The organism is Rhizobium sp. AB2/73 (assembly GCF_020871915.1).
Lineage (GTDB): Bacteria > Pseudomonadota > Alphaproteobacteria > Rhizobiales > Rhizobiaceae > Rhizobium > Rhizobium dioscoreae.
Genome location: NZ_CP067071.1, coordinates 900405 through 956037, shown reverse-complemented (window position 1 = coordinate 956037; position 55633 = coordinate 900405). Strand labels below are relative to the sequence as shown.

The 55633-nt window shown below is 59.3% G+C and carries 60 protein-coding genes and 1 tRNA gene (2 of these 61 only partly in view); 29 read left to right on the top strand and 32 right to left on the bottom strand.

The features are described 5' to 3' along the window. Positions 1-411, bottom strand: the 5' portion of a protein-coding gene (locus I8E17_RS04840; protein ID WP_069616296.1) for a YhaN family protein. The gene continues 3045 nt to the left of window position 1, outside the view; the window shows 411 of its 3456 coding nt (coding positions 1-411); its start codon is at positions 409-411; the stop codon falls past the left edge of the window. Further along, complete coding sequence (locus I8E17_RS04835) at positions 411-1646, bottom strand: DNA repair exonuclease (protein WP_069616295.1); 1236 nt, start codon at positions 1644-1646, stop codon at positions 411-413. The genes I8E17_RS04840 and I8E17_RS04835 overlap by 1 nt, the downstream gene beginning before the upstream one ends. 218 nt (positions 1647-1864) lie before the next feature. Here I8E17_RS04835 and I8E17_RS04830 point away from each other — a divergent pair, with 218 nt between their 5' ends. Both I8E17_RS04830 and I8E17_RS04825 read left to right on the top strand, forming a co-directional pair. After that, positions 1865-2851, top strand: coding sequence for an aldo/keto reductase (locus tag I8E17_RS04830; protein WP_069616294.1), 987 nt, complete (start codon positions 1865-1867; stop codon positions 2849-2851). 143 nt (positions 2852-2994) lie between these two features. Then, positions 2995-3732, top strand: coding sequence for an SDR family oxidoreductase (locus I8E17_RS04825; RefSeq protein ID WP_069616293.1), 738 nt, complete (start codon positions 2995-2997; stop codon positions 3730-3732). A 144-nt stretch (positions 3733-3876) separates the two neighbouring features. On the opposite strand, the gene I8E17_RS04820 is transcribed toward I8E17_RS04825, so the two are convergent. Then, positions 3877-4395, bottom strand: coding sequence for a helix-turn-helix domain-containing protein (locus tag I8E17_RS04820; RefSeq protein WP_069616292.1), 519 nt, complete (start codon positions 4393-4395; stop codon positions 3877-3879). 89 nt (positions 4396-4484) lie between these two features. Here I8E17_RS04820 and I8E17_RS04815 point away from each other — a divergent pair, with 89 nt between their 5' ends. Beyond that, positions 4485-5126, top strand: coding sequence for a dihydrofolate reductase family protein (locus I8E17_RS04815; RefSeq protein WP_069616291.1), 642 nt, complete (start codon positions 4485-4487; stop codon positions 5124-5126). 206 nt (positions 5127-5332) lie between these two features. On the opposite strand, the gene hupB is transcribed toward I8E17_RS04815, so the two are convergent. From hupB to clpP, 4 genes are all read right to left on the bottom strand, one after another. Then, on the bottom strand, positions 5333-5608 hold the full coding sequence (gene hupB / locus I8E17_RS04810; protein ID WP_015339480.1) for a DNA-binding protein HupB: 276 nt from the start codon (positions 5606-5608) through the stop codon (positions 5333-5335). Between the two features lie 203 nt (positions 5609-5811). Continuing rightward, the gene (lon, locus tag I8E17_RS04805) at positions 5812-8232 is read right to left on the bottom strand and encodes an endopeptidase La (RefSeq protein WP_069616290.1); all 2421 of its coding nucleotides are present in this window, start codon (positions 8230-8232) and stop codon (positions 5812-5814) included. Between the two features lie 420 nt (positions 8233-8652). Then, positions 8653-9930 (bottom strand): ATP-dependent Clp protease ATP-binding subunit ClpX, encoded by a 1278-nt coding sequence (gene clpX, locus I8E17_RS04800; protein WP_047627083.1) that lies wholly within the window; start codon positions 9928-9930, stop codon positions 8653-8655. A gap of 298 nt (positions 9931-10228) precedes the next feature. Beyond that, positions 10229-10861 carry an ATP-dependent Clp endopeptidase proteolytic subunit ClpP gene (gene clpP, locus I8E17_RS04795; RefSeq protein ID WP_015339477.1) on the bottom strand — a complete coding sequence of 211 codons (633 nt, stop codon included), beginning with the start codon at positions 10859-10861 and terminating at the stop codon, positions 10229-10231. A gap of 411 nt (positions 10862-11272) precedes the next feature. On the opposite strand from clpP, the gene I8E17_RS04790 reads away from it, so the two are divergent. After that, the gene (locus I8E17_RS04790) at positions 11273-12517 is read left to right on the top strand and encodes a GGDEF domain-containing protein (RefSeq protein ID WP_229002102.1); all 1245 of its coding nucleotides are present in this window, start codon (positions 11273-11275) and stop codon (positions 12515-12517) included. 141 nt (positions 12518-12658) lie between these two features. Here the strand turns inward: I8E17_RS04790 and pstB are convergent, their stop codons facing one another. The 7 genes from pstB to I8E17_RS04755 all read right to left on the bottom strand — a co-directional run bounded on the left by pstB (position 12659) and on the right by I8E17_RS04755 (position 19076). Then, the gene (gene pstB / locus I8E17_RS04785; protein WP_083258379.1) at positions 12659-13495 is read right to left on the bottom strand and encodes a phosphate ABC transporter ATP-binding protein PstB; all 837 of its coding nucleotides are present in this window, start codon (positions 13493-13495) and stop codon (positions 12659-12661) included. Positions 13496-13524: 29 nt separating this feature from the next. Then, a complete protein-coding gene (pstA, locus tag I8E17_RS04780; RefSeq protein WP_069616288.1) occupies positions 13525-14376 on the bottom strand; it encodes a phosphate ABC transporter permease PstA in 852 nt (283 codons plus the stop codon). A gap of 10 nt (positions 14377-14386) precedes the next feature. Further along, the gene (pstC, locus tag I8E17_RS04775; protein ID WP_069616287.1) at positions 14387-15358 is read right to left on the bottom strand and encodes a phosphate ABC transporter permease subunit PstC; all 972 of its coding nucleotides are present in this window, start codon (positions 15356-15358) and stop codon (positions 14387-14389) included. Between the two features lie 75 nt (positions 15359-15433). Continuing rightward, on the bottom strand, positions 15434-16459 hold the full coding sequence (gene pstS / locus I8E17_RS04770; RefSeq protein ID WP_069616286.1) for a phosphate ABC transporter substrate-binding protein PstS: 1026 nt from the start codon (positions 16457-16459) through the stop codon (positions 15434-15436). A 253-nt stretch (positions 16460-16712) separates the two neighbouring features. Then, a complete protein-coding gene (locus I8E17_RS04765; protein WP_069616285.1) occupies positions 16713-17057 on the bottom strand; it encodes a cupin domain-containing protein in 345 nt (114 codons plus the stop codon). 137 nt (positions 17058-17194) lie between these two features. Beyond that, positions 17195-18478 carry an O-acetylhomoserine aminocarboxypropyltransferase gene (locus tag I8E17_RS04760; protein ID WP_069616284.1) on the bottom strand — a complete coding sequence of 428 codons (1284 nt, stop codon included), beginning with the start codon at positions 18476-18478 and terminating at the stop codon, positions 17195-17197. 169 nt (positions 18479-18647) lie between these two features. Then, positions 18648-19076 carry a CoA-binding protein gene (locus I8E17_RS04755; RefSeq protein ID WP_069616283.1) on the bottom strand — a complete coding sequence of 143 codons (429 nt, stop codon included), beginning with the start codon at positions 19074-19076 and terminating at the stop codon, positions 18648-18650. 113 nt (positions 19077-19189) lie between these two features. Between I8E17_RS04755 and I8E17_RS04750 the strand changes: the two genes are divergently transcribed. The 9 genes from I8E17_RS04750 (at position 19190) to I8E17_RS04710 (ending at position 26947) form a co-directional block, all read left to right on the top strand. Next, positions 19190-19516 carry a hypothetical protein gene (locus I8E17_RS04750; RefSeq protein WP_069616282.1) on the top strand — a complete coding sequence of 109 codons (327 nt, stop codon included), beginning with the start codon at positions 19190-19192 and terminating at the stop codon, positions 19514-19516. An 823-nt stretch (positions 19517-20339) separates the two neighbouring features. Beyond that, entirely contained in the window at positions 20340-21176 is an 837-nt protein-coding gene (locus I8E17_RS04745) for an EamA family transporter (RefSeq protein ID WP_069616281.1), read from the top strand. 238 nt (positions 21177-21414) lie between these two features. Then, positions 21415-21879 carry a 50S ribosomal protein L13 gene (rplM, locus tag I8E17_RS04740; protein ID WP_069616280.1) on the top strand — a complete coding sequence of 155 codons (465 nt, stop codon included), beginning with the start codon at positions 21415-21417 and terminating at the stop codon, positions 21877-21879. A gap of 2 nt (positions 21880-21881) precedes the next feature. Then, entirely contained in the window at positions 21882-22352 is a 471-nt protein-coding gene (gene rpsI, locus I8E17_RS04735; RefSeq protein WP_069616279.1) for a 30S ribosomal protein S9, read from the top strand. 140 nt (positions 22353-22492) lie between these two features. Then, positions 22493-22756, top strand: coding sequence for a hypothetical protein (locus tag I8E17_RS04730; protein WP_069616278.1), 264 nt, complete (start codon positions 22493-22495; stop codon positions 22754-22756). A gap of 66 nt (positions 22757-22822) precedes the next feature. Beyond that, entirely contained in the window at positions 22823-23200 is a 378-nt protein-coding gene (locus I8E17_RS04725; RefSeq protein ID WP_069616277.1) for an antibiotic biosynthesis monooxygenase, read from the top strand. Further along, complete coding sequence (gene speB, locus I8E17_RS04720; RefSeq protein ID WP_069616276.1) at positions 23181-24134, top strand: agmatinase; 954 nt, start codon at positions 23181-23183, stop codon at positions 24132-24134. Before I8E17_RS04725 ends, speB begins: the two co-directional genes overlap by 20 nt. Before the next feature lie 137 nt (positions 24135-24271). Then, positions 24272-25204, top strand: a complete 933-nt coding sequence (gene argC / locus I8E17_RS04715; RefSeq protein WP_069616275.1) for an N-acetyl-gamma-glutamyl-phosphate reductase — start codon at positions 24272-24274, stop codon at positions 25202-25204. A gap of 426 nt (positions 25205-25630) precedes the next feature. Next, complete coding sequence (locus I8E17_RS04710) at positions 25631-26947, top strand: DUF2778 domain-containing protein (protein WP_069616274.1); 1317 nt, start codon at positions 25631-25633, stop codon at positions 26945-26947. Between the two features lie 23 nt (positions 26948-26970). On the opposite strand, the gene I8E17_RS04705 is transcribed toward I8E17_RS04710, so the two are convergent. Then, positions 26971-28074 (bottom strand): COX15/CtaA family protein, encoded by a 1104-nt coding sequence (locus I8E17_RS04705; RefSeq protein ID WP_069616273.1) that lies wholly within the window; start codon positions 28072-28074, stop codon positions 26971-26973. A gap of 112 nt (positions 28075-28186) precedes the next feature. Between I8E17_RS04705 and I8E17_RS04700 the strand changes: the two genes are divergently transcribed. Continuing rightward, positions 28187-28396: a DUF2842 domain-containing protein gene (locus I8E17_RS04700; RefSeq protein ID WP_069616272.1), complete on the top strand. Its 210-nt coding sequence runs from the start codon at positions 28187-28189 to the stop codon at positions 28394-28396. A gap of 135 nt (positions 28397-28531) precedes the next feature. Further along, entirely contained in the window at positions 28532-29788 is a 1257-nt protein-coding gene (locus I8E17_RS04695) for a GNAT family N-acetyltransferase (RefSeq protein WP_069616271.1), read from the top strand. Here the strand turns inward: I8E17_RS04695 and I8E17_RS04690 are convergent, their stop codons facing one another. Next, complete coding sequence (locus I8E17_RS04690; protein ID WP_069616270.1) at positions 29789-32044, bottom strand: Wzz/FepE/Etk N-terminal domain-containing protein; 2256 nt, start codon at positions 32042-32044, stop codon at positions 29789-29791. 191 nt (positions 32045-32235) lie between these two features. Between I8E17_RS04690 and I8E17_RS04685 the strand changes: the two genes are divergently transcribed. The 6 genes from I8E17_RS04685 to I8E17_RS04660 all read left to right on the top strand — a co-directional run bounded on the left by I8E17_RS04685 (position 32236) and on the right by I8E17_RS04660 (position 38448). Next, a complete protein-coding gene (locus tag I8E17_RS04685) occupies positions 32236-32811 on the top strand; it encodes a polysaccharide biosynthesis/export family protein (RefSeq protein ID WP_069616269.1) in 576 nt (191 codons plus the stop codon). 12 nt (positions 32812-32823) lie between these two features. Then, complete coding sequence (locus I8E17_RS04680) at positions 32824-33969, top strand: glycosyltransferase family 4 protein (protein WP_069616268.1); 1146 nt, start codon at positions 32824-32826, stop codon at positions 33967-33969. Positions 33970-34045: 76 nt separating this feature from the next. After that, positions 34046-35602, top strand: a complete 1557-nt coding sequence (locus tag I8E17_RS04675) for an undecaprenyl-phosphate glucose phosphotransferase (protein ID WP_069616267.1) — start codon at positions 34046-34048, stop codon at positions 35600-35602. Beyond that, entirely contained in the window at positions 35599-36861 is a 1263-nt protein-coding gene (locus I8E17_RS04670; protein ID WP_069616266.1) for an O-antigen ligase family protein, read from the top strand. The genes I8E17_RS04675 and I8E17_RS04670 overlap by 4 nt, the downstream gene beginning before the upstream one ends. Beyond that, positions 36858-38093 (top strand): glycosyltransferase family 4 protein, encoded by a 1236-nt coding sequence (locus I8E17_RS04665; RefSeq protein WP_069616265.1) that lies wholly within the window; start codon positions 36858-36860, stop codon positions 38091-38093. Before I8E17_RS04670 ends, I8E17_RS04665 begins: the two co-directional genes overlap by 4 nt. A 64-nt stretch (positions 38094-38157) precedes the next feature. After that, a complete protein-coding gene (locus tag I8E17_RS04660; protein WP_069616264.1) occupies positions 38158-38448 on the top strand; it encodes a DNA-binding protein in 291 nt (96 codons plus the stop codon). 70 nt (positions 38449-38518) lie between these two features. On the opposite strand, the gene I8E17_RS04655 is transcribed toward I8E17_RS04660, so the two are convergent. Next, positions 38519-39541 (bottom strand): PHB depolymerase family esterase, encoded by a 1023-nt coding sequence (locus I8E17_RS04655; RefSeq protein WP_229002081.1) that lies wholly within the window; start codon positions 39539-39541, stop codon positions 38519-38521. Positions 39542-39763: 222 nt separating this feature from the next. After that, entirely contained in the window at positions 39764-39976 is a 213-nt protein-coding gene (locus I8E17_RS04650) for a hypothetical protein (RefSeq protein ID WP_069616263.1), read from the bottom strand. Positions 39977-40210: 234 nt separating this feature from the next. Between I8E17_RS04650 and I8E17_RS04645 the strand changes: the two genes are divergently transcribed. The 3 genes from I8E17_RS04645 to I8E17_RS04635 are packed head-to-tail and all read left to right on the top strand — an operon-like array spanning position 40211 to position 41393. Continuing rightward, the gene (locus tag I8E17_RS04645; RefSeq protein WP_229002080.1) at positions 40211-40348 is read left to right on the top strand and encodes a hypothetical protein; all 138 of its coding nucleotides are present in this window, start codon (positions 40211-40213) and stop codon (positions 40346-40348) included. 23 nt (positions 40349-40371) lie between these two features. Continuing rightward, positions 40372-40686 carry a hypothetical protein gene (locus tag I8E17_RS04640; protein ID WP_069616261.1) on the top strand — a complete coding sequence of 105 codons (315 nt, stop codon included), beginning with the start codon at positions 40372-40374 and terminating at the stop codon, positions 40684-40686. An 11-nt stretch (positions 40687-40697) separates the two neighbouring features. After that, positions 40698-41393, top strand: a complete 696-nt coding sequence (locus I8E17_RS04635) for a hypothetical protein (protein WP_069616260.1) — start codon at positions 40698-40700, stop codon at positions 41391-41393. A 36-nt stretch (positions 41394-41429) separates the two neighbouring features. On the opposite strand, the gene I8E17_RS04630 is transcribed toward I8E17_RS04635, so the two are convergent. Beyond that, positions 41430-41506 (bottom strand) — tRNA-Pro (locus I8E17_RS04630). An 86-nt stretch (positions 41507-41592) separates the two neighbouring features. After that, complete coding sequence (locus I8E17_RS04625) at positions 41593-42003, bottom strand: BA14K family protein (RefSeq protein ID WP_069616259.1); 411 nt, start codon at positions 42001-42003, stop codon at positions 41593-41595. 174 nt (positions 42004-42177) lie between these two features. Here I8E17_RS04625 and I8E17_RS04620 point away from each other — a divergent pair, with 174 nt between their 5' ends. Further along, positions 42178-42438: a hypothetical protein gene (locus tag I8E17_RS04620; RefSeq protein WP_069616258.1), complete on the top strand. Its 261-nt coding sequence runs from the start codon at positions 42178-42180 to the stop codon at positions 42436-42438. A gap of 120 nt (positions 42439-42558) precedes the next feature. Here I8E17_RS04620 and I8E17_RS04615 read toward each other — a convergent pair whose 3' ends face one another. From I8E17_RS04615 to I8E17_RS35375, 8 genes are all read right to left on the bottom strand, one after another. Then, positions 42559-42888, bottom strand: a complete 330-nt coding sequence (locus I8E17_RS04615; protein WP_069616257.1) for a hypothetical protein — start codon at positions 42886-42888, stop codon at positions 42559-42561. Between the two features lie 247 nt (positions 42889-43135). After that, on the bottom strand, positions 43136-44242 hold the full coding sequence (locus I8E17_RS04610; protein ID WP_069616256.1) for a porin: 1107 nt from the start codon (positions 44240-44242) through the stop codon (positions 43136-43138). A 356-nt stretch (positions 44243-44598) separates the two neighbouring features. Beyond that, positions 44599-45144 carry a MerR family transcriptional regulator gene (locus tag I8E17_RS04605; RefSeq protein ID WP_069616255.1) on the bottom strand — a complete coding sequence of 182 codons (546 nt, stop codon included), beginning with the start codon at positions 45142-45144 and terminating at the stop codon, positions 44599-44601. 230 nt (positions 45145-45374) lie between these two features. Then, a complete protein-coding gene (locus I8E17_RS04600) occupies positions 45375-45713 on the bottom strand; it encodes an integration host factor subunit alpha (protein ID WP_069616254.1) in 339 nt (112 codons plus the stop codon). A 107-nt stretch (positions 45714-45820) separates the two neighbouring features. Then, complete coding sequence (locus tag I8E17_RS04595; RefSeq protein WP_069616253.1) at positions 45821-46792, bottom strand: beta-ketoacyl-ACP synthase III; 972 nt, start codon at positions 46790-46792, stop codon at positions 45821-45823. 19 nt (positions 46793-46811) lie between these two features. Further along, positions 46812-47858, bottom strand: a complete 1047-nt coding sequence (gene plsX, locus I8E17_RS04590; RefSeq protein WP_069616252.1) for a phosphate acyltransferase PlsX — start codon at positions 47856-47858, stop codon at positions 46812-46814. A gap of 102 nt (positions 47859-47960) precedes the next feature. Next, on the bottom strand, positions 47961-48518 hold the full coding sequence (locus tag I8E17_RS04585) for a DUF177 domain-containing protein (RefSeq protein ID WP_069616251.1): 558 nt from the start codon (positions 48516-48518) through the stop codon (positions 47961-47963). A gap of 9 nt (positions 48519-48527) precedes the next feature. Beyond that, complete coding sequence (locus I8E17_RS35375; protein ID WP_069616334.1) at positions 48528-49085, bottom strand: ubiquinol-cytochrome C chaperone family protein; 558 nt, start codon at positions 49083-49085, stop codon at positions 48528-48530. A 280-nt stretch (positions 49086-49365) separates the two neighbouring features. Here I8E17_RS35375 and I8E17_RS04575 point away from each other — a divergent pair, with 280 nt between their 5' ends. Then, a complete protein-coding gene (locus I8E17_RS04575; RefSeq protein WP_069616250.1) occupies positions 49366-49875 on the top strand; it encodes an outer membrane protein assembly factor BamE in 510 nt (169 codons plus the stop codon). Positions 49876-49955: 80 nt separating this feature from the next. Here I8E17_RS04575 and I8E17_RS04570 read toward each other — a convergent pair whose 3' ends face one another. The 3 genes from I8E17_RS04570 to I8E17_RS04560 all read right to left on the bottom strand — a co-directional run bounded on the left by I8E17_RS04570 (position 49956) and on the right by I8E17_RS04560 (position 53284). After that, a complete protein-coding gene (locus I8E17_RS04570) occupies positions 49956-52094 on the bottom strand; it encodes a sodium-translocating pyrophosphatase (protein WP_069616249.1) in 2139 nt (712 codons plus the stop codon). Between the two features lie 248 nt (positions 52095-52342). Then, the gene (gene nusB, locus I8E17_RS04565) at positions 52343-52825 is read right to left on the bottom strand and encodes a transcription antitermination factor NusB (protein ID WP_047627120.1); all 483 of its coding nucleotides are present in this window, start codon (positions 52823-52825) and stop codon (positions 52343-52345) included. A 3-nt stretch (positions 52826-52828) separates the two neighbouring features. Continuing rightward, a complete protein-coding gene (locus I8E17_RS04560) occupies positions 52829-53284 on the bottom strand; it encodes a 6,7-dimethyl-8-ribityllumazine synthase (RefSeq protein WP_069616248.1) in 456 nt (151 codons plus the stop codon). Positions 53285-53482: 198 nt separating this feature from the next. Here I8E17_RS04560 and I8E17_RS04555 point away from each other — a divergent pair, with 198 nt between their 5' ends. From I8E17_RS04555 to I8E17_RS04545, 3 genes are read left to right on the top strand one after another with little or no spacing between them, the layout of a single operon-like run. Beyond that, on the top strand, positions 53483-53992 hold the full coding sequence (locus I8E17_RS04555; protein WP_069616247.1) for a cupin domain-containing protein: 510 nt from the start codon (positions 53483-53485) through the stop codon (positions 53990-53992). A 37-nt stretch (positions 53993-54029) separates the two neighbouring features. Further along, entirely contained in the window at positions 54030-54548 is a 519-nt protein-coding gene (locus tag I8E17_RS04550) for a GNAT family N-acetyltransferase (protein ID WP_069616246.1), read from the top strand. A 19-nt stretch (positions 54549-54567) separates the two neighbouring features. Next, complete coding sequence (locus tag I8E17_RS04545) at positions 54568-55050, top strand: GNAT family N-acetyltransferase (protein ID WP_069616245.1); 483 nt, start codon at positions 54568-54570, stop codon at positions 55048-55050. Positions 55051-55097: 47 nt separating this feature from the next. Here the strand turns inward: I8E17_RS04545 and I8E17_RS04540 are convergent, their stop codons facing one another. Then, a protein-coding gene (locus I8E17_RS04540) for a riboflavin synthase (protein ID WP_069616244.1) crosses the window boundary here: on the bottom strand, positions 55098-55633 show its 3' portion. Its footprint extends 85 nt past the window's final position; the window shows 536 of its 621 coding nt (coding positions 86-621); its start codon lies off the right edge, out of view; it ends in the stop codon at positions 55098-55100.

Genomic DNA, 55633 nt, shown 5'->3' with positions numbered 1-55633 from the left:
GGCGGTCGCGCCTTGCCGCAGCCGCTGGGAATCGAGGCCGAAGGCGCGCTCGAAGACATCGCGGCTCAAATTGCCAAGGTAGGGCGAAAGCGCATCTTCGGCGAGCGCCGTCTCCTTATCGTCGGGTGCGAGAAGCGTCCCCTTGCGGCCACGGCGGCGTCGGAAGCTCAGCGTCGCGCCATCGCGCGCCCTAAGATCGGCGCCGATCCTCAAGGTATTTGGTTCATGCAGGAAGCTTTGCTCGGCAGCGGTTGGGAAACCGAAGAGAAGATCGGAGATCGCGCTCAAAGCCGAGGATTTGCCCGCCTCGTTCGGACCATAGATCACATGCAGCCGTGCATCGGGGCGAAAATCGATCGCTCGATCGGTCAGCGCGCCATAGCGGAGAATATCGAGGCGGGTGAAGCGCATCAGCCTGCCCCCTGCCCGCGCGCCAGCAGCAATTGCCGCGCCTCTTCTATGAGGGTGTCCATGCTGTCGTCCAGCGGCTGTTCCGTCGCGCCGAGGCCGCCCGGCAGCCGCACCGCAATCTCATCGATCAACCGGGCCGCCTCTGCTGCAATGTCCGTATCGCCGGCATGGTCTGCCAGTAACTGGCGCAGATCGAGCGCGCCGTCCGCCTCCGCCGATCTTTCCGGCGGCGGCTCAAGGCGCAGTTCCAGCTTTTCCAGCCAGATATCCTCATGTACGCGGTGACAGGCAGCTTCCACTTCGTCGCGCCATTGCTGGCGATTGGCAGCTATCGAACCCTGCAGCGGCGTTACGCCGGAAAGCCGCACACGCAGCGCGGTCATGCGACCCGCCATCTCATCGGCTATTGGCTGCACCGCCTGCTCCACATGACGCAGGATCGCTGCCTGATCGTCCTCCAATCCAACCACGACATCAATTTGCGCAAAGCGCGCCTCATCGACGATCAGCCGCTCGTGATCGATCCGCCCGTCTTCGACGGTCACCAGCACCGCGCCCTTGGCACCGCGTTCACGGATATTGCGGCCCTGCAGATTGCCAGGAAAAATAACGAGCGGGTCCTGCGCCACCACTTCAAAATCGTGCACATGGCCGAGCGCCCAGTAGTCATAGCCGCGCGAACGCAGGTCATCCACGGAACACGGCGCGTAGGGTGCGTGCGGCTCGCGCCCGGTCAGCGAGGTATGAAGAATACCGATGTTGAACCAGCCGGAGACGGGTGCCGGATAGGTGATCGCCAGATTGTCGTTGGCGGAGCGTTCGGCAAAGCCCTGGCCATGCAGCGCCACCTTCAGTGCTTCCAGCCTGACACTGCCCGGCTTGCTGGTCGGAAACTCATGAACGTTTGACGGCAAGGTGATGGTCTTGGTGATGACGCTTGCCGCATCGTGATTGCCGCGCAGCAGGTAGACCGGAATGCCCGCTCGCTCCAGCCGCGCCATCTCGCGATTGAAGAACAAGCCGATCTTGTTGTCCTTCCAGTCGCCATCATAGACATCGCCAGCAATGACGAAGAAATCGACGCGCTTTCCGATCGCCAAGCCCACCAGCGTCGAGAACGCCTTGCGGCTTGCTTCGACGAAGACGGCGGCGACGGCGGCATCCTTCAGAGCCAGGCCCTGGAATGGGCTGCCAAGATGGAGATCGGCGGCGTGGATGAAACTGAAAGAGGCCATGGCTCCGATAGCGGTCAGGAATCCGGTCTTTCCTTTTAAGGAAATAGAGGCGCAATGAATACCGCGCCGGCTACTTCATCCAACGGTTTCGTAAGCCGGCCCGCCCTGCTGTGTTCAGTCACGCGATTGCGATCCTCGATCGCCAATGTGCGCTTGTGGCCCTGTCGGGCGGCTGCTACTGCGCTATCATCTTATGAATAAAAGAGAGGAGACTACTCATGAGACATCATGCCTTCGGACGGACGCCCTTTATCGTGACCGATGTCGGCTTCGGCGCCTGGCAGATCGGCGGCGCGTGGGGCGATGTCAGCGAGGCCGACGGCCGCGCGGCGCTCAACGCCGCCCTCGATGCCGGCATGACCTTCATCGATACCGCCGACGTTTATGGCGATGGCCGCTCGGAAAAGATCATTGCCGATGTGCTGAAGGCACGCGGCGGCGAGCGCCCGATGGTGGCGACGAAGGCCGGCCGCCGGCTGAGCCCGCACGTGGCCGACGGCTATACCAAGGCCAATCTCGAAGGCTTCATCGATCGCAGCCTCAAGAATCTCGGCGTCGAGAGCCTTGATCTCGTGCAGCTTCATTGCGCACCGACCGAAGTTCTCTATCGGCCGGAAGTTTTTGCCGGGCTCGACGAATTGCAGAAGGCGGGCAAGATCAAAGGATACGGCGTCAGCGTCGAGAAGGTAGAGGAAGCGCTGAAGGCGATCGAATATCCGGGCGTGCTCAGCATCCAGATCATCTACAACATTTTCCGCCAGCGTCCCGACCATCTGTTCTTCAAGGAAGCCAAGCGCAAGAACGTCGCCGTCATCGCCCGCGTGCCGCTCGCCTCCGGTCTACTGTCCGGCAAGATCACCCCCGATACGCAATTTGCCGGCGACGACCACCGCAACTTCAACCGTCATGGCGAGGCCTTCGATGTCGGCGAGACCTTTGCCGGCGTGCCGTTCGAAGTCGGTCTGCAGGCCGTGGAAGAGGTGCGCAAGCTGGTTCCGGCCGATACCAGCATGGCAGCCTTCGCGCTGCGCTGGATCCTGATGAACGATGCCGTCACCGTCGTCATTCCGGGTGCGCGCAATGCCGACCAAGCCAAGGCCAATGCCGCCGCGGCCGATCTCGCTCCGCTCTCCGCCGATGTCATGGCGGCGACGCGCGAAATCTACGAGCGCCTGATAGCGCCGCATGTTCATCATCGCTGGTAACATCCATATCTGAAATGGTGGCCGGAACGCGCGTTCGGCCACCAGGGGCATATTGTTCCGTAGGTGTAGAGACGGTCTCAATGTGCTGCTCAAGCTTGACGCCATTGAGGAGAAGGGCCGGACAGGCCCCAAGGAGGAATGTCATGAAAGTAGCGCTGGTAACGGGCGCCTCTCGCGGTCTGGGTGCGGTGATCGCCTTGGAGCTTGCCGAGGCTGGCTGGGCCGTCGCCGTCAACTATGCGAGCGACACCCAGGGAGCCGAGAAGATCGTCGATACCATTCGGCAGCGTGGTGGACAGGCGTATGCCGCAAAATTCAGCGTGATCGACAAGGGCCAGCTCGTGGACGGTTTGGAAAAGATCAGGGCAGCGCTCGGGCCGGTCGATCTCATCGTCAACAACGCGACCGGCCCTCAGCCGGATATGCCGCTGATGGAGCAATCCTGGCGGACTTACCTCGACCAGCTCGAATTCTTCGTCAAGGCGCCGCTGGAACTGCTGCAAGCCGTGCTGCCGGACTGGCGGGCGCGCAAGTCGGGCCGCGTCATCAACATCGGTTCCGAGATCGCTGAGCTCGGCAATCCGAATTTCGGCAATTATGCTGCCGCCAAGGGCGCTATGCTCTCGATGACGCGCTCCTGGGCGAGAGAGCTCGCGCCGGAAGGTATCACCGTCAATCTCATCGCGCCTGGCTGGATCCCGGTCGAGCGCCATGCCGATGCTTCCCAGCAGGCAAAGGAGGGCTATCTCGCGCAGACGCCCATGGCCCATTTCGGCAAGCCGGAAGACATCGCCGACGCCGTCGTCTTTCTCGCCTCGAGCAAGGCGGATTTCATCACGGGGCAGAAACTTGCCGTCAACGGCGGCCGGACGCTGCTCTGACGCCGCCAAGCAGAGAAACGGATTCGATAACAGACGACTTGAACCGAAATAGCGGCGATTGCCGCTATTTTGCACCTTTGCTGGACGGTTCCTGCGCAAAGTCGCCGAAGCGGAGCATTCCGCCGTTAGCGGCGCAAAATGATCTCACTCTTTGCGCTCCATTTTTGCGCGGACCGCGAGAAAGGCGTTTGTAAGACCCATCAAGACGGGCGATGTGACACTCCCATTTGCTCCACCGATCGGGTCCGCAATGTGAATATTTCTAAGATCGTTCATGAAGTCGTCCCAAAGGGCTGGTCCGCCTTTCTCAAGAAGTTCGGCGCGGATGCTCAGGTCTTCGCTGACGGGCAGATGCCGCCTACCCCAGGCGCCGATCATGGCGATCATCGGTACAAGCTGAATCGCCGGTTCCGTCAGACTGTAAATCGCCTTCTGACTGTGGCTGGGATCGTCCAACTTGGTGATCAAGCCGAGTGAAACAAGACGCTTCAGGCGCGCGGCGAGTATGTTGGAGGCAATCCCCTCCTCGGACCGATTGAGCAGTTCGCGAAAATGCCGTCGATTGCCGAACATGATGTCCCGAATGACGACCAGGCTCCAGCGATCCCCCAACACTTCCATTGTCAGGTTGATCGGGCATCCCGACCGCCGCTCGATATCCATATTCGCTTCCTTTGGTGAGTCGATTGCAATGTAGGACGAGCCATGCTACCACACAACCAGTTGCAAATTGCAATTGGATGGAGGACAGCATGTCGAAAGTTCGTGTCGCAGGATTCTCGCTCTCGATCGATGGATTCGGGGCTGGACTGGAGCAAAGCCTGAACGACCCCTTGGGCAAGCGCGGGCCGGAATTGTTCGAGTGGTTTTTCCCGACCCAGACATTCCAGGCGATGTTCGGCAAAGAAGGTGAAACCGAGGGTGCCGACGCGAAATATGCAGCATTGGCGAATACCGGTTTTGGCGCCTTCATCCTCGGCCGCAATATGTTCGGCCCCATTCGCGACAAATGGCCCGATGAAAACTGGAAAGGCTGGTGGGGCGACAATCCGCCCTATCACGCGCCGACCTACATCCTGACGCATTATCCCCGCAAGCCGATCGTCATGGAAGGCGGTACGACCTTTTATTTTGTCGCGGGAGGGATCGAGGATGCGCTCATGCAGGCCAAGGCCGCGGCCGGAGGCAAGGATATCAAGATCGGCGGCGGTGTCAGCACGGTGCGGCAATATCTCCAGGCGGGCTTGGTCGACGAGATACATTATGCCATTTCACCGGTCGTGCTCGGGAGGGGAGAGGCAATGTTTGCCGGTATCGACCTGCCTTCACTTGGCTTTCAGGTTGCCGCCCATGAGGCGACGACGAAAGCCACGCACATCGTCCTGAAGAAATGAGAGCCATCATCGTTGGTGACTACGCGCACTGGAGCCATCCGCTTCGACGGCGCTGCGAATGTTCGCGTCTTCTGTCGATCGCTCACCCGGCCCGGCATCGAACTTTCAGCGCGTAATGCTGCATGAGACCATAAAAAGGGCCCGCTTTCGCGGGCCCCAATCTTGTCCACCCGCAAGGCTAAAGCCTCGCAGCGGGTGAAAACGAATTAGCTGTTGACCGAGTCCTTCAGGCCCTTGCCGGGCGTGAACTTCGGTACGTTACGGGCAGGAATATCGACCTCGGCGCCGGTGGACGGGTTACGGCCCTTGGTGGCTGCACGGTGAGAAACGGTGAAGCTGCCGAAACCAGCAAGGCGAATGTCGCCGCCCTTCTTCAGTTCGGCCTGGACAGTATCGAAAACAGCGTCGACAGCGGAAGCAGCGTCAGCCTTCGTGATACCGGCCTTCTCGGCCACTGCGGACACGAGCTCATTCTTGTTCATGTTTCCACCCCTTTCTCTGGTATGAAACGACTTATCAGTAAGCGGGGCGCAAAATAGCAATGCTCTTACCCGCCGCAACCCCAAAAGCCCTGCAAATCAAGGAAAAGCAAGCGTTCCCATGCGCTTTTCACAAAAAAAGACCGGCAAAAATGCCGGTCTTTTCGTCCAGTTACGTCAATTCGACAGAATTGAGGCGAAGGGGCTCAATGAGCGATGGCAGAACCCACTTCGTCGACGCCTTCGACCGTTGCGATCACAGGCGTTTCCACGGTGCCATCCCACTCGATCGGTTCGGGACGGCGAACAAGCGCGTGCTTGATCACCTCGCCCATGCGCGACACGGGGATGATTTCCATGCTGTTCTTCACGTTGTCCGGAATTTCCGCCAGATCCTTGGCGTTTTCTTCCGGGATCAGCACCTTCTTGATGCCGCCGCGCAGTGCTGCGAGCAGCTTTTCCTTCAGGCCGCCGATCGGCAGCACACGGCCGCGCAGCGTGATTTCACCCGTCATGGCGACGTCCTTGGAAACCGGGATGCCCGTCATGATCGAGACGATCGCGGTTGCCATGGCGACACCGGCCGACGGACCATCCTTCGGCGTCGCACCTTCCGGCACGTGCACGTGGATGTCGCTCTTGTCGAAGCGCGGCGGCTCGATGCCAAAATCAACAGCGCGCGAGCGGACGTATGAGGCCGCCGCCGAGATCGATTCCTTCATGACTTCCTTCAGGTTGCCAGTGACCGTCATGCGGCCCTTGCCCGGCATCATCACGCCTTCGATCGTCAGCAGCTCGCCGCCGACCTCAGTCCAGGCGAGACCGGTGACAACACCGACCTGATCGTCGCGCTCGGCTTCGCCATGGCGGAAGCGCGGCACGCCGAGGTAGTCCGGCACATTCTCAGCCGTGACGGCAACCGACTTCACCTTGCCCTTGATGATCTCGGTGACCGCCTTGCGGGCGAGCTTCATCAATTCGCGCTCGAAGTTACGCACGCCGGCTTCGCGGGTGTACTGCTGAATGATGACCATCAGGGCGCCGTCGGTGACCGAAAACTCGTTCGGCTGCAACGCATGTTCCTTGATGGCCTTCGGCAGCAGGTGCCGCTTGGCGATCTCGCGCTTTTCGTCTTCGGTGTAGCCGGCGATACGGATGATCTCCATGCGGTCCATCAGGGGCGCAGGGATATTCAAAGTATTCGCCGTCGTGATGAACATCACGTCCGACAGATCGTATTCGACTTCGAGGTAGTGATCCATGAAGGTCGAGTTCTGCGCGGGGTCCAGCACCTCAAGCAGAGCCGAAGACGGATCGCCGCGATAGTCCTGGCCGAGCTTGTCGATCTCATCGAGCAGGAACAGCGGGTTGGACTTCTTCGCCTTCTTCATCGACTGGATGACCTTGCCGGGCATGGAGCCGATATAGGTGCGGCGGTGACCGCGGATCTCGGCTTCGTCACGAACGCCGCCAAGCGCCATGCGGACATACTCACGGCCGGTCGCCTTGGCGATCGACTGGGCGAGCGAGGTCTTGCCGACGCCCGGAGGGCCGACGAGGCACAGGATCGGGCCTTTGATCTTGGTGGCGCGGGCCTGGACGGCCAGATATTCGACGATGCGCTCCTTGACCTTGTCCAGACCGAAATGATCCGCTTCGAGGATCTTCTCAGCATTGTTCAGGTCGGCCTTGATCTTCGACTTCTTGTGCCAGGGGATGCCCAGCAGCCAGTCGAGATAGTTGCGCACCACGGTCGCTTCAGCCGACATCGGGCTCATCTGCCGCAGCTTCTTCAGCTCGGCGTCGGCCTTTTCCTTGGCTTCCTTCGACAGCTTGGTCTTGGAGATGCGCTCTTCCAGTTCGGCCATCTCGTCACGGCCTTCCTCGCCGTCGCCGAGCTCCTTCTGGATCGCCTTCATCTGCTCGTTCAGATAGTATTCGCGCTGCGTCTTCTCCATCTGGCGCTTGACGCGCGAGCGGATACGCTTCTCGACCTGCAGCACCGAAATCTCGCCTTCCATGAAGCCGAGCGCCTTTTCCAGACGAGCCTTGACGCTGGTGGTTTCCAGCATTTCCTGCTTTTCGGTGATCTTGATCGAAAGATGCGATGCGACGGTGTCGGCCAGCTTCGAATAATCGTCGATCTGGCTGGCGGCGCCGACCACTTCCGGCGAAATCTTCTTGTTGAGCTTCACATAGCTCTCGAACTCGGAGACGACGGAGCGGCTCAAAGCTTCGAGCTCGACCTGGTCTTCTTCCGGCTCATGCAGGACATGGCCGAGGGCTTCGTAGAAGTCTTCGCGGCCGGTATATTCGTCGATTTCTGCGCGCGCACGGCCTTCCACCAGCACCTTGACGGTGCCGTCGGGCAGTTTCAGCAGCTGCAGGACATTGGCAACGGTGCCGACCTTGTGGATGGCGTCCGGCGCGGGATCATCATCGCTGGCGTTGATCTGAGTGACGAGCATGATCTGCTTGTCGGAACCCATAACCTCTTCCAGCGCGCGAATGGATTTCTCCCGTCCGACGAACAGAGGCACGATCATGTGGGGGAAGACCACGATGTCGCGCAACGGCAATACCGGATAGGCAATGCTGTCGTGTGCCGCAGACGTTTTCTTACTCATGTCATTTCCTTTCCGTCGTCCCGTTCCCGGGCTCTCTGCCGGCTGGGGGAGTTAGCCGGCTCTCTCACTTGGTAAACAAGTGGAGCTTCACACTGCCTATTTCAAGTCACAGGAAACGCCCGCCACGAGGCAACGATCCCGCATGTCTGCAAGAAGGAACGCAACAACAAAACACCAAAGCCCGACAACTCGAACACTGCCGGCGACGCTAAGATCCGAAGAAAAAACGCCGGGCCTGCGCCCCATTCGCCTCATGCTCCAGAATCATGCCATCATGGCCGCAGCAGGGGCTCTTCACAACCGGTTTCGACGGCATTCCCATAAGCTTATCCAAGACTTTATCAGCAAACCGTGCGATTTTTCAAACAGAAAGGGGCTCGTCGATGACGAGCCCCCGATTCGTGATCACGGATGGTGGGATCAAGCCGTTGCGTTGGCCTTTTCCTCCTGCCGGTCGGCATAAATGTAGAGCGGACGGGCGGAGCCACGAACCACTTCCTCGGAAATGACCACTTCGCGCACGCCTTCCAGGGCCGGCAGCTCGAACATGGTGTCGAGGAGGATCTTCTCCATGATGGAGCGCAGACCGCGGGCGCCCGTCTTGCGAACGATCGCCTTACGGGCGATTTCGCGCAGAGCATCCTCGTGGAAGGTCAGTTCAACGTCTTCCATCTCGAACAGGCGCTGATACTGCTTCACCAGCGCGTTCTTCGGCTCGGAAAGGATCTGGATCAGCGCGTCTTCGTCGAGGTCTTCCAGCGTCGCCAGAACGGGCAGACGGCCGATGAATTCCGGGATGAGGCCGAATTTCACCAGATCCTCCGGCTCCAGCTCGCGCAGCACTTCGCCGACGCGGCGGTCATCCGGCGCCTTGACGGTCGCGCCGAAACCGATCGAGGTCTTCTCGCCGCGGGCGGAGATGATCTTGTCGAGGCCGGCAAACGCGCCGCCGCAGATGAAGAGGATGTTGGTCGTGTCCACCTGCAGGAATTCCTGCTGGGGATGCTTGCGGCCGCCTTGCGGGGGAACCGAAGCCACCGTGCCTTCCATGATCTTCAAAAGCGCCTGCTGCACGCCCTCACCCGAGACGTCGCGCGTGATCGACGGGTTGTCCGACTTGCGGGAAATCTTGTCGACTTCGTCGATGTAGACGATACCGCGCTGCGCGCGCTCGACGTTGTAGTCGGCGGCCTGTAGCAGCTTGAGGATGATGTTTTCGACGTCTTCGCCAACGTAACCTGCTTCGGTCAGTGTCGTCGCATCGGCCATGGTGAAGGGAACGTCGATGATGCGGGCGAGCGTCTGGGCAAGATAGGTCTTGCCACAGCCGGTCGGGCCGACGAGCATGATGTTCGACTTCGCCAGCTCAACGTCACCGTTCTTCGATGCGTGAGCGAGCCGCTTGTAATGGTTGTGAACGGCTACGGAGAGGATCTTCTTCGCCTGCCGCTGGCCGATGACGTATTCGTCAAGAACCTTGATGATGTCCTGCGGGGTCGGAACGCCGTCACGGGACTTCACCATCGAGGATTTGTTTTCCTCGCGGATGATGTCCATGCATAGCTCGACGCACTCGTCGCAGATGAATACGGTCGGTCCGGCAATCAACTTCCGGACTTCATGCTGGCTCTTACCGCAGAACGAACAATAAAGCGTGTTCTTTGAGTCGCCGCCGTTGCTGCCGCTGACTTTGCTCATATCACTTTCCTTCCAGCACGCCGCAAATTTCCAGCTTGAAATCGCGGTCCACTCTATGCGCCCGCCGGACCTGCCCCTCGTTTGCAGATCGCGGCGCCCTTCAGGGTACTGAACGCAGGCCAGGCACCCAAACCGGAACTGCGTGGCAACGAATCCCCCTTCGAATGCCGAATGCTATGTCACAAAAACGCTACATAGCATTAATGCGTACTATTACCGCGTTCCGCTCCACATTAAACCCCTATTCGATCACAAATGGGATAGAACTGTGGCGTAGAAGTCACCGCCTAGTGGATAATCACGAGGCGGTTTCACCTTCTATTTCAGTACGCGACGTCAGCACCTTGTCGATCAGACCCCATTCCTTGGCCTCATCCGAAGACATGAAATGGTCACGATCGAGCGTCTGCTCGACCTCTTCATAGGTCCGGCCGCAATGCTTGACGTAAACTTCATTGAGACGGCGCTTCATCTTGATGATGTCGCGCGCGTGGCGCTCGATGTCCGAAGCCTGGCCCTGAAAGCCGCCCGAGGGCTGGTGAACCATGATGCGGGAATTCGGCGTTGCGAAACGCATGTCCTTGTCGCCGGCGGCCAGAAGCAGCGATCCCATCGAGGCAGCCTGGCCGATGCAGAGCGTCGAAACGGCCGGCTTGATGAACTGCATCGTATCGTAGATCGCCATGCCGGCGGTCACAACGCCGCCCGGCGAATTGATATAGAGCGCGATTTCCTTCTTCGGGTTTTCGGCCTCGAGGAACAGAAGCTGGGCGCACACCAGCGTTGCCATATGGTCTTCGACCGGTCCGGTCAGGAAAATGATGCGTTCCTTCAGCAGGCGGGAATAAATATCGTAAGACCGTTCCCCGCGGTTGGTCTGCTCGACAACCATCGGCACCAGAGCCATAGCTGTATCGACTGGATTTCTCATGTGCGTCCTTTATCAAACTTGCCCCGGCGACGGAAACGCCGGGAATCGGAGTAAAAATCCTTTACTCCTACATAGAGTGTCCCTGCCCTGCACTTCAAGACGCCCGAAAGCATAACGTCAAAAAGCACTCATGCCCCACGAAACGTTCACAAAGCATTTCTAACCACGGCTCCTCGAATGCCAAGACGCCGTAGCGACGCACCATCCGCTACCCACTACAATTCGCGGCCGCAAGGTGAAGGAAACATGAAGGTCCGTTTCAGGCCGAGATACATCTCTAGCAGAGGCAAAATTTACCAACGCACTTAAGGAACTTGCCATCTTATTGAGCAAGGATGAAACGATCGCGGAGATCGTCGCACAGTTTGCGCCGACGGCCGAAAACAGCGGAGACGTCCGATCGTGCTGAACATGACCACAGGCCTCACCATCTGGTGCTCGGAAGCCATAACCCTGGCGACCGTTCTCCTTCTTGCCTGGAGGCATGATCGCAAATCCCCAGCCTATTTGATCTGGGCACTGGGCTTCACCGTCAGCGCTGTGGGATTCGCCTTGGTGGCTGCCCGAGGCCTCATCCTCGACATTTTGTCGATCCAGATCGGCAATGCCGTGGCCCTGCTCGGCGAGAGCGCGTGGATCGTCGGATTTCGCGTCATGGACAAGCGCAGGCTGGAATGGTCGGCATTCCTGCCGCCGGCCATCTGGCTCGTCGGCGTCAGCCTTCCCTGGGTCACTAGCAATTTCGCCAATCGCGTCATCGTCTATGACCTAGCCGGCGCAGTCGGCGCGACCTTGCTTGCCTTCGCTGTGCATCCAGGAGACGGCCGACGGGAGCCGGCACGCGGGCAACTCGGTATCGTCTTCGTGGCACTCGCCTGCTTCTGTTTCGGCTCGGCTCTCTGGATGGTGCTTGCTGCCCCTTCGCTGGACGAGGCCATGATCTATCGTGGCTACATGGCGCTTGGCTACGGGCTGCTCATCATCATCGCCATCGTTCTCAACGGCAAGCTTCTCATGGAGCGCGCCGAGCGCCGCTGGCGGGCAATATCCATCACCGATACTTTGACGGGAGTTCTGAACCGGCGCGGGCTTCAGGAAAGCTACGAGATTCTCGTCGGAAAGGGGCAGCAACAACCGCAAAAGCTTGCCGCCCTGCTATTCGACCTCGATCATTTCAAAAAGATAAACGACCGCCATGGCCACCAGGCGGGCGATGCGGTTCTGGTCGAATTTGCCCGCATCGCTCGTCAATTCGTGCCGCGTAGCGGTGCATTCGGCCGAATGGGCGGTGAGGAATTCGTCGCCTTCGTTCCGATAGACGAGCAGTCGCAGGCCGAAGCGCTGGCGGAAACCATCCGCGCCGATTTCTGCCGCGTGCCGCTGCTTGCCGGCCGGACGCTGGTGCCGGCAACCGTCAGCATCGGCGTTTCGATCATGCCGCACGATACCGTCAGCTGGGATCGTCTTGTCTCTTTCGCAGACCGTGCGCTTTACGCCGCGAAACGCGCGGGCCGCAACTGCACCATCCTCTTCAACGAAACCGAGACTGCCGGGGAGCCTGACGCAACATCTGCGGCGGACGACGGCGAACTTGTGCCAACTCTCGATGACCAGATCCATGCCTTGCGGCGGATGGGTACGCTTGCGAGGATGTGACCGGCTTGTTCGCTAATCCACCAGCCATAGGCCTTGAGCAGACTAAGTTGCGCAGCCACCCGACAAGGCGACCATTCTCAAACGCAAAAGACGCGCCTGAACGGCGCGCCTTCGCAAATTGTGCGGCAATGTCCAGCCGTATCAGCCGTAACGACCGGTGATATAGTCTTCCGTGCGCTTGACCTTCGGCGCCTGGAAGATCTGTTCGGTCGCGCCGTATTCGATCAGTTCGCCCAGATACATGAAGGCGGTGCTGTCGGAGATGCGGCTTGCCTGCTGCATGTTGTGCGTGACGATGACGATGGTGAAATCGCCCTTCAGCTGCGACACCAGTTCCTCGACCTTGGCGGTCGAAATCGGGTCCAGCGCCGAGGTGGGCTCATCGAGCAGGAGGACTTCGGGACGAATGGCGATGGCGCGAGCGATGCAGAGACGCTGCTGCTGGCCGCCGGAAAGGCCAAGTCCGCTCTGGTGCAGCTTGTCCTTCACTTCGCTCCACAGCGCCGTTTCCGTTAGCGCCGCTTCGACGCGGGCGTCCATTTCCGCCTTGGAAATCTTCTCGTAGAGGCGGATGCCGAACGCGACGTTCTCATAGATGGACATCGGAAACGGCGTCGGCTTCTGGAACACCATGCCGACCTTGGCGCGCAGATCGTTGAGATCGACGTCCTTGGTGAGGATGTTGCGGCCATCCAGCAGGATCTCGCCGGCAACCGTCTGACCCGGGTAAAGATCATACATGCGGTTGAAGGTGCGCAGCAGCGTGGACTTGCCGCAACCCGAAGGGCCGATGAAGGCAGTGACCGCATTCTTGCGGATATTCATATTCACGCTCTTCAGAACGCGATGGCCGTTCTGATAGGTGAAATCGAGGTTCTTCACCTCGAGCTTCGCGAGCGCACCGAGATCCGACTGGGAAGCGGCGTCCTTCCCCTGCTGTGCGTTGACGCTCTGGAAATTGCTGTCGCTCATGTTCATGGTCTCATTCCTATCGTTCGACGGCTGCGTCATTGGCGGCGCCCACTCAAGACACGGGCGAGGATATTCAGGGCAAGGATGGCGACGGTGATGATCAGCGCGCCGGCCCAGGCCAGTTGTTTGAGATCCTCGCCGGGATCGGCGGCAAGCGTGTTGATGGCAACCGGCAGCGTGGCGATCGGACCGGTCAGGCCCGTATTCATGAATTTGCTGTAGCCGGCGGTGAAGAGAAGCGGTGCAGTCTCGCCGCTGATGCGGGCGATGGCCAGCAGGATGCCGGTGAGAATACCGGTCCAGGCGGAACGGTAGATCACCATCATCATGGACTTCCAGCGCGGCGCACCGAGCGCGGCAGTCGCCTCGCGAAGCGCATTCGGCACCAGTAACAGCATGTCCTGCGTCGTCCGGTTGACAACCGGGAGAGCGATCAGCGCCAATGCAAGGATGCCCGCGATGGCAGAGTTGCCGTGCATCGGCACGACCACGGCACCGTAGACGAACACGCCGACGATGATCGAGGGTGCGGACAGCAGAATGTCGTTGATGAACTTGGCGGCCTCGGCAAGCTTGGTGCCGTTGGCATATTCCACGAGGTAGGTGCCGGCGAGAATGCCGATCGGCGCTGCGATCAGGATGGCGCAGCCGGTGACCAGCACCGTACCGTAGATTGCGTTGATCAGACCGCCGCGCGAGCCCTGGGCTGGGATCGACATGGTGAATACATCGAGGCTGAGCGCCGATACACCGCGATAAACCAGGCTTACAAGGATGACGCTCAGAAAGAACATGCCGAGAATGGCCGCGAGGAAGGACAGGGCCATCATCACCTTGTTCTTCGTATAACGCCTGGATACGAGATTCTGACGAACTGCATTTTCCATGGTTTCTTCCTCAGAGCGAGTCGCCGCGGCCGATCATCCATCTCGCCACTGCAAGCACGCAGAAGGAAAGGACGAACAGGAGCAGGCCGAGCGCAATCAGGCTCGACAATTGCAGACCGTCGGCATCGCCGAAGTTGTTCGCGATTTGGGCGGAAATGGTGGTGGACGGCGAAATGATCGACGATTGCAGACGGCTTACCGAGCCAACGACGAAGGTCACGGCCATGGTTTCGCCAAGCGCGCGGCCGAGGCCAAGCATGATGCCGCCGACGAGGCCACGGCGTGTATAAGGGATCAGGATGTGGCGGGCCACTTCCCATGTCGTCATGCCCATGCCGTAAGCGGATTCGCGCAGCATCGGCGGAACGGTGCTGAACACGTCGCGGGAGATTGCGGTGATGAACGGCAGGATCATGACGGCGAGCACGAGGCTTGCCGTCAGCAGGCCGACGCCCGGGGCCGGCGGCTGGAACAGCAGACCGATCAACGGCACCTGGCCGATCGTCGCGATCAGGAAGGGCAGGATATAGTTCTGCATCAGCGGCACGAGAATGAACAGACCGACGATGCCATAGATAATGGAGGGAACGCCCGCCAGAAGCTCGATGGCCGTGCTGATCGGACGGCGCAGGCTGCCGGGGCAAAGCTCCGTAAGGAAGATGGCGATGCCGATGCCCAGGGGAACGGCAATCAGCATGGCGATGAACGAACTTACCAGCGTGCCGACGACAGCCGGCACGGCGCCGTAAATATCGGCCGGCGCGCTCCATTTGGTGCCCCAAAGGAACGACAAGCCAAAGGCCTGAAATGTCGGCAATGCGTCAATGACAAGAACCACGAGGATTGCCAGCAGCAGCAGCACGACGAGAACAGCCGAGCTAAGCGTCATCAAATAGAAAATCCGATCCTGGATTCGGAATTTTCTGGTCGCGGCGGAAGTATTCACAGCCTGGAAGCCCGCTATCTGTGTCGCGTCAGCCATCGATTTCCCCTTGTCCTGTCACGAAAGGCGGACAGGGAAATTCCCTGCCCGCCGCAACTTTTCGCCTAGCGCAAATTACTTCGTGCCGAAGTCCGTCTTCCAAGACTTCTCGACGATCTCGACAACATTGTCCGGGATCGCGAGATAAGACAGGGCGGTGGCGTCCTTCTGGCCATGCTCATAGGACCACTTGAAGAACTTCAGGGCCTCTTCGTTCTTAGCAGCATCGGCCGGCTTCTTGTAGAGCAGAACCCAGGTCGAAGCAGCAATCGGCCAGCTCTTTTCGCCCGGCTGATTGGTGATGATCAGGTTGAAGTTCTTGGCCTTGGCCCAATCAGCGTTGGAAGCGGCAGCCTTGAAGGTTTCCAGGCTCGGCTCGATAACCTTGCCGGCAGCGTTCTTCATCTTCGCGAAACCGATGTGGTTGGCGACGACGTAGGAATATTCAACGTAAGAGATCGAACCAGCCGTCTGGTTGACGGTGGTGGAAACACCTTCCGAGCCCTTGGCGCCGAAGCCGACCGGCCATTCAACAGCCGTGTTCGAGCCAACCTTTTCCTTCCACTCCGGCGAAACCTTCGACAGGTAGTCGGTGAAGTTGAAGGTCGTGCCCGAGCTGTCGGCGCGGTAAACGACCGAGATCGGCGTGGACGGCAGCTTTACATCGGGGTTGAGAGCCTTGATGGCTGCATCGTCCCACTTGGCGATCTTGCCAAGGAAGATATCGGCCAGCGTCTTGCCGTCGAGAACGAGTTCGCCCGGCTTTACGCCTTCGACGTTATAGGAAACGACGATACCGCCGGAGATCATCGGAAACTGGGCAATGCCGTTCTTCTCGAGGTCGGCGTCGCTCATCGGCTTGTCCGAAGCGCCGAATACGATGGTCTTGTCGAGGAGCTGCTTGATGCCGGCGCCCGAACCGACCGACTGATAGTTGACGACATTGTTCGTCGCAGCCTTGTAGCCTTCGGCCCACTTGGAAAGAACCGGTGCAATGAAGCTCGAGCCGGCGCCCGTAATGTCGGCAGCGGAGGCCGAAGCGGACATAGCCGCGATGAGGCCTGCAGTCAGGCAAAGCGAACGGAGTTTCAGGTTAAGCATAGTAGACTCACTTCCTCAAGTGAATGAAAGGATGGCGAGCAGAAGATCGGCGCGAGGTCCCCATGGTAAACGAACCTCCCCGCCTGAAATCTCCCGGCGACAGACTTGGCTCTAAAGACGCATTGTTTCAGTTTGATGACAGTTTAATGAAGCGGCAGTGACACAACCTGCGGCAATCATCGCGGCCATTGCGGAACGGCAGGAAATGAAGGGCGCATGGACGCGAACTTCATGTCCTTATTCAAGAGCATCGTCAAAGACGGATCACGTAATCCTTGCGAGTCGTTTCAATCACTTCCCAGGTCCCCTTGAAGCCCGGCTTCAAGATAAGGCGGTCGCCTGCACGCAGATGAAAGGCTTCGCCGTCCTCACCCGTCACAATAGAATAGCCGAAGAGGATATGGAAATATTCCCATTCGTCATAGACGATTCTCCATTTGCCTGGAGTTGCTTCCCATATGCCGGCATAGAGGCCACTTTCGGCCTCATCCATGTTCCACGTTCGGAAGATCGGGGAACCCGAAATGAGACGATCCGCTGCAGGCGCTCCGAGTTCGGGCTCAACGCCATCGACATTCAGTTGCACATAGGCTGCCACTCAGATCTCCCGCCGGTCACGCTTCGCCAAGAAAAAAGAAGTCCGCGACCGCCAACCGGCGAGCGCGGACCGAGACAAACATGAAATGTGCCGAGATCAAAGAACCCGGACCGCATTTTCGCTTTCCAAGACCGCCCTCAGATTTTGGCCAGCGCCTGTTCCAGGTCGGCGATGATGTCCTTGACGTCCTCGATGCCGATCGACAAACGCACGACATCCGGGCCGGCACCGGCGGCAACCTTCTGCTCGTCAGTCAACTGTTTGTGGGTCGTCGAGGCGGGATGGATGACGAGCGAACGCGTATCGCCGATATTGGCGAGATGCGAAAAGAGCTCCAGGCCCTCGACCAGCCCCTTGCCTGCTTCATAACCACCCGTCAGTCCGAAGGTGAAGACCGAGCCCGCGCCTTTCGGTGAGTAACGCTGCTGGAGGGCATGGTTCGGATCGTCTTCCAGGCCGGAATAGTTCACCCATGCCACCTTTTCCTGCGCTTTCAGCCAACGCGCAACGGCAGCCGCATTGTCGGAATGGCGCTGCATGCGCAATGGCAGCGTCTCGATGCCTGTCAGGATCAGAAAAGCATTGAATGGCGAGATAGCCGGCCCGAGATCGCGCAGGCCCAGCACCCGGCAAGCAATGGCGAAAGCGAAGTTGCCGAAGGTCGAATGCAGAACGACGCCGTTATATTCCGGGCGCGGTGAAGACAGCATGGGATAATTGCCCGAGGCGGACCAGTCGAAAGTGCCGCCGTCGACGATGATACCGCCCATGGAATTGCCGTGGCCACCGAGGAATTTAGTCAGGGAGTGCACGACGATATCGGCGCCATGCTCCAGCGGCCGGATGAGATAGGGGCTTGCAAGGGTGTTGTCGACGATCAGCGGCAGGCCATGCTTATGCGCGATGGCCGCGATCGCGGCGATATCGACGAAGGTGCCGCCGGGATTGGCAAGGCTTTCGATGAAGACGGCGCGGGTGCGGCCATCGATCTGTGATTCGAAAGTTGAGAGATCGGCGGGATCGGCCCAGCGGACCCGCCAGTCGAAATTCTTGAAGGATTGCCCGAACTGATTGACCGAGCCGCCATAGAGCCGCTTGGCCGCAACGAAATTGTCGCCCGGCTGCATGATGGTATGGAAGACGAGCAGCTGTGCCGCATGGCCGGAGGCCACCGCGAGAGCCGCGGTTCCGCCTTCAAGAGCCGCCACCCGCTCTTCCAGCACGGCCTGCGTTGGGTTCATGATGCGCGTGTAGATATTGCCGAACTGCTGCAATCCGAACAGTGCAGCGGCGTGATCCGCATCCTGAAAGACGAAGGATGTCGTCTGATAGATCGGCGTCGCGCGCGCGCCGGTTGCCGGATCCGGCTGCGCGCCGGCATGGATTGCAAGCGTGTCGAAACCTGGGTTGTTTGCTGGCATTTTCTTCCTCCCGCCGGATTTTGTTCGTGACGCGGCAAGCATAATGCCTGGAATATGAAAGTTAACCGCGAACTTTGCAGCACTTTTCCGCTCGCGGAAAAAACTTGCCATCTTTCGCTGAGATCGCGCGATAAACGGCCGGACGCCCTCTATCCCGCATGATCTCGGATCAGGCGACCAGGCGCGGGTATTCGATGGCCGGGCAACGATCCATAACGACCCTCACGCCCGCCGCCTCCGCTCGTGCCGCGGCGGCATCGTCGCGCACGCCGAGCTGCCCCCAGATGACCGGCGGCCGCGGCTCGATCATGATGGTCTCCTCCACCACGGACCGGAGATATTCCGGTGCCCGGAAAACATCGACCATATCCACGGGCTCGGGGATGTCGGCGAGGCGGGCGTACACCCACTGCCCGAGAATTTCCTTGCCGGACTGCCCGGGATTGACGGGGATGACGCGATAGCCCTTGTTCAGAAGATAGGCCATCACGCCGTTGCTCGGACGTGCGGGATTGGGTGAAGCGCCGACGAGCGCGATGGTCCTTACGGACAAGAGGATATCGGCTATATAGGAATCGTCATAACTATCGTGGTTCATCACGAAGCCTCCCACCTCGATCACACCTGCGTTTTGTCACAAATATGGAAACCACAATGGCGGTCTCCGCGTATATATATTGTATTATAACAACTTCAGGGAGGATTACTCTGATGAAAAATTTCATCCTGCTGAGCCTGCTCGTCACTTCGGCCGCGACGCCGGCATTGGCGATTTCGCGATATAGTTCCATGTCCATGACCTGCGCCGAGGCCAGGGCGATCATCAATCGGGAGCGCGCGGTCATCATGCGTTATCCGGCCAGAAGAACACCGAACATGACGCTCTATGATCGCTATGTCGCCGACAGCGGCGCTTGCGATGTGGGCTTTTATGCCTATCAGGATTATCTTCCCACGAAGGATCGCGCCTCCTGTCCGGTCTATATATGCAGGCCGACAACCGACCTCGATGACGATGATTTGATTTTCCGACGCTGATCGCAATAGACTACGGCTGGATATGGCGGACGGCTCACGAGTTCGATACGACCACTGATTGTCCCAGGCACGGTGCATCTTCGGCACTGTGGCCGCGCGCGGGCATTTATCCCGCCTGCGTTCAAGCCCTTCTCCAAAGCGCTTTCATAAATTTTCCCGAAGCCGTAGGATTGCGTTCTCAGGAAATGCAATCTTTGTTCGCTTTTTATTCGCATATAAATTAGAAAATTCGCATAGACAGTCAATTCCAACGAGAACTGAATGCGAACGCGGAACATATGCTATTTCATTATTATGCAACAGAATAATGTTCGAGTTTGCGCGACGATATACCCTGTAAAATTTTGGCTCGACGATTCTATACTTATATCTTATTATGATTTTCATCAGCGGCATCGCGCTCTGCCTGTAATATTTTTCACCTTTGTAGAATTATCCACCCTATTCATGAGGGGAAGAGAGATTGCGCGCGGCGTTTTCGCGTCGATTTTCCCACGCCCGACAACACGCGACGTTGCAGGCGACACAGCCCTCTGTCGTTTTTAAGCAAGAAATGTCTAATGCTACTCTCGCGTTCACAGGACATGCGATATTTGTTCGCGCTTCATACTCCAATAAATTAGTTACTTGTAATGCTGAAAAGAGCGATCTGGAACATAACAAAAACACCATCCTCGGCGCCCGACATGACCGGAGCAAATGAGCAAGCCGTCAGAATGGCCGATATTTCGTTGCTTTTCGATGTATTGCGGATCATATGAGGATCGCACTCCCACAAAATACCAAGCATTGCCATTACGCCTGCCAATTTCCGAGGTTTTCCGTGTCTCTCGACGTTATCGCGCTCGTTCTTTTCGGCGCCCTGCTTCACGCGACGTGGAATGCAATCATCAAGGCCGGAACCGACAAATCGCTCGATGCGGCGCTGGTTTCGGCCGGCGGCGCGGTCGCGGCATTGCCCCTTCTGCCGTTCCTTCCCCTGCCCGCCTCTGCGGCCTGGCCGTTCATCGGTGCCTCGGCCATCCTTCAATTCGCCTATTTCCAGCTGGTGGCGGCCGCTTATCGCGCCGGGGATATCGGGCTCGTCTATCCGCTGATGCGCGGTGTCGCACCACTCATCATTGTCTCGACAAGCAGCTTCATCCTCAAGGAAACGCTTTCGGGCGGCGCATTGATCGGCACCATGACCATTTGTGCCGGCATATTGACGCTTGCCTTCGAGGCCCGAAAGGGGAGCCGCCGGGCGATCGTTCTCGCCCTCGCCAATGCCGTTGTCATCGCGACCTATACCTATGTCGATGGCATCGGCGCGCGGATATCGGACAATTCGGTTTCCTATACTCTATGGATGGCGCTCCTGCCTCCCATTCTCCTTTTTGCCTGGGCGATATCGCAACGCGGCATCAATGCCGTCACCGCCCACGTCCGCTATAACTGGTGGCGCGGGCTTATTGGCGGCGGCGGCTCGATCGCTTCCTACGGGCTGGCATTGTGGGCGATGACCAAGGCGCCGGTCGCCATGGTCGCCGCCTTGCGCGAAACTTCGATCCTCTTCGCTTTGGTGATATCCGTCGTCGTTTTGAAGGAGCGGTCCAGCATCTGGCGCTATATTGCCGGCGCCATTATTGCTGGCGGAGTGCTGGTTTTGCGGCTTGGCTGACGACAAATTATGTCGGTTTTATTTTACCACATAAACAACACATTGATTTTGCTTTATAATTTTTGCAGCCAACCAATCAGGCGATATTGACCCTGACCCTTAATCGATCTATAAGCCGCCGCAGATTGCAGCCTCTCCGGGCTGCTTTCTTTTTGGCCCGCATCCATGCGCGTCAAACCAAGCAACAAGAAACGCCCAGACGCCTTCGGGCCAAGGGTCCTAAAAGAGAGTATGCAACATGGCAACCTTCTCCCAGAAGCCTGCAGAGGTGGAGAAGAAGTGGGTTCTCATCGACGCCGAAGGGCTTGTCGTTGGCCGTCTCGCTTCTATCATCGCAATGCGTCTGCGCGGCAAGCATAAGGCCACCTTCACGCCGCACGTCGACGACGGCGACAACGTCATCGTCATCAACGCCGACAAGGTCGTCCTCACCGGCAAGAAGTACGAAGACAAGGTTTACTACTGGCACACCGGTTATGCCGGCGGCATCAAGGAGCGTACGGCTCGCCAGATCATCGAAGGCCGCTTCCCGGAGCGCGTCGTTGAGAAGGCCGTCGAGCGCATGGTTCCCCGCGGCCCGCTCGGCCGTCGCCAGATGAAGAACCTGCGCGTCTACGCCGGCTCCAACCATCCCCACGAAGCCCAGCAGCCGGTCGTCCTCGACGTCGCCAAGCTGAACAAGAAGAACGTAAGGAGCGCCTGATAATGGCTGACCTCTCCTCCCTGAAGGACCTCGGCACGACGTCGGAAGCAGCTGCTGCTCCGGTACACGTCCGCAAGGTTGACTCGCTCGGCCGCTCCTACGCGACCGGCAAGCGCAAGGACGCCGTAGCCCGCGTATGGGTCAAGGCCGGCTCCGGCAAGATCATCGTCAACGGCAAGGACTACACGGCTTACTTCGCCCGTCCGGTTCTGCAGATGATCCTGCGTCAGCCGATCGTCGCAGCTGCCCGTGATGGCCAGTTCGACATCGTAGCAACCGTAGCCGGCGGCGGCCTGTCCGGTCAGGCCGGTGCCGTTCGTCACGGCCTGTCCAAGGCAATCACCTACTTCGAGCCGGGCCTGCGCTCGGTCCTGAAGAAGGGTGGCTTCCTGACCCGCGACAGCCGCGTTGTCGAACGCAAGAAGTACGGCCGCGCAAAGGCACGCCGTTCCTTCCAGTTCTCCAAGCGTTAATCGCTTATCCGAGATCGGATTTTTGGAAAGGCCGGGTTTTCCTGGCCTTTTTCTTTTACATCACGAGAAAAGATGCAGATCCGCGAAGGCAAGGGGCACATTTTGTGGCAAAGTCCCGATACAAGCACCGGGAGAGTTCAATGCGTGGATTCATCTTTTCGCTTCTGTTTCTGATTGCCAGCGCCGTACCCGTTCTGTGTGACGATGCCCAGCCAGCTCCGCCTGCAGAAACGACGGCGGATATGCAGAGCATGAAGGATTTTCTCCACGCAAATGCCGATTGTCGCGAGTTCAACGATAGCTGCTCCTACTGTGTCGTGACCGATGGGCAGGCCGAGTGTTCCACGCCGCAGATCGCCTGTGTGAAAAAGGCATATCAATGCACCGCTAGATCGGGCAAATAGTCACTGGATCTCGGCTTACAATTCCGGCCTGAATTTACAGATTTGACCGCTCTCCGGAGAAACACCATGAGCAAGAGCACTTCATCGCGTTTCGCGGCCACTCCTGAGCCGCCCTATTACATCGTCACATTCGCCTCGCTCCGCACCGAAGGCGATAACGGCTATGGTTCTATGGGCGAGCGCATGGAAGCACTGGCAAGGGCACAGGACGGCTTTCTTGGGCTTGAAAGCGCGAGAGGTGCCGATGGCTTCGGCATTACCAATTCCTTCTGGCGAGACGAGGAAAGCATTCTTGCCTGGAAGAACGTCATCGCCCATCTGGCGGCGCAGAAACTCGGTCGCGAGCGCTGGTACGAAGAATACAAGGTTCGCATAGCGCGGGTAGAACGTGCTTATGATTTCCGGTTGAGCAAGGGAGACGCGCTTGCCGAGCACCTCGATTGATCACGCCTTCACAGCCGCCAGCCTGATCTCGGCTGCCAGCGACCCGACCTTTGCCGGCGCGCTCTCCTTCATGCGCCGCCGCTTCACCAAATCGCTCGAAGGCGCCGATGCCGTGGTTTGGGGCATCCCCTTCGATGCCGCCACCTCGAACCGGCCGGGAACGCGTTTCGGACCGCAGGCGATCCGCCGTGCGTCGGCCATCTTCGACAATGATCCGCAATATCCGTTCAATCGCGATCTTTTCGCCGAGATGGCCGTCATCGACTATGGCGACTGCCTGCTCGACTACGGCAATCATCAGGAGACACCCGCTGCAATCGAAAGACAGGCGGCCACGATCCTGGACAGCGGCGCCTTCCTGCTGACCCTAGGGGGCGATCACTTCGTCACATGGCCGTTGTTGAAGGCGCATGCCGCCAAGCATGGGCCGCTGGCACTGGTGCAGTTCGACGCCCATCAGGACACCTGGTTCGATGACGGCAAGCGTATCGACCACGGCTCCTTCGTTGCACGCGCCGTACGTGACGGGCTGATCGACCCCGACCGCTCCATCCAGATCGGCATCCGCACGCATGCGCCGGAGGATTTTGGTATCCAGATCCTCTATGGCAATCAGGTTGAAGATATGAGCGCCGGCGATATCGCTTCGACGATCATCTCGCATACCAGGGGCGCATCGACCTATCTCACGTTCGATATCGACTGCCTCGACCCAGCCTATGCCCCGGGCACGGGGACGCCGGTCGCGGGCGGCCCTTCCAGCGCCAAGATCCTGTCGGTGCTGCAGCGGCTGCATCAGCTTGACATCCGGGGTGCCGACGTCGTCGAAGTGTCGCCCGCCTACGACCACGCCGACATCACCGCCATTGCGGGGGCGACCGTGGCGATGTATATGCTCGGTCTCCACGCCGAACGACGTGCGAACGGTCGTTGAGACATGATTTCGGGATAGGCGCGAGGGTTTTCGCAAGTCGTCCTGCCGCTTCAGCAACGACCGTTATGAAATTGAATCAACTGCATGGCAAACTGAGTCCGGAAACACTCTCAACCTATTGAAAGAGCAGGAATAAGATGGCACCGAAAATCTTCATCGATGGCGAACACGGAACCACGGGCTTGCAGATTCGCACGCGCATGGCCGACCGCCGCGATGTCGAGCTGCTGTCCATTCCCGAAGCCGAACGCCGCAACGCCGCCATGCGTGAGGACATGCTGAATAGCGCCGATATCGCCATCCTCTGCCTGCCCGACGACGCGTCGAAGGAAGCGGTGAAGATGGTGGCGGGCAACAACAACGTCCGCGTTATTGACACCTCGACGGCTTTCCGCATTCATCCTGACTGGGCCTATGGCTTTGCCGAAATGGACAGCAACCAGGGTAGCAAGATCAAGGCAGCACGTTTCGTCGCCAATCCCGGCTGCTATCCGACGGGTGCGATCGGTGTCATTCGGCCGCTGCGCGCCGCCGGCATCCTTCCGACGGACTATCCCGTGACGGTCAATGCCGTGTCGGGCTACACGGGCGGCGGCAAGCAACTGATCGCCCAGATGGAAAATCCGGATCATCCGGATGCGATCACCGCGCCGCACTTCCTCTACGGCCTGCCGCTGACCCACAAGCATGTGCCCGAGATGACGACCCACGGCCTGCTGGAGCGCGCGCCAATCTTCTCGCCCTCCGTCGGCCGCTTCCCCCAGGGTATGATCGTACAGGTGCCGCTGCATCTTGGCGATCTCGCGGAAGGCGCGACACTGGAGAGCATTCATGCCGCACTCGTCGAGCATTACGCCGGTCAGGATATCGTTCAGGTCGTTTCGCTCGATGAGAGCCGCGCCCTGCCCCGCGTTAACGCCGTCGAGCTCGCCGGCAAGGACACGATGAAGCTTTTTGTCTTCGGTACGCCAGGTGGCGCGCAGGTCAATCTCGTTGCTCTGCTCGACAATCTCGGCAAGGGCGCATCGGGTGCAGCCGTACAGAACATGGACTTGATGCTGAGCGCCTAACTCAGCCTGACGCGGATCGAAAATCGATAGGGCCTGGCCTGTTTATCCATCGCGATGGATCAGGCCGGGCTTTTTCATGTCAAAAGCAGTTTGCGTAATTTCAGCTCCGCTGCCGTCTTCGGCCTTATTTTTGCCGTTGCTCTAAATTAGCCGATCTGCACGGAAAAGTGAATAACCGTTGGGCTTGCGGCCAATCGTCGGCCGAATTTGCTCTAACGGCTTTGCTGGTCCGAATGGGCGGGACGTTTAAAACTATCCCTTTTTCAATGAATATCCAAGAATGAGCCATCGTAAAGGAATTGGTTACCATAATTCGGCATGCTTCCAGACAGCCGGCAAGTTGGCGACCGAACGCGACTTTCGCGTTAGGGCGCGTGTGCGTTCTTGAGCCGGTTCAGTGTCTGTGTAGTTTGGATAACGAGTATCATGGCGTTCGTGACCGAAACGTTCGGTAACTTCAATTCGCGCTCCGGCTACGCCTCGCGATCGAAAAAATCCTTCAGTATCCGTCCCGGCACCTTGGCCACCGGCGTCGCAGTCGCGGCTTTCGCCTGGGTCGCAGCGACGCTGATGACGACGCAATCGATGGTGCTGTCGCTTCCCGGCGCAGCGGCGCCGGCCGATAATTTCCTGGCGCCCCGCGCATCGGCATTCATCGTTCCGCCAAGCCGCGCGGCCCATCCCGTCCGCTACGCCAGCCAGACGACTTCGCTGCATGGACAGAGCCGCTTCGGCAGCATCGCAGACGCGGATGTTCAAACGAAAGGTGTGGATGCGGACGCGGTTCGACTGCAACTAGCCTATGCGCTTGCACAGCAGACCTCCGAAATGAAACAGGCGCAGGACGTAGCGGCGAGCATCAAGAGCGGTCGTATCGAAGCGGCCGCGGCTTCGCCCGAAAAGATCGATCATCTGCGCAAGGTCATCGCCATAAACTTTGCGACTGCAGTGCAATCGCTGAGCCAAGCAAAGTATGCAGCCGCGCTGATACCTGCCGCAAGTCCTCTAAAAACGACCGAGCAGCCGGCTGCGGTTGCTTCGGCAGCCCCCGCGGTAAGCTTGCCCGCCGTTGCGGAAGCCAAGCCGTTGCCCGCCAAGGACGCCGACATTGCGGTGGCCGAAGCCGTTCTGAACGTCATTCCGGTGGCGCGCCCTGCCCGCGAGACACCGACACCCATGCAGCGCGCCAACGCCACAAGCGCCATCGCCCGGGCAACGAACAGCGAAACGACCGCACAGCCGCCATCGCGCATGATGGCCTATGCCGATCCGGATGACAGTTCCGTGCGCAAGACGAAGCCCTTTATCAACCCGTTTGCCGCAATCAGCCCCGGACCGGGCACAGCGATCTATGACATCGAGGCGAAGACCGTTTATCTGCCGAGCGGCGAGCGTCTCGAGGCCCATTCCGGCCTCGGCCACATGCGTGACAATCCCCGCTATGTCGACCGCAAGAATACCGGCCCGACGCCGCCTGAAACGTATAACCTGACTTATAGGGAGAGCCTGTTCCATGGCGTGCAGGCGCTGCGTCTGACGCCCGCAAACGGCGCTCGCGTCTATGGCCGCGATGGCCTGCTGGCTCACACCTACATGCTCAGAGGCGGCCGTGGCGAATCGAATGGCTGCGTGGTCTTCAAGGATTACAATCGCTTCCTGGCCGCCTTCCGGCGTGGCGAAATCAAGCGATTGAAAGTGGTCTCGCGGATGTCGTCGGCGGCAAGCGTCGCTTCTGCGCGGTAAAAGGATTTGAGGCGCAAAGCGCCTCAATCTCTCACGACGATCGATGTCTGGCGCGGCAGTTCACCATAGAACCCGCGCCAATTGGCAATCGCGAAGCCGAAGACGATCAGGGCGCCGGCCTGATGGGCCAAGGCCAAATGCAGCGGCACGTGCAGCAGCAGCGTCGAAATGCCGAGGATCGCCTGGATCAGCACAAGCACGAAGAGAACGACGGATCGCCGCGCGTGGGTCGTTTGCGCCGCCGCACGCAGCGAGATGATCATGTTGATGGCAACCACTGCGAAGAGCGCATAGGCGCCCAGACGATGAACGAACTGGACCGTCTTCGGATTCTCGAAGAAATTGATCCAGCCCGGCGACTGTATGAAAAGATCACTCGGGATCACTGCACCATCCATCATTGGCCATGTGTTGTAGCTGAGTCCTGCATCGAGACCGGCGACGAGAGCGCCGAGATAGATCTGGAACAGCGCCATGAAAGCGATCAAACCGGCGAGCTTTGCTGAATGACGCGTGGGAGGCGGCTCATTCGAATGCGGCGACAGAGCGCGCATGAACCACATGCAGGCGGCAAAGATCAGACAGGCCGTCACGAGATGCGTCGCAAGGCGATATTGGCTGACGTCGGTGCGCGCTTCCAGTCCCGAGGAAACCATCCACCAGCCGATCGCGCCCTGAAGACCACCGAGTAAGAAAATGCCGGCAAGCGGTAGCCAGAGCTTGCGCTCGACGCGGCCGGTCAGAACGAAGAACAGTAGCGGCAGGCCGAAGATGATACCGATGGTGCGGGCCAGCAGGCGATGCGCCCACTCCCACCAGAAGATGCTCTTGAACTCTTCGACCGTCATATCCTTGTTCAGGATCTGGAATTGCGGGATGCGCTTGTAGAGATCGAATTCGTCCTGCCATTCCTGCGCATTCAGCGGCGGGATGACGCCATGGATCGGCTGCCATTGTGTGATCGACAGGCCGGAATTGGTGAGGCGCGTGGCGCCTCCCACCAGCACGAGAGCGAAGAGAACCAGAAGGACGCAGGCGAGCCAGATGCGGATGGCGCGGCGATTGCGGTCCTGCCGGGCCACTTCTTTCAAAATAGCCTGTTCGGTCATAAAATTAGTGGCAGCCATGGCTTCTCCCTTCGATCAGGCTGTTGATTTGCCCGATGGGCGCGTGCAAAACAAGTCCCGGGAGTTTGCGGCATGCCGTCGCGGCATGTTGTCATAATGAGGAGAAAACCCCGTGCCCCTTCGCCTGCGCAAATTCATTGGCATGATCCTGCTGGTGCTGCTGGTTGCAATCTATGCGATCGTCGCCATGATCGTTGCAGTGCGAACGCTTGCAGATCAACCCGGCTGGGTGCATTTCCTCTATTTCCTTTTCAGCGGCATCATCTGGGTGCTGCCGGCGATGGGCATCATCAAGTGGATGGCCGGCCCGCGCCCGCAATGACGCCCATCCCGGCCCGATTTACACAAGACTAACCCTGATCCGTACCTTGTCCGGCGCGAGTGTCCCATCTTAAGCCAAAAATAAGCCGTTGCACGCCAGACTGCGCCCGAATACCGCCGGAGCGGAGAAGACCGGATGCAGACCCAGACGCGAGATATCGCCGGCATGGCCGCCGAAGCAGCGGATAAGCGGATAGCGTCCATCGAGATGGAGCCTGCCGCCGCCGATCAGTTGCGGGTCGACATCTTCGACAGCATGGCACCGCTCGAAGCCGAATGGCGCGCGCTGGAACGGGACGATCTCAACTCGCTGCACCAGAGCTATGACTGGTGCGCAGCTTGGGTGGAGAACCTCGAACGTCCTCTCGCCATCATCCGGGGCTCGGTCGGCGACCAGGTTGCTTTTATCCTGCCGCTCGAAATCATCCGCAGTCGCGGGACAAGACGAGCCGAGTTCATTGGAGGCCACCATAACAATATCAATACCGGCCTGTTTTCTGCCGAGTTCCTGGCGAATGGAGAGTTGACGGCGGCTCAGACGAGCGCAATCTCGGCGGCTTTGCGCGGCAAGGTGGACGTTGTCATCCTACGCAACGTCCCGCTCGAATGGCGCGGCCGCAAAAGCCCGCTCGCCTCGCTGACGTCGATCGAAAACCAGAACCGTGCCTTTCAGATGCCCTTCCTTGGCAGCTTCGAAGCGAGCCTGAAGCAGGTGAATGCCAAGCGCCGGCGCAAGAAGTTCAAGCATCAGAGCCGGCTTCTCGATGCCAAGGGCGGCTACGAATATGTAATCGCCGGTCCTGACGAGCGGGACGCATTGCTCGATCTGTTCTTCCGGCAGAAGGCGATCCGCTTCGAGGATGCCGGCCTGCCCGATGCGTTCAAGGATGATCGGATCAAGGCTGCGCTGCACGCCATGTTGCGCCGGCGCCAAGGCGATGGCATCGGCGCGACGCTGCAGATGCATGCGCTGCGCCTGAAAGGCGAGCACGAGGGCCATATCCCAGCCATCGCTGCCCTGTCCCGCAAGGGAGATCATGTCATCTGCCAGTTTGCCTCTATCGATGAGGCTCTGGTTGCGGAGGCGAGCCCCGGCGAATTGCTGTTCTGGCTGATGATCGAGCGGCTGCATCGCGAAGGCGTCGCGCTCTTCGATTTCGGTATCGGTGACCAGATTTACAAGCGTTCCTGGTGCCCGATGGAAACGGTGCAATATGATCTCTTCCTGCCCGTCTCAGGCATGGGGCGTCTCGCGGCAATGGCGAACCGGGTCATCACGCGTACGAAGGTCGCGATCAAATCCAATCGCAAGCTCTATTCCTTCATCCAGCGGCTGCGGGCACGACACGGAGCCGGCACCGCATCGGATGATGGAGGCGGCGACGCGGATTGATCAGGCTGCGTCCCGGCGCGTGTCCGGATCATGCTCCTCGCGCCAGCCGGACATTAGAATGATGTGCTCGTAGCCGGCCTTCTGGAATTCCGTCATGGCAGCGATGAACTGGCTTTCGTCAGGCTCGGGCATGGAGAGGATGATTTCCGTCTCCTTGCTGCGCGTCAGCCGTGCGACGCCGGAGACTTCAGCCGCGCCGCATTCCACCAGAACGATGTCATAGGCCGAACCGAGTGCGTCGAGGATCAGCGACAGACGATCGGCGCCGCGCATGGCACGGGCAAGGTCGCTCATGCCCTGCGGCACGAGATGGGCATCCGACAGGCGATCCGGATGGATCGTATCGGCAAAGGCCGCTTCGCCGCACAGCAGGTCGGTTACGCCAGGAAGTTCATCATGCTCTGCCATGAGCCTGGAGGGACATCCGGTGCCGGTCATATCGACCAGCACGATACGGCTCCCCGCATCGGCGATGGTCCGCGCCAGCATGACAGTCGCGGTCGAACCATTATCACCGGTCGGAGATATGGCGATCGCCAGCCGCGAGCCGCTGTCGATCAGATAATCCGCGACGGATTGGATAGAGAAATCCTCCTCTTCCTCCGTCGCGCGAGCAGCCTGCCGGGGTTCATGGTCCGGAGCGGTTGCAGTGCCCGAGGCGGCAGCGGCGTCGGGAGCAATTGCAGTGTCTGCAACCTGAACGGCGATGTCTTCTGGCGGGATCGAAAGCATGCTTGCCGGCGCCTCGGCAGCGCTCGCGCTCGCAACTGCTCGAACCGGAGCAGGTTCGTTGACGGGTTGAGTGCGTTTCGCCGTCTCCAGCACGGCGACATCTTCCCTGCGGGCAGGCCCCACCGGCCGCAATGCACGGCCGCTGAAGAGCTCCGCGAGCATGATAACGATGGCCGTCAGGATAAAGGTGGCGAGGGTGGCGACGATGACAATCGGGCCGACCTTCGGGAAAGAGGGATCGACCGGCTCGACCGCCGTGGAAACGATGCGCGCATCGGCAGGGCTGGAATTCTTGTCGACGCGAGAGGCCGCTTCGCGATAACGGGCAAGATAGGTCTCCAGCAGTTGTCGCTCTGCCGCAGCTTCACGCTCCAGCGCATTGAGGCCCACCTCGTCCTCCCCTGCCCGGGCGCTATCGGCCTTCAGCGTATTCGATTGGGCGAGGAGCTGCTGTTCGCGCAGCTGCGCTACTTTTGCCTCGTTCTCGATGCTTGCCAGAATCCTCTGGGTCTCGCGATCGATCTGCTGACGGATATCGACCAGCTGCGCCCGCAGGCTCTTCAGCCGCGGATGCCCATCCATCAGCGTCGTGGACAGATCCGATATCTGCGACTCGAGATTAGACTGGGTGGCCTTCAGCCGCTGAATGGTTTGCGAGCCTGCAACGTCGGCAAGCGTATCGGTGGAACGGCCGCTGGACAGCGCGCTGCGTACCGCCTGCGCCCTCGCCTCGGCATTGGCCTTGTCACCACGCACCTGCGCCAGCTGCGTCGAGATATCCGCGAGCTGCTGCGTGGCGAAATTGTTGTTCTGACTGGTCTGGAGAAGACCGTTGGCGGAACGATAATCCGCAACCTTCTTTTCCGCCTCGCTGACCTTGTCGCGCAGCTTGGCGATCTCCGGTTCCAGCCAGCGCGTCGCCTCGCTGTTGGAATCGAGCTTGGCGCCGCTCTGCATGGATAGATAGACCTGCGCCATGGCATTCGGCACGCTGGCGGCGAGATCCGGATTGCGGGACGTGAAGCTGATGCCGATCACGCGTGAGCTGTTGATCTGATAGACCTGCAGGCGGCTGTTGAAGGCGTCCAGCATCCGCTCTTCCGGGGCCTTGTCGGCCGCCGCCCGCTTCAGATGCAGCTTGATCAGAATATCAGAGAGAGCAGAACCGTTGTTGCCGGCGGCGAATTCGGGACGATCGTAGAGCTTGAGATTGGTAATGACCTGCTTCACCAGATCCGCCGACTGCAGGATCTGCACCTGGCTGGCAATATTCAACTCGTCCAGCAGCGGGCCAGCACCGGCATCGTTGCCCGATGTCGTCGCCGCAAAGGCAGGCGCACGCTGCTCGATGAGGATGCGGGCTTCGCTGCGATATTCCGGCGACATGACCTTGGCGATCGCGAATGCCGCGCAGGCGCCTGCCAGCGTGATGGCAACGACGCGCACCCGCCGCTGCCAAACAGCGCGAAAGAGCTGAGCGAGATCGATGTCCACATCCTGCTGGGTGTTGTTGACACCGGACATATGCAAAACTCCATAATAGAAAGCCAAAATTAATCGTAAACGACTATGGTAACCCAAGCGTTAATAGTATTTCGTCAGCATTATTTTTGGCATCTCTAATTTTTTCCTGGAATTTGATTTGCTCTTTACCGACCGTTAACCCTAACGGATCGATAACGACGGCAGTGTCTTCCCTTTCTAATGAGCGCGAAATGCCCTTCGCAAAGTCAAAGATTGTCCTTGCACTCGGCATGGCCGCCGTGAGCGCCGCGCTCACCGGCTGCAACACCTATCAACCGGCACCCAAGGCCTTCAACGAGGCCACGATCCAGCCCTATACCCTCGACAGCGGCGACCGGTTGCGCGTCACGGTGTTCGATCAAGCCGGGCTGACCAACACCTATACGGTCGATCAGGCCGGCTATATAGCCTTCCCGCTGATCGGCCAGGTTGCTGCCCGCGGCCGCACGCTGCAACAGCTCTCCGGCCAGATCGCGCAGAAGCTTCGCCAGGGATATATTCGCGATCCAGACGTCACCATCGACATCGACCGCTATCGCTCGGTCTACATCATGGGTGAAGTCGGCCAGCCGGGCCAATATTCCTATGTGCCGGGCATGACCATCCAGAATGCCATCGCGGTCGCAGGCGGTTTCACCAGCCGTGCCAACCAATCCAACGCGGATGTCACCCGCAAGATCAACGGTCATGTCATGACTGGACGGGTCGGCATCTCCGATCCGGTGCTGGCAGGCGACACCATCTATGTCAGAGAGCGGTTGTTCTAACCGCGACCGCTCATGGCCCGACCGCTTCGAATCCTTCACTGCTTCAGATCGCCCGTCGGCGGGGTCTTCCGCCATGTCCGGGATCTGGCGGAGGAACAGAGCAAAGCGGGCCATGAGGTCGGCATCCTTTGCGACAGCCTGACGGGCGGCGAGCATGAGGATCGTCTGTTCGACGATATCGCGCCGTTTCTGGCTCTTGGCGTCGTCCGCCTGCCGATCCGACGGCAAATTACCCTCTCGGATGCTGCGACACTTTGGAGCAGCTATAAAGAAATCAAGAGTTTGCGGCCGGATGTGCTGCACGGGCATGGCGCCAAGGGCGGCCTGCTTGCGCGGGTTCTCGGCTCGATCCTGCGGGTCAACAGGTGTCGCGTAGCCCGCCTCTATACAGCGCATGGCGGAAGCCTGCATTTCTCGCGCGGCTCGGTCCAGGGCATGCTGGTGCACAGCCTGGAACGCATGCTCGAGTTTCTCACCGATGGCCTGATCTTTATCTGCGACTTCGAACGCCGCACCTATGAAAGAAAGATCGGCAAGCCGCGCACCCGCTCTGTGATGATCTATAACGGCATCAGCGAAAGAGATTTTCGCACCATACCGACACGATCGGACTCCGTGCATTTCGTCTATATCGGCATGCTGCGGGACCTCAAAGGTCCCGATCTGTTCGTGGACGCCTTTGCAAAAACGGAGCGGCGGATCGGTAGGCCGCTGTCGGCGCTGATGATCGGCGACGGACCGGACAGAGATAAATATCACCGAATGATGGTCGAAAGGGGCCTCGGTCACCGTATCGGCATGCTGCCCGCGATGCGCGTACAGGAAGCCTTCACGGTATCACAGAACATCGTCGTCCCCTCGCGCGCCGAGGCCATGCCCTATATCGTTCTTGAAGCGCTCGCAGCCGGCAAGACCGTCATCGCCTCGCGCGTCGGCGGCGTTGCGGAAGCGCTTGGCGAAAACAGCGCAGCACTCGCCAAACCGGAGGACGCCGATGACCTCTCGCGCATTATGGCCGAAGCGATCACAGAACCGCTATGGGGCGCCCGCAACATGCCCGATATCGGGACGATACGATCGAATTTTTCGGCTTCGGCCATGGCGCGGGATACTTTGCACTTGTATCAAAATATACTTGGCCTGAACGAAGACGGTTAGAATACAGGCAAGTGTTGTAAGTGTTTCTTAGCTGATATCTGATAGGCCTTGTCCGGTAACGACCGGATAAGTTGCCATGAACACTACCGAAAAGTCCGAGCAATTCAACTTGGACCATCTTCGCAAACAGGTTTCGGAAATCCGCACCCGCGGTGCCAGCGAACCTCATAGCGATCGCCCAGACAGCATGAATGCCTATGCGCGGCAAATCGCCGAACAGCTTCGCGAAACCAACCAGTCTCCGGCAATCATCGTCGGACAATACCGGCTGTTCGAATTTCTGTCGCTGCTTTCATTCGGGCTCGCGATCCTCCTCTTCGGGACGTCGGACGATCATCCCTTCCTGTCGAAGGCCGTGGTGACGATCGCCCTCTGCGGCCTTGCCGTCGTCTTCCTGCAGATTGCGGATGCCTATCAGATACCGGTCTTGCGCTCGCCGCATCACTTCCTGCACCGGATACTCGGATCCTGGGCAGCCGCCTTCGCGGTCATGGTCATCGCCCTCTTCCCCTTCGACATCAACAATATCTATTCCCTATCACTTCTCAGCCTTTGGTTTGCGGCGGGCGCGGGCTTCCTCCTCGTCGCCCGCCTGCTTTTCGCCTATGGTATCCGCCACTGGGCCCGTAACGGCGTCATGGAAAGACGCGCCGTCATCGTGGGCGGCGGCGAACCGGCAAAGGAGCTCATCCGTGCGCTAGAGCATCAGCCCGACAACGATATCCGTATCTGCGGCATCTTCGACGATCGCGGCGAAAAGCGCTCGCCAGTCATGGTCGCCGGTTACCCGAAGCTGGGCACCGTATCGGAACTGGTCGAATTCGCCCGGCTCGTGCGCATAGACATGCTGATCATCGCGTTGCCGATCAGCGCCGAGGATCGCATTCTGCAATTGCTGAAAATGCTTTGGGTGCTGCCCGTCGACATTCGTCTTGCCGCCCATGCCAACAAGCTGCGGTTCCGTCCCCGCGCCTATTCGCATGTCGGCGCCGTACCGATGCTCGACATCTTCAACAAGCCGATCCGTGACTGGGATGGCGTTGCCAAGCGCATCTTCGACATCTTCTTCAGTCTGGTCGCACTTGCTTTGCTCTGGCCGATCATGCTCGGCGCCGCAATTGCCGTGAAGGCAACCTCGAAAGGGCCGATCTTCTTCATGCAGAAGCGCCACGGCTTCAACAACGAGATTATCAACGTATTCAAGTTCCGCTCGATGTACACCCATATGAGCGATCCGTCGGCGCGCAACGCCGTGACCAAGAACGACCCGCGCGTGACACCCGTCGGCCGCTTCATCCGCAAGACATCGATCGACGAGTTGCCGCAGCTCTTCAACGTGCTGCTCGGCAGTCTCTCGCTTGTGGGACCGCGCCCCCACGCCGTTCTGGCCGCCAGCCATAACCGCACCTATGCCGACGTCGTCGAAGGCTATTTCGCGCGCCATCGCGTCAAGCCCGGCGTCACTGGCTGGGCGCAGATCAACGGCTGGCGCGGCGAGATCGACAGCGACGACAAGATCAAGTTCCGCACGGCTTACGATCTGTACTACATCGAAAACTGGTCGCTGCTCTTCGATCTGAAGATCCTGTTCCTGACGCCGTTCCGTCTGCTCAATACGGAAAACGCCTATTGACCACGCTGGACCTGCCATCGCCCCGCGTCGCGCAGCCGCAGCTTGCCGCCATGCGGCTGGTCGGTACGGCAAGCGTTGCTGTCGGCGTGTTTCTGTCTGGCTTCGTCATTGCCGAGCCGGCACCCTATGAGCTGTGGCTCGCTTTTCTGATCGGTACCTGGTTCATTCTCGGGCTCAAAATCTCGCGCAGCGTCGCGCCACTGCTGGCGCTGTTCCTGCTGTTCAATATCGGCGGCATGCTGTCGATCACTCAGATGCATGATCTCGCCGCCAGCGATCATCTCGCCGGCCCCATCTATATAGCCGTTTCCACCTTCCTGGCGCTGAGTTCCGTCTTCTATGCCGCCATCACCGAAGACAACGAAAAGCGGCTGAAGCTGATCTTCAATACATGGGTCGTGGCGGCGCTGATCACCGCGAGCCTCGGCATCCTCGGCTACTTCCACGCCGTGCCGGGCTTCGACATCTTCACCCGCTATGATCGCGCCATGGGTGCCTTCCAGGATCCGAACGTCTTCGGCCCCTATCTCGTGGCGCCAAGCCTTTACCTCATGCGCGGCCTGCTGATCGGCGACCTGAAGAAAGCACCGATCAAGGGCATATGCCTGTTCGTGCTCGCCTTCGGTATTTTCCTGTCTTTCTCCCGCGCCGCTTGGGCCCTCTTCGCCTTCGCCTCGGTGATGCTGATCTTCTGCATGCTGCTGAAGCACCGCAGCAATACCTTCCGGCTGCGGATCCTGGTGATGTCGCTGGCGGCCATCATCCTCATGGTCGTCCTGCTCGTCGTTGCGCTGCAATTTCCCCAGGTCAGCGACCTGTTTTCGACACGCTTGCAGCTGGTTCAGAGTTATGACGGCGGACATCTCGGCCGCTTCGAGCGCCACAGCATCGGCTTCCAAATGTCCATGGAACGGCCTTTCGGCATCGGGCCGCTGGTCTTCGGCCAGATCTTCCGCGAGGACGAACACAATACCTGGCTAAAGACGCTGACCACTTATGGCTGGCTCGGCTTCGTCACCTGGGTCAGCATGATCTGCTGGACCATCTATATCGGCTTTCGCAACCTCCTGAGGGAGCGTCCCTGGCAGCCCTATCTGATGATCGCCTGGATCGTCATTCTCGGCCATGTCGGCATCGGCAACGTCATCGATACCGACCACTGGCGCCATTTCTACATGCTGATCGGCATCGTCTGGGGCTGTGGCGCCCTGGAGCAAAAGTATCAGCGTGACCTGAACAAAAGGAAAGCTGCGCCGTGAACATTCGCACCAACGTCAAACGCCTGTCGTTGATGCAGGTTCTCGAACCGAGCGGCGGTGGCTCCGGGCGACATTTTCTCGACCTGTGCCGGGCCATGCAGCATCGCGGCCATTCCGTGACCGCTGTCTATTCCCCAGTGCGCGCAGAGCCCGTTTTCGTCACAGAATTGGAAAATATCGGCCTCGACAATGTCATTCCGCTTGGCATGCGGCGCGCGCCCGGCCCCTGGGATCTGACTGCTTGGTGGCAACTGCGCAAGATCGCGGCCAGTCATGGGCCGTTCGATCTGATCCATGGCCATAGCTCGAAAGCCGGCGCATTAACGCGCTTGCGTTTGCCGGGACGCCATGTCCCCGTTCTCTACACGCCGCATGCCTTCCGCACCATGGACCCGACGCTCGGTGCGAAAGGCCGCCTGATCTATGGCGGTATCGAGCGCTTTCTCGGGACGTGGCTGACCGATCGCCTGGTCTGCGTTTCGCAGGATGAATATAATCACGCCCTGTCGCTCGGCATCCCGGAAAAACGCCTGCGCGTCGTCGTCAACGGCGTCAACGCGCCTCCCCTCAGCCAGCGAGCAGCCATCCGCAGACGATACGGCATTCCTCAGGAAGCTTTGCTCTTCGGCTTCGTCGGCAGGATGACGCAACAGAAGGCGCCTGAGCGCCTGGCCGCGGCTTTTGCACGGATAGCAGCCCAATTGCCGCAAGCCCATCTGCTGATGATCGGGATCGGCGAGCTCGCCGACACTGCAAGGGAGATGATCAGGGCGGCCGGGCTTGAAGATCGCGCCCGCATTGATGGCAGCGTACCGGGGGTGACGGCCATCGACGCCTTCGATGTCGTCGTCATGCCAAGCCGCTACGAGGCGATGTCCTATGTGATGCTGGAGGCCGCAGCTGCGGGCAAGCCGCTGCTGCTTGCCGATGTCGGTGGCGCGCGCACGGTGCTGGAGCACGGCAAGAACGGCTACATCGTGCCGAACAGCGATAATCCGGAAGCGTTGGCGGCCGCGATGGCACGTCTTGGCGATCCGACGTTGCTGGCGAATTTTACTGCCGAAGCCCGTCGCCGCAAGGATGGATATACGCTCGCCGCCATGGCGGATGCGACCGAGAAGATCTATCACGACCTGCTCGGCTACCCCGCCCCTGCCCCGCTGGAATTGGTAGCAAATTCCAGTTTGGACAATAAGCGCGAGGGCCGGGAGAAAAGCGCGGCTGCCCTTTAAACTCGCAGAGGATTTTCGTTGGAAATCGGTTCCGCTTTTCAAGCCGATGCGATAGACTTAACTCATGATTACTTCAGCACAATTGCGCGGCGCGCGCGCCATGCTCGAACTGACGGTGGAGACGCTTGCCAGCGAGAGCAAACTCCCGGTTTCGGCGATCGAAGCACTGGAAACAGGAACAAGCCCGGCGGATATGAGGGCGCTTGCGACAGTTCGCTCCGTCCTCGAGAGCCACGGCGTGCTTTTCCTCGCCGGCGGCAGTGACGGTATGGGTGGCCCTGGCATTCGCTTCAAGCATTGGTCCGAAAATGATGGCATCCGGCCTGAGAACCTGAATGCCACCAATGACGATTGACGGCTGACGCAGCGCCTGAAATCTCCCAGCGCCGCTTCGCGCCTTCAGGCCTTAGGTCTTGCGATCTGCCTCAGGCCGCGAGCCTCCAGCCTTTGACAAGCTCTTCGGGCGCAGAGAGGGCTGCAGGCAGGATGTAGCGCTCGGTGTTGTTTGCCGGCTCCCAGCCTTCAACAATGGAGCCAACCGGCAGGCCATGCCCGAAATCGGTCAGCGTCACCAGCTCCAGGATCATATGGCCATAGTCGTCGCGCCATTCGCGCCGCTCGCCGCCTTCGAAGAGACGCAACCGACCCTTGGTGCGCGGACGCTCGCGTGCAGTCAGCCATTGCGCGACGGATGCCTCGGCATTGGCGAAGGACACCACATCATCGGCATCGCCATGCCAGATGGAGACGACGGGATAGCGAGCAGCTTCGGGGGACACTTCGCGAACGAGCTCGCCCCATTTTTCCGCCGGGCGGCTTGAGCCGCGCTTCATAACGTCAAGCGCCGAGATGGCATCGCGGGCAGCGCCGAAAGGCAGGCCGCCGATGATGGCGCCTGCGGCAAAGAGTTCCGGATAGGTCGCGAGCAATGCAGCTGCGACAGCGCCACCGGCGGAGAGGCCCATGACGAAAATCCTGCTATCGTCGATCGCATGCAGGCGGCGGCTGAAATCGATCATTTCTCTGATGGAGCCGAGCTCACCGCGATCGCGCGTGACCATGCTCGGGCGAAACCAGTTGAAACAGAGATTTTGGTTGTTCGATGCCTTCTGCTCCGCATAAAGCACGGCAAATCCGTGCTGGCGCGCAAGTGCGGTCCATCCGCTCGCGCGATCGAAATCCTCGGCATTCTGATGACAGCCGTGCAGGACAACGACGAGCGGCATTGGTCCCTTTACCCCCGGGGGCACATATTCGAGCATGCGCAAATCGCCGGGATTGCGGCCAAACCATAAAACTTCCGTCAGCCGCTGCGGCGACGGGCGCGCGGAAACGCGACGGCGCGACGGCTGCGATTGCGGCTGCATCATCGGAAATTTGAGCTGCGGCAGCTCGACGGAATCGACGAGCAAGCGGCGAAGCCGGCTCGGAACTTTAAAATTCATCATGGACCTTTCTATCCACGTCAGCCACGGCCGGTTTTTCTCCGCTGCAGGCTGGCGCGCACTGTTCCTTTCCAGAATCAGTGACATCGAGAAATCGAATCTCTTTGTGCAACGCAGCAAATATAGGGAGGCCGGCCCGTTTCGAACAGGCACAAAGCATCATTGCTGCTATGTGAAATCAGCTTAAATCGATTAGATTTTCGGCCGCAAAAAAACGCAGCTGCGTCAGAAATAAGCCCGTGCAAGCGCGAGAAGCTTCGCGTCGTCCTTTACGCCCTGGCGATAAAGCTGAATAATCAATGCGCCGAGGCGCTCTGCCTCTAGGCTTCGCGGGCTCATGCCACGATCCTTGCAGACCGTATCAAGCACCTTCTCGAGTCGGTCCAGATCGTCTGAAAACAGCGGCAGATCTCGTGGATGGATAGGTGTGTCCAGCATTTGCGCGTCTCATTGTCCAGGGGCAGAAGCACGCAGTACTTCGCCGGCACCCGTTTTATTTCCGACGATAGGATTAGACTATGCGCCTTGCGCTTGGGGTTGGCAAGGAAGCATTTCGGCCGACGCATTTCTGATTCGCAAATTTTACGGAAATTCGATCGAAGGTACAATTTAAAGTTGATGCATCACCAAGCCATTATCCGCATCTGCAATAAGCGGAAAAACGGAGGCATAATGATGACCCGATTTCTGATCCGGACTGCTCTCAGCTTGACGCTTGCAGCGGCGGCCCTGCCCGCCCTCGCGCAGAATTTTTCCAATCTTACGCTGCGCAACCCTCGCCAGCCGCCCGAAGGATATATTTCCGTGTAATCGGGAATATCGATCTCCTATCCATGGCGGATGGCGACAGCGAGGAGCAGCTGGAGAAGGCGTTGAAATCCTTCTACAAGATTGCCGCAAGCAGCTGCGCCACCCTGCTCGACACGATTGCCGATGCCTGCGAGATCAGTGCTCTGTCGAGCAGCACCTCAGTCAACAATCCAGACAATCGCGGCACGAGACTTTCCATCAACGGACAGGTGACGATGGCGGTGAAACTGAAGCCGCCGAGGGGGCCGCAAAATAGCCTTGCCCCATCGCAGTTCATGATCTCCGCCAAAGCCAACGGATCGGTAAGAAATGGCGGCGATAATCCCCCTCGCAATTGAGGGATGATACCATGGCGAAAGCGAAACGACGCACGCGGCGCAAGCCGCAATCCAAGGCGGGCAATTCGATGTGGCTATGGGGTGTTGTCGGCCTTGCAACGATAGCCGGCATCTACGCCTATCAGCATCGCAAGGACATGCCGTCGATGCTTGCGCATGCCGGCGCAGTCGCAGGCATGCCGCATATGGCGCGGGAGGCGCCCGTGCCCGCAGCAAAGCCGCAGATAAGGATGGCAGCAGTGACTTCGGAGCCGCGCGCAACATCCGCCCTGCCGGTACCGCCCGCCGCCATTCCCGTGGCGATGCCGGTCAACAAGATACCGGTCGAACGGCCGATACCCAGCTTGCGTGCGCAGTCCGGCGGTCGTTTCGTGCTATGCGGCGCCGGCTCGGGCACGAATTGCGTCGTCGATGGCAATACCTTCTGGCAGGATGGCATCCGGATTCAGTTGGCCGATATCGATGTGCCGGACGCAGGTGCCGCGCGCTGCCCGAGCGAAAGACAGAGAGGCGTAGCCGCGAAACTGCGCCTGCAGGCCATTCTCAACGATGGAAGCTTCGTGCTTTCCGGCAGCAGCCGTCGCGACGACCCGAATGGCGGCAAACTGCGCATTGCCATGCGCGCGGGGCGCTCGCTCGGCGATCAGATGGTGTCGGAAGGTCTCGCACGCCGCTGGACCGGCCAAGCGTCGTCCTGGTGTAGCTGATTTTCAGAAATTCGATTGGGAGTTCAAGGAGATAAATGGTCGGGGCGACTGGACTCGAACCAGCGACCCCTTGACCCCCAGTCAAGTGCGCTACCGGGCTGCGCTACGCCCCGACCTGCCGAAACGGCTTGTTTCGTTTAGAGTTTAGCGTTTCCCGACGCAAGCGAAAAGTGTCGGCCTGCTCAGAAAAAGTTGCCGTTCAACGGCACAGCTGCCTCGGTCCGCGGCTCGGCTGATAGGTGTTGTCGGAGGCGCGATAAGAGCGGTAGCGGCTTGCGCAGTCACGCGCATGAACGCCGTAATAGCTCTGTGAGCCCTGCCTGTTGAACAGCGTGCCCGTCACAAAGGATTTAAAGAGCACGCCGCTATTCGAATCGTCGTCATAATAGCTGTCCGAGCCATGCAGCCGATGGCCGCTGCCCCAACGGTTGTGGTGATGATGCCAATGGCCGTGGCCATGACCGTGATCGCGAACCTGGATGATGTCCGACTGTCCGGTTGCAGGCACTGTCAGGGTCGGCATGATGACGGCATTCGCCGGCATGGCGGCACCGGCCGCCAGCAAAAGACCAAAGCCTGCGGCAGTTATCGATCTCGCAATCGTAAACATATGCGACTCCTTCGAAATCCGGCGGCGCAATCAAGTAAATCCGCACAACAGCCTTGCTGCCGAGCACGCCGTCATTATCTGTATATAGTGATTTGGAGCCACACTCATAGATGCCCTTCCGTCTTTATGTGCGACGGATATCGCAAGACGGAAAGTGGGCGGAAAGTCAACGCAATGAAGCCTTATATAATGACTCTCCTGTTATGTGCACAGCTGCTTTCCTCGTGCAATACGACGGAATCGGTGCAGCCCATCCCGGGCAGCATCACCTATGGCGGCCAGCCGCATATGAAATTGACGAAATCGCCTCCCGGATCGCAATTCCAGCATCACTTCACGAACCAGTGGGGCCAGGATGTTATCGAAACCTATATTGTCCAGCCGGACCGAAGCGTGAAGCTCGTGAACCGCCAGGAAATGAGCCCGCCAGACTAGCGCCTTCCGACGGAAAATCGCTGCAGTCTCCTGGAGCCGCTCTGGAGGTTCGTTGGCCTGAAACGAAACCCCGTCAGCGTGAGCCGACGGAGCGTGCTGAAATGCAGATAAAAGCCACGCTTACCAGCAGCGGTAGCACCGGCGATAATAAGGCCGGCCGTAATAGCCGCGGTGATGATGATTATCGCTGACAGCGGCGCCGACGAGAACGCCGCCGATGATGCCGGCGGCGGCCAAGGCAGCAGCCTGGTTTTCAGCCTGTTGCGCCTGAGCGCGATTGGACTGGTAGGTCGCGCCGACACAGCGGTTATAACGCTGCGTACCTGGACGGAAGCCCTGCGACTGGCAGGTCATTTCCGCATTCATCGCAGATTCCTGCGGTGTCTGACAGCTCGATAGAATGGTTGATATAGCGACAAGGCTCGCCGCCATCGTGGCACGTATGCGCATTTTCCCTCCGGCAATTTAGGATACAACCCCGGAAAGCGAAATACAGCCAAAGGTAAGCCTTAGCAAGCCAACCTTATCAAGCATCGCGCGAAAATCCGTCAAATCGTGGCAAAACTGCACGCAAGGATGGTATCATGCTTAACGGCCGGATAGCAGCATAGCGCAAAATGAAAAGATCCCGCTGAGACGGGTCTTCATATCCGATTTGCACGCCCGCAGCCCATCGAGAGTGCGGGCGTGTTTTAGATCAGAAGTTCCGTTCGAAACGAAGGATACCGGCGACTGTATCATCCTTGATATAGTCGTAACGCACATAGGTCAGTTCCGGCTCGATGAGGAAATCCTTCACCGGATAGATCTTGAGGTTTGTGGTCGCTTCGAACATCTTGGATTCGGTATAGGCAAGCTGCAGATTCCACTTCAGCTTGTCGTTGACCGGGACGCCGATGCCGCCCCAGAGCGCCCAGTCACCCCAGCCGCATTTGGCGGCATTCACAGTGCCGTTCGATCTCGTGCAAGCTGAAATATCCTGGTTGGTGCCGGCGTATTTGTTCAACTTGTCGCCGTCGGTATTCCAGCCCCCCATCAGGAAGGCTTCCACGCCGCCGAACTTGGCGTCGAGACGAGCCTTGATGGCACCTTCCTCAACAATGGAATCATAGCCGCCAACGATCTTGATGCCCCAGTTGCCCGCCTTGTAACCCAGCCCGGCAACGACGTCCGGAGCATAGTGGTTGGATTTGTCGTCCGTCCACCAGCCGGCACCGTAAGAGGCTTCACCGTCGGAGGTAGAATTTGAATCTTCCAGCGAGATCACAGCCGAGAAGCCGTTGTCCGGCTCGTATTTATAGGTCAGCTGATTAAGTTCATACGGGCCGTCATAGATCACGTCGTCGTTGATGACATCGCCGGCATAGCCGACATAAAGATTGTACTGAGAGTCGAGCTTACCGACCGTGAAGCCGGCGAGGCTGATATTAGCAAACAGCAGCTTCGAGGATGTCGCACCCCCATCGTTCCACTCCCAGCGGAAGATGGTGTTGGTCTTCAACGGGCCGTATTCGGTGTCGGTCGCCGTATCGACGTTGAGCTCCACACGCTCATGCCAGAGCGTGCCGACCTTGCTGCGCGGATTATAGGCGTCATACCACTCGCCCTCCGTGCGAACCTTTCCGCCGATTTTCAGGCAGGTTTCAGTGCCGGGAATATAGAAATAGCCTGTGCCGTATCCATCGCAGATACGGACATATTCAAGCGGTTCGGGTTCCGCAGCGACAATGGCATCGGCGGCATGGGCGGCGCTCGCCGCGGCAATGGCAGCGGCGGAGCCAAGAAAAAGGCTCTTGATGTTCATGGTGTCTCCATTCGACTATCCGTCAGAGATGGAGTCTCCCGGCAGACAACAGCGTGCCCCTCCATAGCCTGACTGTTCCCCTCAAACAGGGCGAAGCAATAAGCTTCGCCGTCAAACTGAACCCGTGAGCTTGCCCCAGCAAGTTAATAAGGCTGCCGAACTAATTCTTGCAACGCAGAAGAGTGGCGGACGTGACAAAAATATCACACTCCTGTCGTAATGACAAAACAAACGCACCGCGCGTAGCCGACACATGTGTCAGACAAGAGAATGCATACGATAGTTGCACACCTGCAAAAAATAATAGGCTTTAGCCGCAATCCCCGACACGCGCGACCCAACGCGTGCGGGCGGCCTTATCGCACCTGATCGAGGAGACGCTTGCATTCCAGAAGATCGTAAAGCGTCTCCTGAAGCAAAGCGCGATCTTCCTTGCCGACACTCGATTTGCCGATGGAGACGTCAGGCACGCCATCGTCACCGCTGACGAAATTGAAGAAACGGCGGCTGATCGGCGCCTTGGCGCGGCCGACGATCTGGTCTTCGTCGGAATTGGCAGAGGCGACGCGGGGCTCCATGGCGGCAGGCTCCTGGGCCGCCGCAAGCGCTTCCACACTGGCCAGATCACCATGCCCAACAGCGATGACGAACTTGTTGCCGTTGGTCTTCAGAAGCTTCTGAACACCCTTGATCGTATAGCCGTGATCGTAGAGGAGATGGCGGATACCATTCAGCAGGTCGACGTCCTCGGGGCGATAGTAGCGCCGGCCGCCACCCCGCTTCATCGGCTTTATCTGCGGAAACCGGGTCTCCCAGAACCGTAGGACATGCTGCGGCAGATCAAGGTCTTCCGCGACTTCGCTGATCGTGCGAAATGCATCCGGGCTCTTGTCCATCATCATACTCCCACACTGCGCATGCGGCGCCGTTTGGCCGGATCACGCAAAAGCGGATGTCGGCATTCGTATCGCTCCGTGATACGACTCACCATATTTCAACGGTTTGGCGGTGGAAATTCAAGTCACATCTTCAGCCGCTGCACAGGCTGGCGACAAATCAACATAGAAGATGCACTGGAGCGACCGCACGACAAGGCATGCGGCCGAGCGAAAACAGAAATCATGAGGATGGATCAGGAGGCAGGATTTACCGGCTTGGCCTTCGCCTTGCGGCTCGCATGTGCTTTCAGAATGCGGGTCTTGAGGACGTTCGACGCCTTAAAGGTCATGACACGCCGCGGAGAGATCGGCACTTCCTCGCCGGTTTTCGGATTGCGGCCAATGCGCTCATTCTTGTCACGCACCTGGAATGTGGCAAACGAGGAGAGCTTTACCGTTTCCCCACGCACGATGGCGTTGCAAATTTCATCGATCACAGTCTCGACGAGCTCCGCCGACTCCGTTCTGGAGAGACCGACTTTCCGGAATACCGACTCCGCCAGGTCTGCGCGCGTCACTGTCTTGCCCGTCATAGCTCCCCGCCCATATTGCTGCGTAATCTTCTTCAAGTTTTGCGAGACTATTGCCGTTGCGCCGAACGGTCAAGCTCTTGTTCGGAACGGCTTTTAGAGATGTGACACTACCAGCGCAGCAGGACCGCGCCCCAGGTGAAGCCACCCCCCATAGCCTCCAGCATCACCAGGTCGCCCTTCTTGATTCGTCCATCACCGGCCGCAACGGCGAGCGCAAGCGGAATTGATGCAGCCGATGTGTTACCATGAAGGTCCACGGTGACTACAACCTTCTCGGGAGCAATTCCGAGCTTCTTGGCGGAACCATCGATGATGCGGCGGTTGGCCTGATGCGGCACGAGCCAGTCGAGATCGTCGGGCGTGGTACCCGTCGCATCGAATGCGGCCTGGATGACGTCGGTAATCATGCCGACGGCGTGCTTGAACACTTCGCGGCCCGCCATATGCAGGACACCAACCGTTCCCGTCGTTGACGGGCCGCCATCGACATAGAGCTTGTCCTTATGGGAGCCGTCGGAGCGCAGGCTTGCCGTCAGCACGCCGCGATCGCTATTGGCACCACTTCCCTCGCCGGCCTCAAGGATCAGCGCGCCGGCACCGTCGCCGAAGAGAACGCATGTCGTGCGGTCGGTCCAATTGAGGATGCGGGAAAATGTCTCGGCGCCGATGACGAGTACGCGCTTGGCAAGGCCGCCGCGAATATAGGCGTCGGCCGTGGTCACCGCATAGACGAAGCCGGTGCAGACGGCCTGGACATCGAAGGCGAAGCCATGATGCATGCCGAGCCGGTTCTGAATATTCACCGCCGTTGCCGGAAAAGTGTTATCCGGCGTCGAAGTGGCAACGATGATCAGATCGAGGTCATCCGGTGTCATGCCGGCATTGGCGAGAGCGGCGCGCGCCGCCTGCTCGCCCAGGGACGCCGTGGTTTCGCCTTCGCCGGCGATATAGCGCTGACGAATGCCCGAGCGTTGGACAATCCAGTCGTCGCTCGTGTCGACGATCTGCTCCATCTCGGCATTGGTCATGACGCGTTTGGGGAGCGCCGCCCCAAAACCGCGGACTATTGAACGGATCATTCTGCGTATACCCCGTCTCTCATGCCGCTTCCGGCCCGATAGGGGGCAGCCGTTTGGCATGGTATTTCTTCAAATCGTTTTCGATTTTCTGCGTCAGCCCATTCTTGGCCATATCGTAGCCGACATCGATGGCAGCTGCGAAGGCTTCGACATTCGCGCCGCCATGGCTCTTGATGACGATGCCGTTCAGGCCGAGGAAGACGCCGCCATTGACCTTGCTGGGGTCGAGCTTTTCGCGCAGCAGGTCGAAGGCGCCCTTGGCAAAGACATAACCGATGCGCGCAAGCAGCGTGCGCGACATGGCGGCGCGCAGATAGGCGCCGATCTGCTTTGCCGTGCCTTCGGCTGCCTTCAGCGCGATATTGCCGGAGAAGCCTTCCGTGACGACGACGTCGACCGTGCCCTTGCCGATATCATCGCCCTCGACGAAACCGGAATATTCAAGCGATTCGAGATTGGCTTCGCGGATCAGGCGCCCAGCGTCCTTGACTTCTTCCTGTCCCTTGATTTCCTCGACGCCGACGTTCAACAAGCCGACGGTCGGGCGCTCGATCTCGAAGAGCGCGCGCGCCATGGCGCCGCCCATCAGGGCAAAGTCGAGCAATTGCTGGGCATCGGCGCCGATCGTGGCGCCGACATCGAGCACGATGCTTTCGCCGCGCAGCGTCGGCCAGATCGCCGCGATTGCCGGACGTTCGATATTGGCCATGGTGCGGAGACAGAATTTCGCCATCGCCATCAGCGCGCCGGTGTTGCCGGCGGACACGACGACATCGGCATCGCCCGTCTTCACCGCCTCGATCGAGCGCCACATGCTGGAGACGTAGCGGCCGCGGCGAAGCGCCTGGCTCGGCTTTTCATCCATGCTGATAGCAACCTCGCATTCGTGAAAGACCGATTTTTCGCGAAGCTTGGGATATTTGGCGAGGACCGCCTCGCAGCGTTCCTTCTGTCCGTACATGACGAATGTGATATCGGGATGCCTATCCAGCGCCTTGGCCGCGCCGGGAACAACAACCTCAGGGCCGAAGTCGCCACCCATTAGGTCAAGAGAAATTCTGATCACGCGTCCCTAGTCCTTTTTCTCCGCCGCGACGGGCGAATTTGGCGTCAAAATACCGTTTTCTCCCCCGGTTACAACTGAATTGTGCTCGAACGGCACCGGGGCCTATTCCTTTTTCCAGTCTTTCAGAACAGCGAAGGGCGACGGTTTTCTGTCATCTTCGCCCGTGTCTTCAATATGCGCTTCGAATTCGACGCCAGGCTTGCGCGGATAGGGATCGATGGCGAGAGCGGCAAATTCCGCAACGACCGCGCCGGCGTCAATCGTGTCACCGGTAAAGGTCTCCGGAAGATCGGGACCATCGGGATCAAGTATCATTTCTCCGGCATCCACAGAGGGCGCACGCGCCAGTTTGGAATCTTCAGGCACGAAGATGTGCTCGAAGTCCTCGTCGATATCAGATTCGACCGGCTCGAGTGTGACAACGCAAGCCTGAACGATCTTTGCCTTGACATTGCCCTTGATGCGCACGCCGTCGCGCTTCCAGCGAGAAATCTTGAGGTCGGCTTCGAGCTTGCCGACCGAGAGAACATCCCAGAGAGCAGCGAGCCCGGCCAGTTCGCGATTGTCAGCCTCGAGGTGTACATCCACCGGATTGGCGGAGATATGCCCCACCTTCACCGGATAGGAGAACGGCGTTTCATCGGAGTCGTGTCTTTTCATTTTTATCTCCTAACCGGCCCGTTGGCCGACTTTATCTGGCACCGGCAGCGTCGCCGAGCCCGTAGCGATCTGATTTTCGGTTATGGTCGCCAGGTGCGCTTCTGCGATCATCATCCAATCGGCCAGCGAACGCATGGATGCCGCATTTTCATTCGCTTTGGGATAGATGTTGCGCTGTAGCGCCGCGGCAAGCGCGGTGCGATCATCGCTATCCATGGCGCCCGCATAGCTTTCGAGCCGTCCATAAAACATGCCGGCCAGCTTCTTCATGCGCTTCGGCACGCTGTTGTCGCCTATGCCAAGCTCGCGGATCGAATAATCGATATCCTCGAAGAAGGCATCCACGATTTCCTGCGCCAGTTCCTGGCCGCTTGTTGCCGAAGACCGCGTGCGGCGAAAGAACAGGATCATCATGACAGACAGCAATTCGAAGCGCCCCATCACCGTATCAGGCACCTCGTAGTCGGTATAGAAAACCGGCTGCCGCGCCATGGATGTCAGGATCTCATACTGTCTGACCACGATGATCTGATTGTGATTTCTTTTACGGAAGAGCCCAAAAATCATGAAAATTCCCGGAATTGGCTCCCTCGGAGCGCGCCGTTTTTGCTTGGCCTTGTTGCATCCACGCAAAAGCTGGTTTACCGAAGCAAGCGCGAATTGCAATGCCGTTTGTGCCCGCTTCGAGGCTCCAGCCCTTACCGTCGTCACGTTGTGCATGACCGGTGACGAAGAGTGCCGAACAACATGATTGTGCCTTTTGCCATCGCGGAAAGGCCACAATGATGTGCACAGCAAGGTCATATCGGCCGTCCGGCCATCGGATTGATTCATTAGGGGAGATGAGATGTCGTTGACCAGACGGTATTTCAAGTCTGACATTACTTTCAGCAGCGCTGCCGCCATCGCCCTGGTGATTGCGACCATGGGCCTTTCGGGATGCAAGACCAGCGAGGTCATGAACAACGGCTACATCTTCGACCCGCAGTCGCTGGCGCTCGCGCCGGTCGGTTCGAGCCGCGAACAGGTTCTATTGTCGCTCGGCACGCCTTCCACCACCGCAACCTTCGATGGCGAGGTCTTCTACTACATCTCCCAGAAGCGTACGCGCGCCGTCGCCTTCATGAAGCCGAAGCTGGTCGACCAGAACATTCTGGCGATCTATTTCGACAAGGACGGCGTGGTGAAGCAGGAAGCCAACTACACGCTGAAGGACGGCAAGGTCTTCGACATGATCAGCCGCACGACCCCGACCGGCGGTCGCGACATCACCTTCCTGCAGCAGATCCTCCAGGGCAGCGGCAGCGGCGTCAACGGCGCAAGGAACTTCCTCAACAACCTCAACCCGGGCCAATAAGACCGGGGACGGTATCTCAACGAAAAACCCGCGGAGCACTGCGCCCCGCGGGTTTTCTTTTTGCGTTCGGTCTGCTTCGCTTAGCCGGCGAGAATCGCAAGCAACAGCAGGGCGACGATATTGGTGATCTTGATCGCCGGATTGACGGCCGGACCCGCCGTATCCTTGTAGGGATCGCCGACGGTGTCACCCGTGACCGAGGCCTTGTGGGCTTCCGAGCCTTTCATATGACGCGTGCCGTCCTTGTCGACGAAACCGTCCTCGAAGCTCTTCTTGGCGTTATCCCAGGCGCCGCCGCCCGACGTCATCGAGATGGCAACGAAGAGGCCGTTGATGATCACGCCGAGCAGCGAGGCGCCGAGAGCGGCAAAGGCGGAGGCCTTGGAGCCGGACAGCAGCAGGACGCCGAAATAGACGACGACCGGCGCCAGAACCGGCAACAGCGACGGGATGATCATTTCCCGAATGGCAGCCTTGGTCAACAAATCGACGGCGCGGCCGTAATCGGGACGCTCCGTGCCCTGCATGATGCCGGGCTTTTCACGAAACTGCCGGCGCACCTCTTCCACGATCGAACCGGCGGCACGACCGACGGCCGTCATGGCGATACCGCCGAAGAGATAGGGAATGAGGCCGCCGAACAGCAGGCCGGCAACGACGTAGGGGTTCGAAAGCTCGAACGAAATCGTGCCTACATTGGCGAAATACGGGAACTTGTCGCCGTGCGCCGCAAAATATTGCAGGTCGTTCGAATAGGCGGCAAACAGCACGAGTGCACCGAGACCGGCCGAACCGATGGCATAACCCTTGGTGACGGCCTTGGTCGTGTTGCCGACCGCGTCCAGCGCATCGGTGGATTTGCGCACTTCCGGCGGAAGATGCGACATTTCCGCGATGCCGCCGGCATTGTCCGTCACCGGACCGAAGGCATCGAGCGCGACGATCATACCGGCGAGGCCGAGCATGGCGGTGACCGCAATACCCGTGCCGAACAGACCGCCGAGCTGGTAGGTGGCGATGATGCCGCCGACGATGACGATCGCCGGCAATGCCGTCGATTCCAGTGAGACGGCAAGGCCCTGAATGACATTGGTGCCGTGACCGGTAACCGACGCCTGGGCGATGGAATTGACCGGCCGCTTGTTGGTGCCGGTGTAGTATTCGGTGATGACAACGATCAGCGCCGTGACGATGAGACCGACGATACCGCAGGTGAAGAGCTTCGTGCCGGTGATGTCGAAGCCGCCAACGGTGCCGATCGAACCCCAGCCTATAGTGAGCGAGGTGGCTGCGGCCAGACCGACGATCGACAGCACGCCGGTCGCGATGAGGCCCTTATAAAGAGCGCCCATGATCGAGCCATTGACACCGAGCTTGACGAAGAAGGTGCCGATGATCGAGGTGATGATGCAGGCGCCGCAGATCGCCAGCGGGTAGATCATGGCAGAACCGAGGATCGGGGAGCCGGCGAAGAAAATGGCGGCGAGAACCATGGTCGCAACGACGGACACCGCATAGGTCTCGAACAGGTCGGCTGCCATGCCGGCGCAATCGCCGACATTGTCGCCGACATTGTCGGCGATGGTGGCGGGATTGCGCGGATCGTCTTCCGGGATGCCGGCCTCGACCTTGCCGACGAGGTCGCCGCCGACATCCGCACCCTTGGTGAAGATGCCGCCGCCGAGACGGGCGAATATCGAAATCAGCGAGGCGCCGAAACCAAGGGCGACGAGCGCATCGATCACGTCACGCGAACCGGCTTCGTGACCGAGGATGCCGGTAAGCACATAGAAGTAGATGGAGACGCCGAGCAGGGCGAGACCTGCAACCAGCATGCCGGTAATGGCACCGGACTTGAAGGCGATGTCGAGGCCTGCGGACAGGCTCTGCGACGAGGCTTGCGCGGTCCGAACATTGGCGCGCACGGAGACATGCATGCCGATGAAACCTGCGGCGCCTGAGAGGATTGCGCCGATCAGGAAGCCGAAAGCGGCTTCGGACGACAAGAGGAGCCAGGCCGCGATGAAAACGATGATCCCGACGATGGCGATGGTTCTATATTGGCGCGCCAGATAGGCTTGCGCTCCTTCACGAATATACCCGGCAATCTCCTGCATGCGGGCATTGCCCTGATCGGCAGCGAGCACCGACCGGGTTGCCCATACGGCATAGATGACCGAGAGCAGTCCGCATGCGATCACTCCTAAAAGAATCGACATTTCGCTTTTTCCCTCCAAAAAAGCCGGCGGTTTACTCCTCCTCCGGCCGCCTGCGACAACGGTCGGTCCCCTCCTCCAGGAGATCGACTGATGTGCAGTTGCGAGATTGATGGCGGGAAAACCTCGCGTCAAGACCGTCCGCGGCTAAAACACCCGCAGAAGGTTCAAAAGAATATTCGAAGATGAATTCAGGCGCGAACGAAGGAAACGAAAATGCGTAGCGCTACGATCCGAGCGTCCGAGAACGCTTATTTCTTCGCTTCGCCCCGAACCTGCTTGGCGATTCGGTCGAGCACGGCATTCACGAGTTTCGGCTCGTCCTCCTCGAAGAAGGCATGCGCAATCTCGACATATTCGGTGACGATGACTGGGACCGGTACATCCTTGCGATCGATAAGCTCGAAAGTACCGGCGCGCAGGATAGCGCGCACGGTGCTGTCGAGACGCGACAGCGCCCAGTCATCCTGAAGCGCGGAACCGATCAGCGGATCGAGCCGGGTCTGCTCACGCACGACGCCCGACACGATGGAGCGGAACCAGGATGCGTCGGCCTTCAGATAGGTCTCGCCATCCAGCTCCTGCCCGAGACGGTGGGCCTCGTATTCAGCCACCACCTCCAGAACGCCGGTTCCGCCGATATCCATCTGATAGAGCGCCTGAACCGCCGCAAGACGCGCGGCACCCCGCTGGTTGGCGGGCTTGGCCGGTCGCTCGTTATCCTGATTGCTCATCTATTATGCACCCAACTTCTCTTTCAGCGCGATCATGGTCAGCGCCGCACGGGCAGCGAAACCGCCCTTATCCTTGTCGGAACGGCGCGCACGCGCCCATGCCTGCTCATCGTTCTCGACGGTGAGGATACCATTGCCGATCGCGAGAGATTCGCTGACGGCCAGGTCCATCAGAGCCCGCGAGGATTCATTGGCGACGATATCGAAATGATAGGTCTCGCCGCGGATAACCATGCCGAGAGCCACATAGCCGTCATAAACCACATTACCATTGTCGCCGCCATCGAGCGCCATGGCAATTGCCGCGGGGATCTCCAGCGCGCCGGGGACGGTAACGACATCATAGGTCGCGCCTGCCTCATCGAGAGCGGCCTTGGCGCCGTCGAGCAGGGCATCGGCCATATCGTCATAGAAGCGAGCTTCGACGATAAGGATATGAGCGTTGGAAGAGCTGGTCATACATCACCTGCAATTTGAGAGGGCGCGGCACCTTGTTAGGCCCGGGTCAAATCACGGCGAGCCTCGCTTGGCAAGTGTTTTTCAATGGCGCGGGCCGATTCCGACCCTATTTGGAAATGATCGGCGCAACGCGGAAATTGTGGCTTTCGCACACGCAACCGCTTCGGTAATAATTTGCAGCCTGCGAGGGGGAGGTTCATGACAGAGAAATCCACACCCGCCATCAATGTCGGCGAGCTTGAACTTGAACATTGGCAGCAAGGCAGCTTCTTTGCCGGCAGCGACACATCCTTCGGGGCGAAGCTCGGGCTGAAGCAGCTCGGCATCAGCTACAACGAGGTGCCCCCGGGCAAATCCGGCTGTCCATTTCACAATCATCATGTCGAGGAGGAGATGTTCGTCATTCTCGACGGCGAAGGCGAATACCGCTTCGGCGACCAGCGTATCGCGGTCAGCAAGGGCGATGTTCTTGGAGCTCCGGCCGGCGGCCCGGAAACGGCACATCAGCTGATCAACATCGGCCCCAGCGTGCTCACCTATCTCGCCATTTCAACGAAGGCGCGGACCGAGATCGTGGAATATCCCGATTCCGGCAAGTTCCTGGCCAAGACCTATAGCGGCGGCAAGACGGCGTTCCGTGCCATCGGCCGCGCCGCTGCCACCAACCTCGACTACTGGGACGGCGAGCCCGGCGCCTCGGACGACTGACCGTCACCAAAAACATTTTCGGCAAAGACCTGACCCGATGACCCATATTCCAACATTGACGACTGACCGGCTTCTGCTGCGCGGCCATACGCTTGATGATTTCGACGAATTCCTCGAGCTCTGGAAGCACAAGGAGATTGTCCGCTTCATCGGCGGCGAGATGCCGACGCGCGAGCAGGTTTGGGCCCGACTGTTACGCTATGCCGGCCTATGGCATCATCTCGGCTTCGGTTTCTTTGCCGTCGAGGAACGCCAAAGCGGCCGGTTGATCGGCGAAGTGGGATTCCTCGACCTGCATCGCGACATGACGCCGATGACGGAGGGCACGCTGGAGGCCGGTTGGGGCATTACGCCGCCAATGCAGGGCAAGGGCTATGCTACGGAAGCCATGAATGCGGCGATTGCCTGGGCGGACAGACTGTTCGCAGGCCGTCGCATGACCTGCATCGTGGATTTCGAAAACCTGCCGTCGATACGGGTTGCCGAAAAGATCGGCTTCCGCCGTATCGGCGAACTCGTGCTCAAGGACAGATCCAACGTCCTATTCGAACGTTAGGCGTCGCGGGAGAACTATCATGCCGGCTCTGCAGGACAGCTTTTCCGTCAGGCCTTACGAAGCGGATGACGCCGAAGCCACGATCGACATTTTCCTGAGAGCCATTCGCGAGGTGGCGTCCAAGGACTACAACCCGGCCCAGATCGCTGCCTGGTCGAAGGTCGATGATGCGGAAAAATGGGCACAATATCGAGCGAGCCGGCCGACCTGGCTTGCGATGGACGGTTCAAAACCCATCGGCTTTACCGATCTGAAATCGGATGGTTGCCTGGATATGATGTTCATTTCGCCCGATCATCAGGGAAAAGGCGTCGCCAGCCTGTTGCTTGCAACCGTCGAAAATGCGGCCCGCGAACAGGGCCTTCAGCGGATCTTCACGGAAGCGAGCCTGACGGCCCGCCCCTTCTTCGAGCGCAAGGGCTTTGTCGTCGTGACCGCGCAGCAGGTGGAAAAGCGCGGCCAGATCTTCTCGAACTTCCTGATGGAAAAAACTCTCGCGTAAGCTGCCAAGACGCCGACCGACGCCTTGCCACAGCAAGCCTGTAACACTTAGTCCTCGCGGACGACAGGGAATTCCGCCAGGCGAGCGGCGTAGCGGGCCATGGTATCGACTTCGAAATTGACGAAATCGCCAGCCTTGCGCTCGCCCCAGGTGGTGACCTCCAGGGAGTGGCGGATCAGGAGCACATCGAATTCCGTGCCCTCGACGGCATTGACCGTGAGTGAGGTGCCATCAAGCGCGACCGAGCCCTTCGGCGCCACGAATCTCGCGAGATGCTCCGGCGCGCGCAGGCGGAAGCGGGTGGCCTCGCCTTCTGATGTCACCGAGAGGATTTCCGCCTTGCCGTCGATATGGCCTGACACGATGTGGCCGCCAAGCTCGTCGCCGATCTTCAGGGAACGTTCGAGATTGATCTTAGCTCCGGCTTCCCACGTGCCGATGGTCGTCAGGCGGAGGGCCTCTTCCCAAGCCTCGACCTCGAACCAGCGTCCATTGCTGCCCTCTTCCGGCAGTCCGGTCACCGTCAGGCAGACGCCTGCGTGCGAGATGGATGCGCCCATGTCGATCGTCGCCGGATCGTAAT

Coding starts and splice junctions, on each gene's coding strand:
- I8E17_RS04835 (WP_069616295.1), bottom strand. CDS start 1,646: ATGGCCTCTTTCAGTTTCATCCACGCCGCCGATCTCCATCTTGGCAGC.
- I8E17_RS04830 (WP_069616294.1), top strand. CDS start 1,865: ATGAGACATCATGCCTTCGGACGGACGCCCTTTATCGTGACCGATGTC.
- I8E17_RS04825 (WP_069616293.1), top strand. CDS start 2,995: ATGAAAGTAGCGCTGGTAACGGGCGCCTCTCGCGGTCTGGGTGCGGTG.
- I8E17_RS04820 (WP_069616292.1), bottom strand. CDS start 4,395: ATGGATATCGAGCGGCGGTCGGGATGCCCGATCAACCTGACAATGGAA.
- I8E17_RS04815 (WP_069616291.1), top strand. CDS start 4,485: ATGTCGAAAGTTCGTGTCGCAGGATTCTCGCTCTCGATCGATGGATTC.
- hupB (WP_015339480.1), bottom strand. CDS start 5,608: ATGAACAAGAATGAGCTCGTGTCCGCAGTGGCCGAGAAGGCCGGTATC.
- lon (WP_069616290.1), bottom strand. CDS start 8,232: ATGAGTAAGAAAACGTCTGCGGCACACGACAGCATTGCCTATCCGGTA.
- clpX (WP_047627083.1), bottom strand. CDS start 9,930: ATGAGCAAAGTCAGCGGCAGCAACGGCGGCGACTCAAAGAACACGCTT.
- clpP (WP_015339477.1), bottom strand. CDS start 10,861: ATGAGAAATCCAGTCGATACAGCTATGGCTCTGGTGCCGATGGTTGTC.
- I8E17_RS04790 (WP_229002102.1), top strand. CDS start 11,273: ATGACCACAGGCCTCACCATCTGGTGCTCGGAAGCCATAACCCTGGCG.
- pstB (WP_083258379.1), bottom strand. CDS start 13,495: ATGAACATGAGCGACAGCAATTTCCAGAGCGTCAACGCACAGCAGGGG.
- pstA (WP_069616288.1), bottom strand. CDS start 14,376: ATGGAAAATGCAGTTCGTCAGAATCTCGTATCCAGGCGTTATACGAAG.
- pstC (WP_069616287.1), bottom strand. CDS start 15,358: ATGGCTGACGCGACACAGATAGCGGGCTTCCAGGCTGTGAATACTTCC.
- pstS (WP_069616286.1), bottom strand. CDS start 16,459: ATGCTTAACCTGAAACTCCGTTCGCTTTGCCTGACTGCAGGCCTCATC.
- I8E17_RS04760 (WP_069616284.1), bottom strand. CDS start 18,478: ATGCCAGCAAACAACCCAGGTTTCGACACGCTTGCAATCCATGCCGGC.
- I8E17_RS04755 (WP_069616283.1), bottom strand. CDS start 19,076: ATGAACCACGATAGTTATGACGATTCCTATATAGCCGATATCCTCTTG.
- I8E17_RS04750 (WP_069616282.1), top strand. CDS start 19,190: ATGAAAAATTTCATCCTGCTGAGCCTGCTCGTCACTTCGGCCGCGACG.
- rplM (WP_069616280.1), top strand. CDS start 21,415: ATGGCAACCTTCTCCCAGAAGCCTGCAGAGGTGGAGAAGAAGTGGGTT.
- rpsI (WP_069616279.1), top strand. CDS start 21,882: ATGGCTGACCTCTCCTCCCTGAAGGACCTCGGCACGACGTCGGAAGCA.
- I8E17_RS04730 (WP_069616278.1), top strand. CDS start 22,493: ATGCGTGGATTCATCTTTTCGCTTCTGTTTCTGATTGCCAGCGCCGTA.
- I8E17_RS04725 (WP_069616277.1), top strand. CDS start 22,823: ATGAGCAAGAGCACTTCATCGCGTTTCGCGGCCACTCCTGAGCCGCCC.
- argC (WP_069616275.1), top strand. CDS start 24,272: ATGGCACCGAAAATCTTCATCGATGGCGAACACGGAACCACGGGCTTG.
- I8E17_RS04710 (WP_069616274.1), top strand. CDS start 25,631: ATGGCGTTCGTGACCGAAACGTTCGGTAACTTCAATTCGCGCTCCGGC.
- I8E17_RS04705 (WP_069616273.1), bottom strand. CDS start 28,074: ATGGCTGCCACTAATTTTATGACCGAACAGGCTATTTTGAAAGAAGTG.
- I8E17_RS04695 (WP_069616271.1), top strand. CDS start 28,532: ATGCAGACCCAGACGCGAGATATCGCCGGCATGGCCGCCGAAGCAGCG.
- I8E17_RS04690 (WP_069616270.1), bottom strand. CDS start 32,044: ATGTCCGGTGTCAACAACACCCAGCAGGATGTGGACATCGATCTCGCT.
- I8E17_RS04685 (WP_069616269.1), top strand. CDS start 32,236: ATGCCCTTCGCAAAGTCAAAGATTGTCCTTGCACTCGGCATGGCCGCC.
- I8E17_RS04680 (WP_069616268.1), top strand. CDS start 32,824: ATGGCCCGACCGCTTCGAATCCTTCACTGCTTCAGATCGCCCGTCGGC.
- I8E17_RS04675 (WP_069616267.1), top strand. CDS start 34,046: ATGAACACTACCGAAAAGTCCGAGCAATTCAACTTGGACCATCTTCGC.
- I8E17_RS04660 (WP_069616264.1), top strand. CDS start 38,158: ATGATTACTTCAGCACAATTGCGCGGCGCGCGCGCCATGCTCGAACTG.
- I8E17_RS04655 (WP_229002081.1), bottom strand. CDS start 39,541: ATGATGAATTTTAAAGTTCCGAGCCGGCTTCGCCGCTTGCTCGTCGAT.
- I8E17_RS04650 (WP_069616263.1), bottom strand. CDS start 39,976: ATGCTGGACACACCTATCCATCCACGAGATCTGCCGCTGTTTTCAGAC.
- I8E17_RS04645 (WP_229002080.1), top strand. CDS start 40,211: ATGATGACCCGATTTCTGATCCGGACTGCTCTCAGCTTGACGCTTGCA.
- I8E17_RS04640 (WP_069616261.1), top strand. CDS start 40,372: ATGGCGGATGGCGACAGCGAGGAGCAGCTGGAGAAGGCGTTGAAATCC.
- I8E17_RS04635 (WP_069616260.1), top strand. CDS start 40,698: ATGGCGAAAGCGAAACGACGCACGCGGCGCAAGCCGCAATCCAAGGCG.
- I8E17_RS04625 (WP_069616259.1), bottom strand. CDS start 42,003: ATGTTTACGATTGCGAGATCGATAACTGCCGCAGGCTTTGGTCTTTTG.
- I8E17_RS04620 (WP_069616258.1), top strand. CDS start 42,178: ATGAAGCCTTATATAATGACTCTCCTGTTATGTGCACAGCTGCTTTCC.
- I8E17_RS04615 (WP_069616257.1), bottom strand. CDS start 42,888: ATGCGCATACGTGCCACGATGGCGGCGAGCCTTGTCGCTATATCAACC.
- I8E17_RS04610 (WP_069616256.1), bottom strand. CDS start 44,242: ATGAACATCAAGAGCCTTTTTCTTGGCTCCGCCGCTGCCATTGCCGCG.
- I8E17_RS04605 (WP_069616255.1), bottom strand. CDS start 45,144: ATGATGATGGACAAGAGCCCGGATGCATTTCGCACGATCAGCGAAGTC.
- I8E17_RS04600 (WP_069616254.1), bottom strand. CDS start 45,713: ATGACGGGCAAGACAGTGACGCGCGCAGACCTGGCGGAGTCGGTATTC.
- I8E17_RS04595 (WP_069616253.1), bottom strand. CDS start 46,792: ATGATCCGTTCAATAGTCCGCGGTTTTGGGGCGGCGCTCCCCAAACGC.
- I8E17_RS04585 (WP_069616251.1), bottom strand. CDS start 48,518: ATGAAAAGACACGACTCCGATGAAACGCCGTTCTCCTATCCGGTGAAG.
- I8E17_RS35375 (WP_069616334.1), bottom strand. CDS start 49,085: ATGATTTTTGGGCTCTTCCGTAAAAGAAATCACAATCAGATCATCGTG.
- I8E17_RS04575 (WP_069616250.1), top strand. CDS start 49,366: ATGTCGTTGACCAGACGGTATTTCAAGTCTGACATTACTTTCAGCAGC.
- I8E17_RS04570 (WP_069616249.1), bottom strand. CDS start 52,094: ATGTCGATTCTTTTAGGAGTGATCGCATGCGGACTGCTCTCGGTCATC.
- nusB (WP_047627120.1), bottom strand. CDS start 52,825: ATGAGCAATCAGGATAACGAGCGACCGGCCAAGCCCGCCAACCAGCGG.
- I8E17_RS04560 (WP_069616248.1), bottom strand. CDS start 53,284: ATGACCAGCTCTTCCAACGCTCATATCCTTATCGTCGAAGCTCGCTTC.
- I8E17_RS04555 (WP_069616247.1), top strand. CDS start 53,483: ATGACAGAGAAATCCACACCCGCCATCAATGTCGGCGAGCTTGAACTT.
- I8E17_RS04550 (WP_069616246.1), top strand. CDS start 54,030: ATGACCCATATTCCAACATTGACGACTGACCGGCTTCTGCTGCGCGGC.
- I8E17_RS04545 (WP_069616245.1), top strand. CDS start 54,568: ATGCCGGCTCTGCAGGACAGCTTTTCCGTCAGGCCTTACGAAGCGGAT.